Annotated in this window: 56 protein-coding genes and 1 pseudogene (1 of these 57 running past the window's edge); 16 read left to right on the top strand and 41 right to left on the bottom strand. The window is 40.0% G+C overall.

Translation table 11 applies throughout. From position 1 onward, the window contains the following. The 3 genes in view from Q8O20_RS07640 to ccoS are tightly spaced (at most 13 nt apart) and all read left to right on the top strand, a layout consistent with a single transcriptional unit that may run on beyond the window. Positions 1 to 143, top strand: the final stretch of a protein-coding gene (locus Q8O20_RS07640; RefSeq protein ID WP_305530687.1) for an asparaginase domain-containing protein. It extends 337 nt beyond the left edge of the window; the window shows 143 of its 480 coding nt (coding positions 338–480); the start codon falls outside the window, past its left edge; the stop codon is at positions 141 to 143. After that, a complete protein-coding gene (locus Q8O20_RS07635; protein ID WP_305530686.1) occupies positions 136 to 2,529 on the top strand; it encodes a heavy metal translocating P-type ATPase in 2,394 nt (797 codons plus the stop codon). Before Q8O20_RS07640 ends, Q8O20_RS07635 begins: the two co-directional genes overlap by 8 nt. Positions 2,530 to 2,542: 13 nt before the next feature. Next, positions 2,543 to 2,764: a cbb3-type cytochrome oxidase assembly protein CcoS gene (gene ccoS, locus Q8O20_RS07630; protein ID WP_294896907.1), complete on the top strand. Its 222-nt coding sequence runs from the start codon at positions 2,543 to 2,545 to the stop codon at positions 2,762 to 2,764. Positions 2,765 to 2,805: 41 nt separating this feature from the next. On the opposite strand, the gene Q8O20_RS07625 is transcribed toward ccoS, so the two are convergent. After that, entirely contained in the window at positions 2,806 to 3,102 is a 297-nt protein-coding gene (locus Q8O20_RS07625; protein ID WP_304739445.1) for a c-type cytochrome, read from the bottom strand. Positions 3,103 to 3,224: 122 nt separating this feature from the next. On the opposite strand from Q8O20_RS07625, the gene rfaD reads away from it, so the two are divergent. From rfaD to Q8O20_RS07610, 3 genes are read left to right on the top strand one after another with little or no spacing between them, the layout of a single operon-like run. Beyond that, positions 3,225 to 4,235, top strand: a complete 1,011-nt coding sequence (rfaD, locus tag Q8O20_RS07620) for an ADP-glyceromanno-heptose 6-epimerase (protein ID WP_305530685.1) — start codon at positions 3,225 to 3,227, stop codon at positions 4,233 to 4,235. Further along, the gene (gene rfaE1 / locus Q8O20_RS07615) at positions 4,232 to 5,665 is read left to right on the top strand and encodes a D-glycero-beta-D-manno-heptose-7-phosphate kinase (RefSeq protein WP_305530684.1); all 1,434 of its coding nucleotides are present in this window, start codon (positions 4,232 to 4,234) and stop codon (positions 5,663 to 5,665) included. The genes rfaD and rfaE1 overlap by 4 nt, the downstream gene beginning before the upstream one ends. Continuing rightward, positions 5,659 to 6,246, top strand: coding sequence for a YfaZ family outer membrane protein (locus Q8O20_RS07610; RefSeq protein ID WP_305530683.1), 588 nt, complete (start codon positions 5,659 to 5,661; stop codon positions 6,244 to 6,246). Before rfaE1 ends, Q8O20_RS07610 begins: the two co-directional genes overlap by 7 nt. Here the strand turns inward: Q8O20_RS07610 and waaF are convergent. Together waaF and Q8O20_RS07600 are read right to left on the bottom strand one after the other, a co-directional pair. Next, a complete protein-coding gene (waaF, locus tag Q8O20_RS07605; protein ID WP_305530682.1) occupies positions 6,235 to 7,197 on the bottom strand; it encodes a lipopolysaccharide heptosyltransferase II in 963 nt (320 codons plus the stop codon). The genes Q8O20_RS07610 and waaF overlap by 12 nt on opposite strands. Then, a complete protein-coding gene (locus Q8O20_RS07600; protein WP_305530681.1) occupies positions 7,194 to 8,366 on the bottom strand; it encodes a glycosyl hydrolase in 1,173 nt (390 codons plus the stop codon). The genes waaF and Q8O20_RS07600 overlap by 4 nt, the downstream gene beginning before the upstream one ends. Before the next feature lie 54 nt (positions 8,367 to 8,420). Here Q8O20_RS07600 and Q8O20_RS07595 point away from each other — a divergent pair, with 54 nt between their 5' ends. Next, the gene (locus Q8O20_RS07595) at positions 8,421 to 9,392 is read left to right on the top strand and encodes a glycosyltransferase family 9 protein (protein ID WP_305530680.1); all 972 of its coding nucleotides are present in this window, start codon (positions 8,421 to 8,423) and stop codon (positions 9,390 to 9,392) included. Here Q8O20_RS07595 and Q8O20_RS07590 read toward each other — a convergent pair. Next, the gene (locus Q8O20_RS07590) at positions 9,352 to 10,119 is read right to left on the bottom strand and encodes a lipopolysaccharide kinase InaA family protein (protein WP_305530679.1); all 768 of its coding nucleotides are present in this window, start codon (positions 10,117 to 10,119) and stop codon (positions 9,352 to 9,354) included. The two genes, Q8O20_RS07595 and Q8O20_RS07590, sit on opposite strands and share 41 nt — an antisense overlap. A 70-nt stretch (positions 10,120 to 10,189) precedes the next feature. On the opposite strand from Q8O20_RS07590, the gene Q8O20_RS07585 reads away from it, so the two are divergent. The 8 genes from Q8O20_RS07585 to Q8O20_RS07550 all read left to right on the top strand — a co-directional run bounded on the left by Q8O20_RS07585 (position 10,190) and on the right by Q8O20_RS07550 (position 17,777). Next, positions 10,190 to 10,930, top strand: a complete 741-nt coding sequence (locus Q8O20_RS07585) for a polysaccharide deacetylase family protein (RefSeq protein WP_305530678.1) — start codon at positions 10,190 to 10,192, stop codon at positions 10,928 to 10,930. Further along, positions 10,930 to 11,676, top strand: coding sequence for a glycosyltransferase family 2 protein (locus tag Q8O20_RS07580; protein ID WP_305530677.1), 747 nt, complete (start codon positions 10,930 to 10,932; stop codon positions 11,674 to 11,676). Before Q8O20_RS07585 ends, Q8O20_RS07580 begins: the two co-directional genes overlap by 1 nt. Positions 11,677 to 11,734: 58 nt before the next feature. Next, entirely contained in the window at positions 11,735 to 12,490 is a 756-nt protein-coding gene (locus Q8O20_RS07575; protein ID WP_305530676.1) for a glycosyltransferase family 2 protein, read from the top strand. A gap of 67 nt (positions 12,491 to 12,557) precedes the next feature. Continuing rightward, positions 12,558 to 13,880 (top strand): UDP-glucose/GDP-mannose dehydrogenase family protein, encoded by a 1,323-nt coding sequence (locus Q8O20_RS07570; RefSeq protein ID WP_305530675.1) that lies wholly within the window; start codon positions 12,558 to 12,560, stop codon positions 13,878 to 13,880. Positions 13,881 to 13,883: 3 nt separating this feature from the next. Then, on the top strand, positions 13,884 to 14,942 hold the full coding sequence (locus Q8O20_RS07565; protein WP_305530674.1) for a glycosyltransferase family 4 protein: 1,059 nt from the start codon (positions 13,884 to 13,886) through the stop codon (positions 14,940 to 14,942). Positions 14,943 to 14,946: 4 nt separating this feature from the next. Then, a complete protein-coding gene (locus Q8O20_RS07560) occupies positions 14,947 to 15,969 on the top strand; it encodes a glycosyltransferase family 9 protein (protein WP_304739474.1) in 1,023 nt (340 codons plus the stop codon). Further along, positions 15,966 to 16,790, top strand: a complete 825-nt coding sequence (locus Q8O20_RS07555; RefSeq protein WP_305530673.1) for a glycosyltransferase — start codon at positions 15,966 to 15,968, stop codon at positions 16,788 to 16,790. Before Q8O20_RS07560 ends, Q8O20_RS07555 begins: the two co-directional genes overlap by 4 nt. Positions 16,791 to 16,799: 9 nt before the next feature. Continuing rightward, the gene (locus Q8O20_RS07550; RefSeq protein WP_305530672.1) at positions 16,800 to 17,777 is read left to right on the top strand and encodes a glycosyltransferase family 10 domain-containing protein; all 978 of its coding nucleotides are present in this window, start codon (positions 16,800 to 16,802) and stop codon (positions 17,775 to 17,777) included. Between the two features lie 16 nt (positions 17,778 to 17,793). On the opposite strand, the gene Q8O20_RS07545 is transcribed toward Q8O20_RS07550, so the two are convergent. From Q8O20_RS07545 to Q8O20_RS07480, 14 genes are all read right to left on the bottom strand, one after another. After that, positions 17,794 to 18,747, bottom strand: a complete 954-nt coding sequence (locus Q8O20_RS07545) for a glycosyltransferase family 2 protein (protein ID WP_305530671.1) — start codon at positions 18,745 to 18,747, stop codon at positions 17,794 to 17,796. Between the two features lie 15 nt (positions 18,748 to 18,762). After that, entirely contained in the window at positions 18,763 to 19,884 is a 1,122-nt protein-coding gene (locus tag Q8O20_RS07540; protein ID WP_305530670.1) for a glycosyltransferase, read from the bottom strand. Positions 19,885 to 19,927: 43 nt separating this feature from the next. Further along, positions 19,928 to 20,800, bottom strand: coding sequence for a glycosyltransferase family 2 protein (locus Q8O20_RS07535; RefSeq protein ID WP_305530669.1), 873 nt, complete (start codon positions 20,798 to 20,800; stop codon positions 19,928 to 19,930). Next, positions 20,782 to 21,747, bottom strand: coding sequence for a glycosyltransferase family 2 protein (locus tag Q8O20_RS07530; RefSeq protein WP_305530668.1), 966 nt, complete (start codon positions 21,745 to 21,747; stop codon positions 20,782 to 20,784). Before Q8O20_RS07530 ends, Q8O20_RS07535 begins: the two co-directional genes overlap by 19 nt. A gap of 61 nt (positions 21,748 to 21,808) precedes the next feature. Next, a complete protein-coding gene (locus Q8O20_RS07525) occupies positions 21,809 to 22,828 on the bottom strand; it encodes an NAD-dependent epimerase/dehydratase family protein (RefSeq protein ID WP_305530667.1) in 1,020 nt (339 codons plus the stop codon). Further along, positions 22,825 to 24,159: a lipopolysaccharide biosynthesis protein RfbH gene (rfbH, locus tag Q8O20_RS07520; RefSeq protein ID WP_304739490.1), complete on the bottom strand. Its 1,335-nt coding sequence runs from the start codon at positions 24,157 to 24,159 to the stop codon at positions 22,825 to 22,827. Before rfbH ends, Q8O20_RS07525 begins: the two co-directional genes overlap by 4 nt. Next, positions 24,156 to 25,031 carry an NAD(P)-dependent oxidoreductase gene (locus Q8O20_RS07515; RefSeq protein WP_305530666.1) on the bottom strand — a complete coding sequence of 292 codons (876 nt, stop codon included), beginning with the start codon at positions 25,029 to 25,031 and terminating at the stop codon, positions 24,156 to 24,158. The genes rfbH and Q8O20_RS07515 overlap by 4 nt, the downstream gene beginning before the upstream one ends. A gap of 4 nt (positions 25,032 to 25,035) precedes the next feature. Then, positions 25,036 to 26,130: a CDP-glucose 4,6-dehydratase gene (rfbG, locus tag Q8O20_RS07510; protein WP_305530665.1), complete on the bottom strand. Its 1,095-nt coding sequence runs from the start codon at positions 26,128 to 26,130 to the stop codon at positions 25,036 to 25,038. Continuing rightward, positions 26,130 to 26,903, bottom strand: a complete 774-nt coding sequence (gene rfbF, locus Q8O20_RS07505; RefSeq protein ID WP_304739496.1) for a glucose-1-phosphate cytidylyltransferase — start codon at positions 26,901 to 26,903, stop codon at positions 26,130 to 26,132. The genes rfbG and rfbF overlap by 1 nt, the downstream gene beginning before the upstream one ends. A gap of 69 nt (positions 26,904 to 26,972) precedes the next feature. Then, positions 26,973 to 28,124 (bottom strand): O-antigen ligase, encoded by a 1,152-nt coding sequence (locus Q8O20_RS07500; RefSeq protein ID WP_305530664.1) that lies wholly within the window; start codon positions 28,122 to 28,124, stop codon positions 26,973 to 26,975. Between the two features lie 89 nt (positions 28,125 to 28,213). Beyond that, the gene (locus Q8O20_RS07495) at positions 28,214 to 29,299 is read right to left on the bottom strand and encodes a glycosyltransferase family 4 protein (protein ID WP_305530663.1); all 1,086 of its coding nucleotides are present in this window, start codon (positions 29,297 to 29,299) and stop codon (positions 28,214 to 28,216) included. Then, positions 29,275 to 30,141 (bottom strand): NAD-dependent epimerase/dehydratase family protein, encoded by an 867-nt coding sequence (locus Q8O20_RS07490; RefSeq protein ID WP_305530662.1) that lies wholly within the window; start codon positions 30,139 to 30,141, stop codon positions 29,275 to 29,277. The genes Q8O20_RS07495 and Q8O20_RS07490 overlap by 25 nt, the downstream gene beginning before the upstream one ends. Positions 30,142 to 30,154: 13 nt before the next feature. Further along, entirely contained in the window at positions 30,155 to 30,871 is a 717-nt protein-coding gene (locus Q8O20_RS07485; protein WP_305530661.1) for a glycosyltransferase family 32 protein, read from the bottom strand. A gap of 109 nt (positions 30,872 to 30,980) precedes the next feature. Next, positions 30,981 to 31,583 (bottom strand): Wzz/FepE/Etk N-terminal domain-containing protein, encoded by a 603-nt coding sequence (locus Q8O20_RS07480; protein WP_305530660.1) that lies wholly within the window; start codon positions 31,581 to 31,583, stop codon positions 30,981 to 30,983. Between the two features lie 163 nt (positions 31,584 to 31,746). On the opposite strand from Q8O20_RS07480, the gene Q8O20_RS07475 reads away from it, so the two are divergent. Then, a complete protein-coding gene (locus Q8O20_RS07475; protein ID WP_305530659.1) occupies positions 31,747 to 32,754 on the top strand; it encodes a glycosyltransferase family 4 protein in 1,008 nt (335 codons plus the stop codon). On the opposite strand, the gene Q8O20_RS07470 is transcribed toward Q8O20_RS07475, so the two are convergent. From Q8O20_RS07470 to Q8O20_RS07360, 23 genes and pseudogenes are all read right to left on the bottom strand, one after another. Continuing rightward, entirely contained in the window at positions 32,751 to 33,950 is a 1,200-nt protein-coding gene (locus Q8O20_RS07470) for a glycosyltransferase family 4 protein (RefSeq protein ID WP_305530658.1), read from the bottom strand. The genes Q8O20_RS07475 and Q8O20_RS07470 overlap by 4 nt on opposite strands. A gap of 1 nt (position 33,951) precedes the next feature. Further along, complete coding sequence (gene wecB / locus Q8O20_RS07465) at positions 33,952 to 35,091, bottom strand: non-hydrolyzing UDP-N-acetylglucosamine 2-epimerase (RefSeq protein WP_305530657.1); 1,140 nt, start codon at positions 35,089 to 35,091, stop codon at positions 33,952 to 33,954. Next, positions 35,091 to 36,200, bottom strand: coding sequence for an NAD-dependent epimerase/dehydratase family protein (locus Q8O20_RS07460; protein ID WP_305530656.1), 1,110 nt, complete (start codon positions 36,198 to 36,200; stop codon positions 35,091 to 35,093). Before Q8O20_RS07460 ends, wecB begins: the two co-directional genes overlap by 1 nt. Next, positions 36,197 to 37,240: a polysaccharide biosynthesis protein gene (locus Q8O20_RS07455; RefSeq protein WP_305530655.1), complete on the bottom strand. Its 1,044-nt coding sequence runs from the start codon at positions 37,238 to 37,240 to the stop codon at positions 36,197 to 36,199. Before Q8O20_RS07455 ends, Q8O20_RS07460 begins: the two co-directional genes overlap by 4 nt. Before the next feature lie 85 nt (positions 37,241 to 37,325). Then, positions 37,326 to 38,480, bottom strand: a complete 1,155-nt coding sequence (locus tag Q8O20_RS07450) for an SGNH/GDSL hydrolase family protein (RefSeq protein ID WP_305530654.1) — start codon at positions 38,478 to 38,480, stop codon at positions 37,326 to 37,328. Next, the gene (locus Q8O20_RS07445; RefSeq protein WP_305530653.1) at positions 38,473 to 40,359 is read right to left on the bottom strand and encodes a carbamoyltransferase; all 1,887 of its coding nucleotides are present in this window, start codon (positions 40,357 to 40,359) and stop codon (positions 38,473 to 38,475) included. The genes Q8O20_RS07450 and Q8O20_RS07445 overlap by 8 nt, the downstream gene beginning before the upstream one ends. A 7-nt stretch (positions 40,360 to 40,366) precedes the next feature. Then, positions 40,367 to 40,516, bottom strand: coding sequence for a DUF5989 family protein (locus Q8O20_RS07440; RefSeq protein ID WP_305530652.1), 150 nt, complete (start codon positions 40,514 to 40,516; stop codon positions 40,367 to 40,369). A 9-nt stretch (positions 40,517 to 40,525) separates the two neighbouring features. Continuing rightward, positions 40,526 to 40,909: an SxtJ family membrane protein gene (locus tag Q8O20_RS07435; protein WP_305530651.1), complete on the bottom strand. Its 384-nt coding sequence runs from the start codon at positions 40,907 to 40,909 to the stop codon at positions 40,526 to 40,528. 69 nt (positions 40,910 to 40,978) lie between these two features. After that, positions 40,979 to 42,109, bottom strand: a complete 1,131-nt coding sequence (locus tag Q8O20_RS07430) for a glycosyltransferase family 1 protein (RefSeq protein ID WP_305530650.1) — start codon at positions 42,107 to 42,109, stop codon at positions 40,979 to 40,981. Beyond that, positions 42,106 to 43,080, bottom strand: coding sequence for a methyltransferase domain-containing protein (locus Q8O20_RS07425; protein WP_305530649.1), 975 nt, complete (start codon positions 43,078 to 43,080; stop codon positions 42,106 to 42,108). Before Q8O20_RS07425 ends, Q8O20_RS07430 begins: the two co-directional genes overlap by 4 nt. Then, on the bottom strand, positions 43,073 to 44,923 hold the full coding sequence (gene asnB / locus Q8O20_RS07420) for an asparagine synthase (glutamine-hydrolyzing) (protein WP_305530648.1): 1,851 nt from the start codon (positions 44,921 to 44,923) through the stop codon (positions 43,073 to 43,075). The genes Q8O20_RS07425 and asnB overlap by 8 nt, the downstream gene beginning before the upstream one ends. Further along, positions 44,923 to 46,002, bottom strand: coding sequence for a glycosyltransferase (locus Q8O20_RS07415; RefSeq protein ID WP_305530647.1), 1,080 nt, complete (start codon positions 46,000 to 46,002; stop codon positions 44,923 to 44,925). The genes asnB and Q8O20_RS07415 overlap by 1 nt, the downstream gene beginning before the upstream one ends. 8 nt (positions 46,003 to 46,010) lie before the next feature. After that, entirely contained in the window at positions 46,011 to 47,372 is a 1,362-nt protein-coding gene (locus Q8O20_RS07410) for a hypothetical protein (protein ID WP_305530646.1), read from the bottom strand. Positions 47,373 to 47,438: 66 nt separating this feature from the next. Beyond that, complete coding sequence (locus Q8O20_RS07405) at positions 47,439 to 48,626, bottom strand: glycosyltransferase (RefSeq protein WP_305530645.1); 1,188 nt, start codon at positions 48,624 to 48,626, stop codon at positions 47,439 to 47,441. Next, the gene (locus Q8O20_RS07400; protein ID WP_305530644.1) at positions 48,627 to 50,402 is read right to left on the bottom strand and encodes a carbamoyltransferase C-terminal domain-containing protein; all 1,776 of its coding nucleotides are present in this window, start codon (positions 50,400 to 50,402) and stop codon (positions 48,627 to 48,629) included. Next, the gene (locus tag Q8O20_RS07395) at positions 50,402 to 51,670 is read right to left on the bottom strand and encodes an oligosaccharide flippase family protein (protein WP_305530643.1); all 1,269 of its coding nucleotides are present in this window, start codon (positions 51,668 to 51,670) and stop codon (positions 50,402 to 50,404) included. The genes Q8O20_RS07400 and Q8O20_RS07395 overlap by 1 nt, the downstream gene beginning before the upstream one ends. Beyond that, entirely contained in the window at positions 51,667 to 52,569 is a 903-nt protein-coding gene (locus Q8O20_RS07390) for an FkbM family methyltransferase (RefSeq protein ID WP_305530642.1), read from the bottom strand. The genes Q8O20_RS07395 and Q8O20_RS07390 overlap by 4 nt, the downstream gene beginning before the upstream one ends. Before the next feature lie 23 nt (positions 52,570 to 52,592). Further along, positions 52,593 to 53,270: a methyltransferase domain-containing protein gene (locus Q8O20_RS07385; RefSeq protein ID WP_305530641.1), complete on the bottom strand. Its 678-nt coding sequence runs from the start codon at positions 53,268 to 53,270 to the stop codon at positions 52,593 to 52,595. A gap of 22 nt (positions 53,271 to 53,292) precedes the next feature. Further along, positions 53,293 to 54,120: a class I SAM-dependent methyltransferase gene (locus tag Q8O20_RS07380; RefSeq protein WP_305530640.1), complete on the bottom strand. Its 828-nt coding sequence runs from the start codon at positions 54,118 to 54,120 to the stop codon at positions 53,293 to 53,295. A gap of 12 nt (positions 54,121 to 54,132) precedes the next feature. Further along, positions 54,133 to 55,161 (bottom strand): glycosyltransferase family 2 protein, encoded by a 1,029-nt coding sequence (locus Q8O20_RS07375; protein ID WP_305530639.1) that lies wholly within the window; start codon positions 55,159 to 55,161, stop codon positions 54,133 to 54,135. Positions 55,162 to 55,186: 25 nt separating this feature from the next. Then, positions 55,187 to 56,431, bottom strand: a complete 1,245-nt coding sequence (gene tviB, locus Q8O20_RS07370; RefSeq protein ID WP_305530638.1) for a Vi polysaccharide biosynthesis UDP-N-acetylglucosamine C-6 dehydrogenase TviB — start codon at positions 56,429 to 56,431, stop codon at positions 55,187 to 55,189. Continuing rightward, positions 56,432 to 57,508: an NAD-dependent epimerase gene (locus tag Q8O20_RS07365; protein WP_305530637.1), complete on the bottom strand. Its 1,077-nt coding sequence runs from the start codon at positions 57,506 to 57,508 to the stop codon at positions 56,432 to 56,434. Continuing rightward, a pseudogene (locus tag Q8O20_RS07360) lies at positions 57,509 to 57,671 on the bottom strand (methionine adenosyltransferase); the annotation flags it as partial. It lies immediately after the preceding gene.

Here is a 57,671-nt window from a genome sequence, read left to right as displayed (position 1 = left end):
TAGAGGCGACGGCGAATCTTTCAATGGCAATCGGTTATGCGAATAATGGCTCAGCAGGGGTTCATATCGTGATGCAGGGAATTATGGGAAGATATGAGCAAGTGAAAAAAAATAAGTCTGCAGGGAAGTTCGAATATGTCTAAAGTCAAATGTGATCATTGCCATCTGGAGTTTAGCGATGATGTGATGATTCACGATGGGGAGTATCGATTTTGCTGTAACGGGTGTCGAGGGATTTTTCACCTTCTCAAAGATGAGGGGCTGGAGAGCTTTTACTCCAAAATGGGTTCTACGACCCTCTCCCCCCCTACCGAGCAGTTCGAAGCGAGTTCCAATTTTGATACCCCCGCCTTTAGTGAGCGGTTTGTGACGACCACCAACGAGGGGCTTTCCCAAGTCTCTTTAGTCATCGAGGGGATACATTGTGCGGCGTGTGTATGGCTCAATGAAAAGGCACTTCACAAGATGGAAGGGGTTATCGAGGCGCATATCAACTATACGAACAATAAAGCTCGTATTACGTGGAACTCAGCGGACGTCAAGCTCTCTGCCATCATTGATATGATCCGCGCCATCGGATACAACGCATTTCCGTATGACTCTTCACTTCAAGAAGTACGTGCCAATAAAGAGCGCAAAGAGTACTATCTGCGTATGGCGGTAGCGACCTTCGCGACGATGAATATGATGTGGATTGCCGTGGCTCAATACGCGGGGTATTTTACGGGGATTACTCAGGATATTAAAACCATTCTCAATATTGCCGAGTGGGTATTAGCGACTCCCGTACTTTTTTACAGCGGATGGGTTTTTTATCGCGGAGCCTACTACGGGTTGCGTAATCATGCAGTGACGATGGATTTACTCGTCGTTACGGGTTCGAGTCTGGCGTATCTCTACTCTATTTATATTACGGTATTTGAAAAAGGGGAAGCCTATTTCGATTCGGTGGCGATGATTATCACGTTTGTCCTCTTCGGGAAATTTCTCGAAGTCCTCAGTCGTAAAAATGCCGCTGATACCCTCGACATCATCGGTAAACACATTCCGCGTGAAGTGAGTATCCTAGAGGGAGAATCTATCCGATCCGTCGATGTCAACGAAGTCAAAGTCGGGGATGTAATTGTGATCCGAAGCGGTGAGCGCTCCGCAATTGACGGTGAAGTAATTTCAGGGGAGGGGAGTTTTGATGAAAGTAACCTCACGGGAGAATCGGAGCCGATTTTTAAACGTATCGGTGATCGGATCATCAGCGGAACAACAAGTATCGATGCCCTGATCCATTATCGGACGACCAAAGATTTTGCCCATTCGACCCTCTCGAATCTTGTCAATTTGCTCGAGAATGCCATGGCACAGAAGCCCTCGATTGAGCAGCTGGCAAATCGTCTTTCGCAACATTTTTCATCAACGATCCTCTTCGCAGCAATTGCAACTTTTTGGGCTTGGTATTTTTGGCCGCACAGTTTTGATCGCTCGCTCATGGTGGGGATTTCGGTCATCATCATCGCCTGTCCGTGTGCGCTGGCTCTTGCGACTCCTGTAGCGACGCTGGTAGGATTGGCTCTGGGTGCGAAGAGGGGGATTCTCTTTAAATCGGCGGCACAGATCGAGACGATGGCAAAAGCGACTATGGTTGTTTTGGATAAAACGGGAACGATCACCCAAGGACGCCCCGAAGTGGTTTATGCCACGATTCACACAGCTTTTGATACGGGAGCTTTGCATACACTCGTCTCCTCTTCTAAGCATCCGATCAGTCGAGGGGTAATGGAATATTTGGAGCGAACGGAAGAAGCTATTGAATCCGGCACTATCGAAGAAGCGCGTGAGATTCCCGCTCGAGGGATGATCGGACGCTCTAAGGGGGTTATGATCGCGGGGGGGAATGCGCTGTTGATGCAAGAACTCGGGATTGAGGTCGATTTCGCGAGCGATAAAAGTATTTTTTATTATGCTGTAGAAAATCAATTGGTTGCGACGTATGAGTTGCGCGATCTTCCGAAAGAGAGAGCTTCTCAATCGATTGAGGAACTTAAAAAATTGAATCTTCGGGTGGTAATGCTGACGGGGGATCATGAAGCGGCAGCCGTGAGAGTCGCTCACGAGGTTGGAATCGACGAGGTACACGCACATCTCACCCCTGAGGGGAAAGCGGCATTTATTGAACAGGCGCATAATGAGGGGCATATCGTCGTGATGGCGGGGGATGGGGTCAATGATCTATTGGCACTAGCATGTGCCGATATTGCGATTGCGATGGGGAACGGGAGCGATATCGCAATCGAGGTGAGTGATGTGGTGTTGATGAATGATTCGTTGACGTCGCTCGCTGAAGCATTCTCTATCAGCCGTAAAACGTATGGGCTTATTAAACAAAATCTTGGGATTTCACTCGTCTATAATTCGATTACGATTCCGCTGGCGATGATGGGGTATGTCATACCGCTGCTTGCCGCGATTTCAATGTCGTTTAGTTCGCTCCTCGTCGTCGGGAACTCGATGCGAGTACGTTGGATGTATAAATAAAAGGTAGGTAATTATGGATTCTTGGGTAATCGCGATGATGCTGGGTGCATCGCTTTTTTTAGGCGGTATTGCCTTGGTTGCATTTTTGTGGGGAATTAAAAACGGTCAGTTTGACGATGAGAAAAAAATGATGAATCAAGTACAGTATGATGATGAGCGTGAACTGAACGATGCAGCTAATCAGCAACGTAAAAAAGAGTCAGTGAATAAAAAAGAAGAGTATCGACCGGAATAGAAGAGAAAAAAGAACTCACCGCAGGTGCGGTGAGCGAGGTATTATTTAAGACCTGCTACGTAAGAAGCAAGAGCTTTGATGTCAGCATCTGACATTGCAGCAACTTGACCTTTCATCAATGCACCCATACCCGCTTTGTTCAAAGTACCAGCTTTGTAACCTTTGAGTGAAGTTTCGATAGCACCAGCTGATTGACCTTTTACGATCGCTGATTTACCAAGAGCCGCTTTTTCGAAAGAAGCACCGTGACAAGCAGCACATTTAGCTGAAAGAGCTTTTCCATCAGCAGCCATTAAAGATACACCAGCGAATAACATTGCAAGAGCAATTTTTTTCATTTGTTTTCTCCATTTAAAATTTCGCCGCTATTATATTCCTATCTATCTTAAATCACTCTAACTGTTTAACCTTTAATAAAGAGTTTGTTACAATATGACACTACCTTTAAGAAGGATTATCTATGCGTTACAGTGATGTTAATTTAAACCAAAAAACGATTTTGATAACGGGAGGGGCAGGTTTCATCGGCTCCAACCTCGCGTTTTATTTTCAGGAGCATTATCCACATGCCCACGTCGTCGTATTGGATCTTTTCCGCTCGAATTTGACCCTCTCTAACGGCAATCTCAAAAGTTTCGGTCATTTTAAAAATCTCCTCGGGTTTAGCGGCGAAGTGATCAGCGGCGATATCAACGATAAAGCGTTGCTCGGCACACTGCAAAAAAACTATAAATTTGATTACATTTTTCATGAAGCGGCGATTTCGGACACGACAGTGCTGGAGCAGGATTTGATGATCCAAACCAACGTCAATGCGTTTAAAGATCTCCTCGATATCGCGGTAGCGCACGGTGCCAACATGATTTATGCCTCATCGGGTGCGACGTACGGTGACGCTCCCTCTCCTCAACGTGTGGGACGTGAAGCGCCTCAGAACGTTTATGGCTTCTCAAAATTGATGATGGACCATTTGGCGCGTCAATATTCTCAAAAATTTGAGCATATTTCCATTGTCGGTTTGCGCTATTTTAATGTCTACGGGCCGAGAGAATTTTTCAAAAATAAAACCGCATCGATGGTAGTACAATTCGGACATCAGCTGTTATCGGGAAAAAATCCGAAGCTTTTTGAAAATTCTGACCAAATCTTGCGCGATTTCATCTACATTGAGGATATTGTTCAGGCGAACATTCTTGCGATGCATCCGAGAGAAAACGGTGTGTTTAATGTCGGAACAGGGAAGGCACGATCGTTTCAATCGATGGTTGATATTCTCCAGAGCGAGTTGGGGACATCCTTTACGTGCGAATATATGGCTAATCCGTATGTGGGGCGTTATCAGTTTCACACCGAGGCGGATATCGAATCGACAAAGAGTGCTTTGGGGTATGAGCCCCGTTTTGAGTTTGAACAGGGGATTGCGGCATACGTTCCGGAAATCAAACGTCTTTTCGAGCAGGAACTCTCATGAGAGCGCTTCAAAACGCTCACCCCCATATTCTTGTTATCGGGGATTTGATGATTGACCATTATTTGTGGGGAGGGTGCGAGCGGATCTCCCCTGAAGCTCCCGTGCAGGTGGTCGATATTGCCCGTGAAACGACCGTCCTCGGCGGTGCGGGTAACGTGATCAACAATCTGGTCACTTTGGGGGCACAGGTGAGTGTCTCAGGGGTTATCGGTGATGATGAAAACGGGGCAGAACTGCGTGCTATGCTCTCTACGATCGGGGCGTCCAGTGAGGGTTTGATTACTCAAAAAGGGCGAAAAACATCGAAAAAGAGCCGTATTATTGCCTCCAACCAACAGATCCTTCGTTACGACAAAGAGTCGAAAGAGGCGATCGATATCACTAGTGAAACGGCTATTACGGCTTATGTAGAAAGTGTCCTCGATAGATGTGATATCGTTATCCTCTCCGATTATGGAAAAGGGGTGATTACCGACGCAGTTGCACTCGGGGTTATTACGGCCGTGAAGCGAGCGGGGAAAAAAGTACTGGTCGATCCCAAAGGGAAAGATTACCGCAAATATCGAGGAGCCTATCTTTTGACTCCCAATAAAAAAGAGGCCTCCGAAGCGACAGGGATTGTGATCCAAGACGAAGCAAGTCTGAAAAAAGCCCTTTTGAGTCTTAAAGAGACGTGCGATTTAGAGTGTTCTATGATTACCCTCTCGGAAGACGGTATCGCCATTTATGATGAAACGATGCGTCGTTTCCCGACGGTTGCGAAAGAGGTCTTTGATGTGACCGGGGCGGGGGATACGGTGATCGCTTCCCTCTCATTTGCACTTAGCTGCGGATATACGATTGATCAAGCCGCTCCGTTTGCCAACCATGCCGCCGCCGTTGTTGTCGGCAAGATCGGTTCGGCAACGGTAACACTCGGAGAGATTGAGGAATATGAGTCGAGTTTGCACCAGAGTACCTCCGATATGCATATCAAAAGTCATGAAGAGATTTTTGCCCTTGCAGATCGCCTTAAAAAAGAGGGTAAAAAAGTCGTTTTCACCAACGGGTGCTTTGATATTCTCCATGTCGGCCATGTGAAATATCTTCAAGAGGCCAAAAGTTACGGGGATGTGTTGATCGTAGGGCTTAATTCGGACAGCTCGGTTCGAGAGCTCAAAGGGCCTACTCGTCCCGTCAATGTGCAGGAAGATCGTGCTTACATTTTAGCTGCGCTGGAATCGGTCGATTATGTCGTATTGTTTAGTGAGGAGACACCGCATGAGTTGATCAAAAATATCGGACCCGATATTTTAGTCAAGGGGGGCGATTACGAAGGTAAAAGCGTCGTTGGTGCGGAGTTTGCCAAAGAGTTGCGACTGGTGCAGTTTGTGGACGGAAAAAGTACGACCGCTACGATAGCACGAATTAATGAAGGAACCCCATGTTAAAAAAAATAATCATCACTCTCCTTATGGCTACATCTGTATTTGCGGCACATCAAATAGGTGTGAATGTTAATGACAAAGAGGTGGGCGGCGAGATCCGATTGGATGTTGGACGTATGGGAAATGCAATGAGCAATGCCTATATCGGTGCCCGTTTTCTGAATGGGGATAACAATAACAGCACAACGATTGCTGATCCTGATCCTCTGATGGAAGTATCGTTTATGGTGATGCAGCCGGTGCGTGGAGTGCCGGGGTTGAAAGTAGGACTGGGGATCAAAGCCGAGTACACCGAGATTGACGGACAGCGCTACGCGGCAGTACCTTTGGGGGTTGAAGCAGAGTTGCAATTGCCGATTAATACGCCGTTTCCGTTTTATGTGAACGGAGCGTTTTACTATGCTCCCTCTAGCCTCTGCTTGAAAGAGGGGGACGGTTATCTGGAAACTCGCATCGGTTTGGACATCGAACCGATTGAAAATGCCCGAATCGGTGTCGGATATCGCACGATTGATACCGATTTGAAAACACGCGATGTGACCTATAACGATGCGTGGTATTTCGGGATGCGATTAGACTTTTAAGTTTCGTACCGCTTCAATCACCTCATCAGGGGTGATGCTTGTCATACATTCATGATGTCCGAGAGGGCACTCTCTCTTCATACACGGTGCACATTTCATCTCATGCCGTACGATCATACTATTATCATTCATCCATTGGGACGTTTCCAAGTGTCGCGTCGGACCGAAGATCGCAACGGTCGGAACACTATACGCTGCCGCGACGTGCATTGGACCGCTATCGTTGGTAATGAAGAGATCTAATCCTCCGATAAAACTGCACAGCTCTGCAATTGAGGTTTTTCCGGCGAGATTGGTGATGTTGACTCCGTTTAAACGGGATGCAATATCGTTCGCCATTCCTACTTCATTCGGTCCGCCAAAGAGAATGATCTCAAATCGATCACTGTAAGCGCGTGCTACTTCGGCAAACTTTTCGGGATACCACCGCTTGGCACTGCCATACGTTGCTCCCGGATTGATTCCGAGTGTCGGTCGTGAATAGCGATGGGACGGGATATGGAGTTTTAGATTTTCTATGACGAGAGGAGTGTTACTGAGGCTTTGGGCTATGTCACGATATTGTTCCACGAGATGGGAAGAATGTGAGGGTTTGATGGCATGTCTAAGTAAAAGAGTTGAGTGCCAGCTTTTACGCCCTGCAGTGATCGCAGATCCGCTCCAAAAGAGGAGCAATGATGAGTGGAGTTGATTGCGAAAGGTAATCGCCAGATCATGTTGCCCTAACACTTTCGCAAATCGGTAGGTATTGATAAATCGATTGCCCCCCTTTTTCGTCTCATCGACGTAGTGGCGTTTACACTGAGGATGGTATTTGAGCGCTTCGATACTGACATAAGACCCGATTAGTGTCAACTCAGCGTCGGGATAGATGACGCAAAGAGCTTCGAGTGCGGGAGTGGCCATCACCGCATCGCCGAGCCAGTTGGGGAGAATGAGCAGTATTTTCACGATTGAGCCTTGTAGGTATAGATAGGTGCTGAGGTGAGGGTCCATGTGACGTGTAATTTCCCTCTAGGGGTTGAGCAAATGAGCCGATATGCATCGACACTGTGAGAGAAACTCATAAACTCTGCATCACCCAGATGAGAGTGCATTACCCGATACGATTCAAAAGCATTTCGTTTACGGATTCCTTCACGGTTGTCGATCAGCCCATACCCAGGTGCGATCAGCTGATGCCAATAAACGCAGCTCACTTTCTGAGAAGCAAAGCTAAGGAGATGATAGCGCACCATGAAAGCGGCATAATCCTCTTCGCTAACACATTCATGTTCACTGGTGGGGGCATAGGGGGCGGTATTTTTGATCGGCCAGTTGGTTTCGGTGATGATGAGCTCATTGGCCGTTTTTGGACTGAGGGAGATGAGGGCGTTTAAAAGATTTATTTTTCCTATAAGACTAAATCCCATTTGGGTGTTTTCGGGTGCTCCGCGACGATCGACGTAGAGGAGGCTCCCTAGTGCATCGAAGTGTATACGTGCGAGATTAAAGAGGGCATGGGCGCTAAAGTGGTACTCAAAATCGATAACGTTAGAGCCGATGAGCTTGAGATGGGGGAAGCGTGTTTTTTTCAGATCGTACGCGACGCCGTAAAAATCGAGATACTCGTTAACACTGAAAAATCCCCATTTGGCACGGTTAATGGTTGAACCGATAACATACGTAGAGCAAACCCCGTCCAATGCTTCGAAAATCTGGGTGAAATGATCTTTTGTCATGCTCAGAGACGTAATATGTTCTCGATCTTGGAGCAGTGCGACCGTGATCTCTTTTTCTTTAAATGAGCGGATAAAGGTGACATACTCATTTAAGCGATCCATCTCCCACAGCGGAATACGTATAAGGAGTTGTTTGACTCCCAGTTCATCGAGGAGATAGGGGGTGGTATTGGGCTCATAATCTAGATTCACCCCCATACCGAAAAAGTGCTCGCCGTTAATGGTACGTCGCGGCATAAACGGCATAAGCACCAAGGCTAAGGGCAGTGTAACGAGGGCGATCAAAAAGGTTTTAATGAGTGAGGGGAGGGCACTGCGCCGCATGGAGCGTTTAAGAGCACGATCTCGGATTATGGAGGGCTGATCGGAGTAATGATCCCAGGCAAACGGTTGTTTCATGGTGAGATTATAGCGATATTGGGTAAAATAACCGCATTAAAACAAGGGTGAACAATGAATATTTTGGTAGTGCGTAACGATAAACTGGGTGATTTTATAACCGCTTTACCTACTCTCTATGTTTTAAAACACCATAACCCTTCAAATCGAATCATTGCCCTCGTCGCCCCCTTAAACCGAAAACTCGCCGAATCGTGCGACTTTATCGATGAGGTGATTGTCGATGAGAGTGAAGATATTCTCGAACTTGCTTTTAAAATCAAACAAGCCCGAATCGATGTGTCGATTACCCTTTTTTCCAATACCCGCGTCGCTTTGGCACAATGGATAGCACGTATCCCACTCCGTATTGCCCCCGCCACGAAAATCGCCCAGATTTTTTACAACCGACGAATCAGACAGCGTCGCAGTGAAGTGAAGATGGCAGAGTTTGAGTATAACTTGGAACTGACAAAAGCTCTTTTCCCCGATATCACTCTCGATTTTCCGAAGCCGCTCTTGCAGTTAGAGGGAAGCGCGGACGCGTATAGTGCGTTTTGTGCCGAGTATGGGGTTAGCAGAGCGGTAGTTGCTTTTCATCCGGGATTCGGCGGTTCTTCGGATGCCAACTGGACATTGACGGAATACATCGAATTGGTAAAAATCGCTGAAGAAGATCAAAGTATCGATGTCGTGATGACGTTTGGTCCCGATGAGGAAAAACTCTACGATGAAGCGAAAGAACTTTTGGGAGAGAGTCGAGTGATATTGTACCGTTCACGCGGGAGTGTCGTCGATTTTGCCAGACTTTTGAGCAGTTTTAAACTGTTTATAAGCACCTCGACGGGGACCTATCATTTGGCGAGTGCAGTAGGGTGTGAAACATTCACTTTTTTCGCCGATACCCTCTTTGCCTCAGCGGCACGATGGAAGAGTATCGGGGAGAAACAGCGCCATTTTATGATCCCCTTAGATAGCGCGGGGAGGGTGGCTATGTTTAAGAAGGTCAAGCAGGAGTTGAAAAATCGCCTTTCAACACTTTCTTGAGTCTCCTTTTAAAGTTTTTCGTCCGCTTGTTTGCATCGTTATGACGCTTCATCTCACTGATTGTGAGTGCTTCATCCAATCCGCTTAGACGTGCATATTCACGCCCCATAATTTCCAGTTCTTCATCAAATGCCCATAACTTATTAAAGTTTTCACACCCCTCTAGTGGTGAGATGTCTCGAAATACCATCCGGTTAATATCGACGATGGAGAATTGATAGCCATTCTCGGTTCGTTTGATCAAAATATTTCCGGGAGAGTAATCCAAATGCCATACCCCTTTTTGGTGTAAATCGTAGGTATAGGCGGCAAAAGAGGTGAAAATAGATTCACGATCTTCGAGGGGTTCGAGGAGGGGGGAGCGGATCGTAAAATCGTAGTCGAAAAATTCGCTGATAAAATAGCTGTCCGCCAACAGTTCTGATTCAAAAAATTCGATGAGGGCAATCGGCTCTGGAGTTGAAACACCAAGTTTCTCCAAACGCAATGCATTGTGATACGATTTATAGGCTTTACTTTTGCGAAAAAACGTATAAACGATGCGGTTGAACAAATGGGGGACTTTGAATGATTTAACGACTGTTTTTACGCCAGATAATTCAATGATTTTGAGTTCATTACGTGCTTTATGGATGCTATGTTCATCCTTCAAAAAAATGGATCGGATGTTCTTAAATGTCTCTTGTATATAGCCATATTGAGGCGGAAAATCGCATTTAAAATTCATACTGACCTTTGAGTAAGTGAGGGTGTGGTATGATACTTTATTATTCCTGAAACACTTCAAGAGGATGTGAATGTTTAGCGTCATCATGTACCATCATATTAACAGTGATGATCTCCCACTTTCCAATAGTGACACAATGATGGGCGCACATTTAGCCTATATTTCCGAGCATTTTACGACACTGTTTCCAGGAGATCCGATCACGTCGGATTCAATCTGCTTGACATTCGATGATGCCTACTACGATTTTTACCATTACGTTTTTCCGCTGCTTAAAAAATACAACCTTAAAGCGCTTCTCGCGGTTCCCTCAGCCTATATTTTAGAGGATACCGATATCCCCCCAGAACGGCGGTTATCTCTTAAGCATCACGAAATATACAAAGCGGATAATTACAAAACATATGCGCCTTTTTGTACCTATATGGAATTGCGAGAGATGATACAGAGTGGTCATGTCGTAGTAGCTTCTCATTCGATGAATCATCTGAATCTGAGCGAAAAGGGTGCAGACTTGGAAAATGAAATTTTTAGCTCAAAAGTAGCTCTCGAAGAAAATCTCGGGGTTAGGGTGGAGTCTTTTGTTCTCCCTTATGGAAAATATAACAATGCGGTGGTAGCATTGGCACGTGAGCATTATCCGTATGTATTTCGAATCGGAAATGCCTTTAATTCCTCATGGGAAGGAATAGGGGGATTGCTTTACCGGATCAAGGGTGATGCTCTCTCAACCCCTGATTCGCTGTTCAGACCGCTAAAGCAGGCCGGGTTTTGGTTTAAAACGATTGTTAAGATGGTGAAGGGATCGTGATGAATGTTTCGGCGGTAATGATTGTAAAAAACGGTGCCCGAACGATACAAAGATCGCTGGAGAGCCTGAAACAGTTTGATGACGTTATCGTATACGATAATGGTTCGACGGACGGTACGCAAGCCATCGCGGCACAATATCCAAACGTCCGATTGATTGAGGGTGAATTTGACGGGTTCGGACCAACTAAAAACCGTGCTGCCTCCTATGCGGTTCATGATTGGGTACTTATTATCGACAGTGATGAAGTCGTCGATGAAGAGTTATTACTGGCCCTTCAATCTGAATCGCTTGATCCAGAAACTATTTATATTGTCAATTTTCTCGCCTATTATAAAGAAATTCTGATCCGGTACTGTGGGTGGAACAACCAAAAAATTCGCCGTTTATATAATAAAACTGTTACCCGTTTCAATGATAACTTCGTTCACGAAAATATTATTGACGAGGGAATGAAAAAACTCCCTATTGCCGGCAATATGAAGCACTACAGCTACATGAGTATAACCGATTTTATCATTAAAGTCGATCGCTACTCAACCCTTTTTGCGACCGATAATGTTGGCAGAATAAAATCATCTCCGACTAAAGCATTTTTTAATGCACTTTATTCTTTCTTTCGCACGTATATTCTCAAACGGGGCTTTTTGGATGGTTATGCAGGTCTTGTCATTTCTTTTTCTCACATGGCAACTAATTTTTATAAATATATAAAACTTTACGATATGAATAAGCAAATCAAATGAAAATATTAAATTTAGCGTGGATTCGAGTAAGTACCATTTCGAGTGGAAGAAATATCAGATGTCTATTTCCGTTGTTATAATCGTTAAAAACGGTGGAAGCATACTTCATCGTTGTTTGGAAAGTTTGAGGACTTTTGATGACGTTGTCCTTTACAATAACGGCTCTACCGATGATACCGCTCTTATTGCTGCATCCTATCTCAACGTACGTTTATTTGAAGGGGAATTTATCGGATTCGGCCCGACCAAAAATACGGCTGCAGAGTACGCAAAGTATGATTGGATACTTTCATTGGATGCGGATGAGGTGCTCGAGTCGGCAATAGTTGAGGAGATTAAGGGATTAGCGCTTGAAGCCAAAACCGTGTATACTCTTTTGCGTAAAAATTTTTATAAATCGACAGAAATAGCCCATTGCTGGGGGGCGGATGAAATCGTCCGTATCTATAACCGTACAACAACTCGTTACAGCGATAAAGCGGTACATGAACATATTCTTACCAATGGAGTGAGTATACAAAAGCTTTCCCACAGTTTTAGTCATTACCCCTACCAGAGTATTTCAGAATTTATCCTCAAAGCCGACCGCTACTCTACTCTGTTCGCTGAGGATAATGTCGGTAAAAAAAGTTCTTCTCCCATAAAAGCGTTTTTTAGCGGACATTACTCTTTTTTCCGAACCTATATTCTCCGACGAGGCTTTTTGGACGGATATATGGGGCTTATAATCGCATTTTCTCATATGGTGACTAATTTTTATAAATACATTAAATTGTACGAGATGAATATGGCGCAAAAGAAGAAAACGCTATAGAAGAGCGATTTAAGAGCGATTTGGATAAAATCTAATGAATAAAGCAAGGGAATAAGGGCATTTTTAAATGAAAATATCGGTTATCGGAACGGGATATGTTGGATTAGTGAGCGGAACCTGTTTCGCCCAAATGGGAAACAGTGTAACGTGTGTGGATATCGATCAGAATAAAATCGATAAACTTATTCAAGGAATCATTCCGATTTATGAACCCGGCTTGGAAGAGTTGGTTTTTGAGAACTATTCCAAGGGGACACTAAAATTTACCACCAATATCGCTGAGAGTATCGCCAATACGACGATCAGCTTTATTGCAGTCGGTACCCCTATGGGGGAAGACGGAAGTGCTGATTTACAGTACGTTCTTGCTGTTGCCAAAAGTATCGGACAATATATGCAGCATTATATGGTGGTCGTTGATAAATCAACGGTTCCGGTCGGTACTGCGGAGAAAGTACGTGCGGCAATTCAAGCTGAACTCGATGCACGTGGAAGCGATCTGACTTTTGATATCGTCTCTAATCCCGAATTTTTAAAAGAGGGTGCGGCCATCAAAGACTTTATGCATCCTGACCGTGTCGTGATCGGTGCTGACAGTGAAAAAGCGATGAAGATTATGCACGATTTGTATGAACCGTTTATGAAAAATCATGACCGCTTTATCGGAATGGATATTAAAAGTGCTGAGATGACCAAATACGCCGCCAATGCTATGCTCGCCACCAAAATCAGTTTTATGAACGAAATGTCAAATATCTGTGAGCGAGTCGGTGCTGACATTAACAAAGTACGTAATGGGATCGGAAGCGACAGCCGTATCGGATACAGCTTTATCTATCCGGGATGCGGATACGGCGGAAGCTGTTTTCCTAAAGACGTTCAAGCCTTAGCAAAAACGGCGAAAGATTTCGGCTACACTCCAAGAATTTTGGATGCGGTCGAAGCGGTCAACTACGATCAAAAACACGTTATCTCTCAAAAAGTATTGAACCGTTTCGGGCAAAATCTCGAAGGAAAAACGTTTGCCGTGTGGGGATTGGCGTTTAAACCTGAAACCGATGATATGCGTGAAGCAAGTGCGATTACGATTATCAACGACCTCACTGCAAAGGGCGCAAAAATCGTTGCCTATGATCCGAAAGCACGCCATGAAGCGGAACATTTTTATCTCAAGGGCAATGCTAATGTAAGCTATGTTGATAGCAAATACGATGCGCTAAAAGATGCAGATGCTGTGATTTTAGTGACAGAATGGCAAGAATTTAGAAGTCCCGATTTTGATGAGATGAGAAAGCTCCTTAAGTCGGCTATTTTCTTCGACGGACGCAATCAGTTTAACAAAGAGCGGATGGATGAATTCAGATTTGAGTATATTCAAATCGGAGTATGAATTATGAAGTCTAAAAATATTTTGGAATTGTGCCTTTCTCCTGATTTGGGAGGCCTTGAACTTTATATGGTTCGGGCGTCACACTTTCTTAATGCGTACAGTGTTATTAATGAGAACGGAAAACTTGAATCGTATTATCAAAATACCGATGTTCACTATTCTAAAATCGGTCGTTACAGTTTTATAAAACTGGCTCGTCTTATCGATGAAAACGATATCGATGTACTTCATTTGCACTGGACAAAAGATATTCCGATAGCTGTTCTAGCAAAATTTTTTAGCCGTAAAAAACCGAAACTGGTTCAAACTCGCAATATGCGAATGACCCGTTTTAAAGATGATTTCTATCACCGTTTTGTGTATAAAAACATCAATATGATGCTTGCCGTGACCCATCAGGTAAAAGAACAGATTGAAAAATTTATTCCCGCCGATATTCGTCCTAAGGTCGAAGTTCTCTATATGGGAGCAGAGATACCGCAAATTTTGAGCTCCAAAGAAAAAGAAGATTTTCGTCAAAAAACGGGTCTTGGAAATGAGTTCGTTGTTGGGATTGTAGGACGTATCGAAGAGGCGAAAGGGCAGCATCTTGTCCTGGAAGCGGTTAAAAAATTGAATAATAAGGGTATCGCTTCAAAAGCTTTGGTGGTCGGGCACGCTATGGATCAAAAATATCTTGAAGCATTACAAGAACACTATTCCGACTATGCAGTTTTTACCGGATTTACGCAAGAAGCCCAAAAATATATGCAATTGTGCGATGCACTGGTTTTGGCTACAAAAAATGAGACATTCGGATTGGTTGTGATTGAGGCAATGATGTGCGGCATCTGTGTCGTAGCCAGTGACAGCGGCGGACCGCTGGAAATTATTGATGATAGTATAAACGGATTATTGTTTCAAACCAACGATTTAGCAGATTTAACACTAAAACTCGAATCGTTGTGTAAAGTTGAAAATAAAAAAGAGACTCTGGCGGCAGCTGGAAAAGTCAAAGCACTTGAAAAATTTGAAAGTCAAAAGCAGTTTGCAAAACTAGCTGATTTATTGGAGAGGGAGTAAAAAAATGTATCTATGGGCACGTGAAAAAGGCGGATATTCATCAAAAAAAGCACGCCAAACAGCTGAGCAAATGACCCATGAAAGTGTGCGAAGTATTGCAATAATGCGTCACGGTGCTATTGGGGACTTAGTCATATTACGGCCGCTTTTACTTGAACTTCGTGAAATTTTCCCAAATGCCTCTCTCACATTAAGTTTGGTCGATCATTATCAATATGGTGCACCGATTGATTTGGTGGACAATGTACATATTGTTTATAAAAAAATAGAAGGTAAGAAGACATCGTTTTTTGAACGCATTAAGCAGATGAAAGCGTTGGGTGAGCATGATATTATAATGGATATGGCAGATGATGCATTATCCATGTGGACGATGATACTTAATAAAGCTAAGTTAAAAATGGGTTTTCCCTATCGCGAATATCGTAAACTCTTCTTAGATATTGTGTTGGAGCGTTCCGATTTTCTGTTGGAGACTGAAAACTTACTCCATTTTGCTAATGTTTTTGGTGCAAGAAGCAAACACCCTTTGCAATATGCATTACCTAGTTATGTAAGAGATACAATAAACCCATATATCTGTTATTTCACAAGTGCTTCAACGCAACATAAGTGTTGGCCAAAAGATCATTTTATCGAGTTAGTACGAAAAATGTCGAAACAATTTCCAAAAATGACCCATATACTTATGGATGGTGTTAAACCGGATGAGAAAGTCGATGATATGATCGATGCACTCAAAGATTGTCTAAATGTCCAAAAACAAGAATTGCTTGGGCTTGACAAAGTGTATGAATATCTTGGGAAAGCAACGATGGTAGTCGCTAATGATACCGGAGTCAGAAATATGGCAATAGTTGTAAATACACCGACGGTAGGGATATTTTTTGCGACGGGTGCCTTTCGCTATTGGCCAAGAGACGGACTGCATGAAGCGATATTTACCCCTAATGCTACGATCCCGAGTATAGAAATGGTTTTTGAACAAAGTGTTGAGCATATTCGAACGCTGGGTATAAATGAATGAAAGTTTCAGTAATCGTTCCAACCTACAAAGATACAGATGCATTAAAGCTGATTCTTAATGCATTAGAGCAACAGACATATAAAGATTTTGAAGTCATCATAGCTGAAGATGATAACTCTACTGAGGTAAGAGAATACATTGATGGATACCATCCCTCGTTTGATTTAAAACACGTGTTTCAAGAAGACAAAGGGTGGAGAAAAACAAGGGTATTAAATCAAGCAATAAAGGCATCAGAAGGGGATTATCTTATATTCTTTGATGGGGATTGTTTGCCTTATAGCACATTTGTAAAAAACCATGTTTCATTGAGTGAAAAGAATCGGGTAGTTTGCGGACGACGTGTTAATTTAGGGGATATGATCAGTTTCGCATTGAGAAATAGAGAGATAAATGTTGGAGAGATCGAAGCGAATTATTTTCGAAATTACTCGAAGCTAAAACAAGATGGATCGCGTCATATTGAGCAAGGGTTAGATATCTTATCATGGTCTTTTATTCCAAAGTTTTTATTTGAGCTTTTTAATCGCAATATACGTTTAGTTGGATGTAATTTTTCAGTGTATAAAAGTAAAATGGTTGAAATAAATGGTTTCGATGAAGGATATCCTACCGGAGATATAGCGGATGATGTCGATATTGAATGGCGCTTAAACGCTATTGGCGTATATAACAAATCGTGTAAATATGCTGCTAATTTACTTCATTTAAATCATGATAGAATTGATCGTAAGCCGCAGCACGATAAGAATTATGCGGAGATGCTGGCAAAGCAGAAAATAAATCAACTGCGATGTGTCAATGGCATTGAGAAGTTGTAAGGGAAATCGATGTTAGTACAGATCGTAAAGAACTATAAAGATAGCTATCGGGATTATTCACCGGCGAGAAGTATGCGCTGGGGCGATGTTGAATTTACGGAAGAGAAAGTCAAAGAATGTGATTTTGTCGTAGTACTTAATACTCCTAAAAAAAATGTCAAAGTAAAATGTTCACCTGAAAATATTATGGCGATTATGCAAGAGCCCTATCATCATGGTGATACGGATTGGATGAATGATCAGCTTGAAAAATATCATTATGTACTGAGTAATCATACCCCTAATCCTATGCCGCAAAGAACACAGATTATTCCCTCACACGGTGCGTTGCATTGGTATGTTTGTAAAACATATGATGAACTTAAAGCCATTACCCATCCGATGGCAAAAGATCGCGTTATTTCGTGTATTGCTAGCAATTTAACACGTTGGCCCGGACATAAAAAGCGAGTTGCTTTTATTGATTATCTAAAAGAACATAATGAATTAGGAATTGATTTTTACGGTAAAGGGACGCAGTTTATCGAGGATAAATGGGATGGCGTAGCTCCATATAAGTACAGTATCGTCATAGAAAACAATGATATAGACGATTATTGGACCGAAAAAATCAGTGATGTGTATTTGGGATATGCGCTTCCATTCTATTTTGGATGCACCAATATAGATCATTATTTTCCTGAAGATTCTTACATTTGGATTGACATTAACGATCCTCTAAAAGCACTTCAAACGATGCGCGAGGCAATAGAGAATAATGAATGGGAAAAAAGAATTGAAGCTATCACGCAAGCAAGAGAACTTTTGTTAGATAAATATAATCTTTTTCCTTTTGTAGCAAATTTTGTAAAAGAGCACTATGTTGAATCACCGAAGAAAAATTTTATACTGGCTCAGTATCACTATTCGTTAAAAATAAGATTAAAAAGATATTTGGCTCGTAAGCAAAAAAAGATTCAAAAAATAGCCGCATTTTTTAAAAAATAATATGTTGAGAATGTCGCTATCGTAGTATCTTTTTAAGGGTTTTTCGTAATCGAATGCCGAAACGTTCAAGTTGATAACCCAAATCGGCACTAAAACAGCGATTATGCATGTAAAAATCATTTATCCGTGTAAATTTATCACTGTATCCTTTGTAGCGTGAGAGATGTTTGTAAAGTAAGACGTTTAATTTCTTGATCAACTTAATGTCATTGTAGTAATTTTCCAAAAAATATGCTTTTGCAATATCGTAATGAAAGACAAGTTTCGCATTATTGGAAGCTATACTGATCGAATCACTATGAACTCTAAAAAATGAGAGTTTTTGATTGACAAAAGCAAAGTATTTATAATGGGTCGCAGTTAATAAAAATATCAATAGATCATTTCCTATGGCCAGCATACTGAAATCGCTACCTACTTTATTGGGGATATCTAAAAGCATATTAGTGCGTAAATCTTTCATACGAAAGATGGCGCATCCGGGTGAGAGTGGATAATCTTTTCCGATAATGATACTATGGATATATTCTTCTGATGGATAGAGTCCAGATTCACCGATGTACCCTGCATTGCTACGTATATCGTTTTCTTCGTCAAAAACTTCGACACCGGAATAAGCAAACCCTACATCAGGATTATCAAGTAAGAAGGGAAGAGTTTTTGTGATGAATTCAGGGTCAATGAGATCATCGGACCATAAAATTTTCCCGTATTCACCTGATGCTTCATCAATACAGCGTTTCCAGTTTCTCATTGGACCGATGTTTTCAGAATTCTGAAATATTTTAATACGATGATCATTTTCGGATAACTCTTTGAGTATCATCCAAGTGTTATCCGAACTGTGATTGTCTACAACAATAATCTCAAGATTTTGATAGGTTTGATGAAGAGCTGATTGAAGGGTATCCGCAATATATTTTTCACGGTTAAATGCGGGTATCAAAATACTTACTAGAGGAGAAGACATTATGTTAATTCCTTTTTACAATTCTATGGATGAGAAAATATTTCGTATCTGTTTTTCGAACGTTTCTAGGGTATGATTTAAAAATATTTCATTTCTATTAGCATGAGAGAGAGCTACCAACTCGGTGTCGCTCAACATAGCTGCTGTATTAATAGAATGTTCGATTCCTTCTAATGAGAGTGTTTCAATAGTAATTCCTAGAGTGTTTAGCGTTTTTCCGCTCTCTATACTAGCTATCGGTATGAGTCCTGTTGCCATTGTGGTTAAAAGAGATGTAGATTGCCCTTCCGAACAACTTGGCATGATGGTAAATAAACATTGTCGAACTATGTGTAAAAAATCATCAGAATCAACTTGAACAAAGCCGTGTGTGTGGATATTAGCGAGTTGCAGTTCATCGTGAAAAACTTTATAAAAATCATCTTCTTTAGGGCCACAAATATGTAAATGCAAATGGGGATGTTGAGAAAAAAATTCCAAACATAAATCTAATCCCTTATGAATCAATCCTCCGCTGCCAAACCAAAGAAAGTGTTGTTTTGCAACAGATATGTCTCGGTTGAGTATAATAGATGAATTATAAAAAAGAGAAGTGGCATTGAGGGTATAAATGGGTGAATCAGTGTAGGGTTGATAGGTGCTTTGTGTCCATTCATTTCCTATGATGACCAATGCATCTGACATAGAACTTGATTGGCTCCATGTCCATTGAATAATCCGTTTTGGTTTCAAAAAAGTGTTTTTACCCCGATTTACAGCTTGAATACGTTTAATTTCTGCGCTATTTTGGTGGCATACATGTGCACCGGTTGCATAATAAATCCGCTTTATTGATTTATTATTAGTAAAACTTTTTTCAAGAGGTAATCCAAATCCAAAAATAACATCATAATATGTTAAATCAAAATTTCTGGGATTATCAAAACTGACAACATCTATATTGTAACCAATCTCAGAAAAATATTTTGCAATAATATGCGATTCATAATAGTTAGTATGAGCCGTATTCTTGATCAAAAAATGGTTAACATTATAGGAAATAAGCAGATTCTTATGAAACGTTGTTTTGTATATGTTTTTTGCAATTCTATTGGACTTTTTTGTACTTAGCAGCAGATCTACAAGTCGTTTCCGCATTTATTTTTGATCCCTTTTTATGCTCTTATAGTTTGAGGATATATTATTTGAATTTTAATAAAAATTTTAAATATGCTCTCTTCCAAGAACCTTTTGGGCAAGTAATATTAATATACCGTCTGTAAAAAATTTCGTACATTCTTTTGATTGTTTTTAATTGATTTCTATCAATACTACCTATGCTTTGCGCCAAATCTTGGATTTTCTGAGGAATCAGTGTGTCACTGTAAAATTGATCTATATTTGCTTTTTTTGATAAATTATTTTCATGCATTAGATATTCCGCTACTATTTCATTAACGAATCCAGCATCGTATTTTAGTAAAATTTTTAGCCACAAATAGGTATCGGGTGACATACAATCAAGATCAAATCCCCCTACATCAAGGTATGCTTTTCTTGAAAATAGGGCAGTAAGATGTGGTACTCCTATCCCTGTAATTCCAAACAATTCTTTATTATAGTTATTAAATAAAAACTCTTTTGGAATAAATTCATCAAATTTAGCTTCATAATTTGTAATGCGTTGAAATTGTGGATTAATTGAACAAAAGTTAGCAAATACCAAACCAATAGAGGGATATTTTTCAAATAAACGGACTGCTTTTGAGAGATAGCATTTATCAATAATAACATCATCATCGGGAATAAGGAGAATTATATTACCTGTACTAACATCTCGGATAACTTTATCCCAGTGAGTGCTTAAGGGTAAAAGCTCAGGGTGATGTACAGATATAAGATTTGGATATTTTGTTTTTAAACTTTCTAATACGTGTGCTGTATCATCTGTTGAAGCATTATTGGAAACAATGACTTCAAAATCAGGGTAATCCTGCGCAAAAGCGTGTTCAAGGGCTCTTTCGAGGTAGGATGATCTGTTACGTGTAGGGATTATTATCGAGACTTTATCCATTTTAGCCCTTTTTTGAGTTCTTTCATCAAATAATAACTGTACAGATAGATAAAATCAAATGTACCGAGTTTAGTAAATAAGAAAGTATAACCAAATGCTTCTTTGTTGAGTAATCTGATAAGCATTTTAAAGACATTTTTTTCTACTTTTTTATCAAACATTATTAAATCAGTCGGATAGGTTTTTAATAGATCGCTCCAAATATCAATAATTTGTTGTGCTCTTCTACGGTCATTTTTACGGTAATTTGTTAAAGTTCCGTTTTCATCATTAACCTGCCAATTATGATCACCGTCACGAATCGCGACCAGTTGGTCGTAGCAGAACCCTATTTTGGTATTTGAGCCGCCAAGATACCACATAAAATACTCTTCACATCCGTATTTCCATGATTCTGTAAAAATATTTAGCATCGTGTAACGCATCATACCTGTCAATATGCAGACAAATTCAGGTGGCTGTTTTTGATCTAACTGCAAAGAGATAGGATAAATTATTTCGCATCTATTTTGTTTCGAATAATCGGAATGAAATTGATTCTTATGTTTTGTACCATCGTGGTGTATGTGCAATGCATTTGAAAAACAGCAATCAATACTATTGTTAGATTGCAAAAATAGTACTTGTTTCTCTAATTTCTTCGGATCGATCCAAATATCATCATCCGGGGTGAAGGTGAAATATTCTCCGTTGACATAGCTTAATACTCTGAGGCTGTTACCGTCCATTCCAAGGTTTTTTTCATTTTTATGATAGTGGATACATTCATCTTTATAGCATTTTTCAATCAGCTCTTTTGTCTCGAGCGTATCAGAATTATCAGTAATAATAATTTCATAATTTGTATATGTTTGTGAGAGTATAGAGTCGAGCAATTTCTCCAAGAGAGAAGGTCTATTGTAGGTTGGAATACAGATGGAAACTTTTCCCAAGTTTGGTGTATTCATATAAATGCCCTTTTATTCTCTTCTTTTATACAAGGAATATTGACATTTTTGAAAAACTCCATTAATGACCGGCTACCCATTCAATCATTTTTCGAATACCTTCTTCTTTGGAAATTTTCGGTTCCCATCCTATCAGTTCTTTTGCTTTTGTTAAATCTGCGACAAAAATCTTTTGATCAGATTCTCTTACCGGAAGTTGAGTATATTCCATCTTCACGTCAAGTTCATTCTCTAAAAAATGAAATAGTTCGAGAAGTGAGGAAGAATTGTCTATACCGCCCCCGACATTAAATGCTTGACCTTTTATGTTATCTATTTTTGTTGAAGCTTTTAGGTAGAGAGCTACCATATCTTCGGCATGAGCTATGTCTCTTACCTGTTTGCCATTGCCTGAGATCGTAAAAGGCTCTTTCTGCGTTTTGTTTTTGATGTTTATGGCCTGTTGCGTGAACCAACCGATCCATCCTTGATCGTAGGTGGCAAATTGTCTTCCGCCAAACATAGAAGAGTGTCTAAATACAACGGTTTTTAGTCCGTATATTCGTGCAAAGTCAAGCATATACTGGTCTGCGCTTCCCTTGGATGTTCCATAGGGGGAATGAAAGTCAAGATTAACACTCTCATCAAATCCGTTTGGCTTTTCGATACATCGGTAGCGTGTTTCAGTCTCTTTATACGTGAACTGTTCTAAATCACCATAAACTTTATTGGTAGAAGAGTAAATAATAGTCGATTCAGGACTGTAGAGTCTTACGGCATTAAGTAGGTTAAAACTTCCACCGACATTGACCTCAAAATCCATTCGCGGGTCTAGGATGGAAGTTGTCATTGCAACTTGACCGGCTAGATGATAAATAACATCAGGCTTATAGGTTTTGATAGTACGTTCTACGTCGTTGGTATTGCGAATGTCTCCATGCACGAATTCGAATTTGCCTTGTGTTCGAAGCCATTCGAGATTTTGGTAACTGCCAAATCGGTAAAGAGAGTCAAATACTACAAGTTCATTTCCCTGCTTTAGTACTTCACTGGCTATATTGGAACCTAGAAACCCGCATCCGCCTGTTATTAAATATTTCATGCATTGGCCTTAATAAATTCGCTAATTTTCTTAATCATATAATTAATAGCATCATCGCCCATACCTGGGTATAAACCTATCCAAAAGCTATCATTCATGATTTTATCGGTGTTGATTAAGTCCCCAACAACTCGATACTCTTCATTTTTAATCAAGCTATCAAACATAGGGTGTCTTAGCATATTTCCTGCGAAAAGATTTCTTGTTTGAATATTAGAATTTTCTAAAAATTCAACAATATCATTTCTTGAAAATTTCACACCCTCTTTTAACGTTATCATGAATCCAAACCAACTAGGATCGCTAAGCGGTTGTTTTTCTACTAAGGTGATTTCTTTCAAATCTTTCAATCCATTGTAGAGTTTAGAAAAATTTTCTTTTCTTTTTTCGACAAAAGTGGGGAATTTTTCGAGTTGCGCTACACCGATTGCTGCTTGCATATCGGAAACTTTGAGATTGAATCCGAAGTGCGAGTAGACGTATTTGTGATCATACCCTTTTGGTAATGTTCCGAAACTCTGAGAAAATCTGCATCCGCATGTATTATCTATACCGCTTTCGCACCAGCAATCACGTCCCCAGTCACGCATAGAGAGCATAATTTTTTTAAGAAGCGGATTATCGGTATAGGTTGCGCCGCCTTCCCCCATGGTCATATGATGAGGGGGGTAAAAACTGCTCGTCCCGATGTCTCCCCACGTTCCTGTTGGTTTCCCATCATAAATGGAACCAAGTGCATCACAGTTGTCTTCGATGAGCCAAAGGTTGTGTTTGTCGCAGAACTCTTTAACGGCTTTTAAATTAAAAGGGTTTCCTAGCGTATGTGCAATCATCACCGCTTTTGTTTTCGGACTAAGTGCTGCTTCGAGTTGTGTGGTATCGATGTTGAAGTGTTTTAATTCCATATCAACAAAGACAGGAACGGCACCGTATTGGACTACAGGAGCAACGGTAGTTGGAAATCCTGCGGCAACAGTGATGACTTCATCTCCCCGTTTGATCTGACGATTTCCCAGTAGTGGCGAAGTTAGGGCATAAAATGCGAGTAGGTTGGCAGAACTTCCGCTGTTGACTAAAAATACCCATCGTACATTTAAATATTCAGATAATTGTTTCTCAAATTTTTTGGAATAATCACCGTACGTTAACCAAAAGTCCAAAGATGAATCGATAAGATTTATCATCTCTTTTTCATCAAAAACACGGCCGGCATAATTGACCCGGCTTTTCCCCTCAACGAATACTTTCTCTTGTTGCGGTTTATGTACGAGCTCGTAATATTCTTTAGTTTTGTCTAAAATTTCTTGTTTTAGCTGTTCTTGTTTATTCATTTGAGTATTCCTTGTAGCGTGTTTTTGATCCCGTCTTCGAGGCTGATATTTGGTTTCCATCCTAACCTTGTAAGCTTTGATATATCAGCTTGCATATCCATTTTTTCATTAGGACGATACGGTATTGCTCCAAAATCAAGTTTTGTATTTAGAGGCCGTGAGATGGATAATTGAGTATAAATAATACTCAAAAACTCTTTGACTTCTATTGAATGACCGGATCCAAGTTCAAACTCTTCATAGGCGGGAAAAGTATGAAAATTTAGAATGATTGTCATAAAAGCCTCTACGATATCGTCGATATAGATGAAATCTCTCTTTTGGATTCCGCTGGTGAGGGGAATGGTTTTAACATCGGCTTTTAATTGTTCAATGATCCAAGAAACAAATTTGGTCGTATCATCTTGAGGACCGTACATATGTTCTATTTTTAGGTTGACCATTTTAGTAGTGTGAGAGGATAAAAACTTCATCCAGTCAACAAGCTGAGCTTTTGATAGCGAATAGGCGTTGATATCCCTCTCTAGCAATGTATCCGTATTAAGAAATAGCTTAACATTATTCTCTATCGAAAGTTCTAACAGTTTCAGTCCAAATAATAAATTGGTACTGATAATTGAAGAAATTTCCTTGTTGAACCTTCCATAATCCGTTACCGTATTGACTACGATATCGATGGTATGGTGTTTGAAAATATCGGCAAGATCCACTTCATCCGCATTGTAAAATGTTGCACGATCCAATTCATTCGTTACTCTGTAACAATCCGATTCTTTTCTCTTTAAAGCGATGACCGTATAATTCTCATTCAAGAATTTTTTGAGCAGAGAACTGCCTAAAAAACCTGTAGCACCGGTAAGCAATACCGTCATAACTTTAAATGGCCCATACTAATTTTTTATTTTTTGCATCCGCTATATAGGCTTTTAGGTCTTCTTCGGTTAATGTACTGCCATTTTCATAAAAAGCTTTGTACCATTTAACTGTTTTTTCAAACGTTGTCGCGCTATCCCACACGTCTTTCCATTTTAGATGGATATGGGCTTTAGAACAGTCAAGTTTTAAAAGATTTGCTTCATGGAGCTGATGAGGATCACGAGTTATCTCATAATCGATCTTATCCCAATGTTGTTTGACATTATTTACTACTTCTTCGACGGTTATGCTTCCCTCATCGCTGGGACCAAAGTTCCACGCTTCCCCGAACTGCACTTTTTCTTCCAACAGTTTTTGTCCGATAGCAAGATACCCACTGAGTGGTTCAAGGACATGCTGCCATGGGCGCGTAGCATTGGGATTTCGAATGCTGACTTTTTTCCCTTTTGAAACGGAGAGCATAATATCGGTCATCAAGCGGTCTTGTGCCCAATCGCCGCCGCCGATCACATTGCCCGCGCGGCAGGAAGCCAATAAAGTGTTGTGCGATTTTTTATACTCTTTGGGGTTAAAATAAGAGTTTCGATAGGAGTTGGCCAACAAATCAGCACACCCTTTGGAAGAACTGTACGGATCATATCCTCCCATCGGATCGTTTTCACGGTATCCCCAAACCCATTCACGATTTTCATAGGCTTTATCGCTTGTGATGTTAACGATGGCTTTGACCTTATGTGTACGGCACGCTTCAAAAACCTTCAGTGTCCCCATGACATTGGTTTCATAGGTTTCGATAGGGTTATCGTAGGACAATCTAACCAACGGTTGTGCCGCTAGATGAAATACGATGTCCGGTTTGTGTGTTGCAAGTGCGAGATTTAATTTGTCTAAATCGCGGATATCTCCGATAATGGAAACGATATCAAGATTGAGCAGTTCAATATGGCTTGGCTCAGTTGGAGCCTGAAGCGAATAACCGACAACTTTGGCTCCCATACTTTTGAGCCAATAGGTTAGCCATGAACCTTTGAACCCTGTATGTCCGGTTACAAATACGGTTTTATTGTTATATATTCCCCCAAAAAGATTGGTCATTACCATACTTTCCAAGGAGCTTTTTTCGTATCCCAAAGGTTGTTGAGATCATTTTTGTCTTTTAGGCTGTCCATAGGTTTCCAAAATCCTGAGTGTTTATAGGTGAAAATTTCGCCGTCACGGGCGAGGCTTTGTAGTGGATTTTGTTCGAATACGGTGCTGTCACCTTCGGTGATGTAGTCAAATACTTTAGGCTCACAGATAAAAAAACCGGCATTGATCCATCCGCCATCCCCTTTCGGTTTTTCAAGAAAATGGGTTACTTGATGATTTTCTTCTATATTTAAGGCGCCGAAACGACCCTCAGGCTGTGCAGAGGTCATTGTCATAGCTTTTCCGTGAGATTTATGAAATTCCACCAATTCGGCTATGTTAATGTCTGCAACACCATCACCATAGGTGAGCATAAAAGGCTCATTACCGATAAATGATTGTGCCCGTTTGACTCGCCCGCCGGTCATACTATCCAAACCGGTATCCAAAAGGGTGATTTTCCACGGCTCGCTTGAATTGTTTAATACTTCCATCTTGCCGTTTTGCATATCAATTGTCACGTCACTTTGGTGGAGGAAATAGTTGGCAAAATACTCTTTGATAAAATAGCCTTTATAGCCGAGAAGTACTACAAAGTCATTAAATCCGTAATGACTGTAAATTTTCATAATGTGCCAAAGAATGGGTTTTCCCCCAATTTCTACCATCGGTTTTGGACGGATATCTGTCTCTTCAGAAAGACGAGTACCATAACCACCTGCGAGTAATAATACTTTCACACACAATCCTTTTTATTTAAACTATATTTATTTTTCTTTTGTAATTTTATCGTATAAAAACAAAAAGCATTAACAAAGTCTCTCGTCTTTGGGGGTCATTCCAATTTGTTTTTCATATGCTATTACCGCGAAGAGCACAAACATCATAGCGAAAATATTATTGTAAGGTTTCATTAAAATTATGATGTCAGCGATACCGTCGAATGCAGTGAACGTAAAAAATGTTAAAGCAGATCCAAAGGCTAATGGAAGATCTTTGAGCTGATATAGCAATATAACAACGGCACTAATCAATAAAAAGTAGCCTATTAGGCCATATTTAGTGATAAATTCAAGGTGCTGATTATGAAAAGTTCGATTCCAATCCGTTTGCGGATTAGGATGTTTTTTTGTCCATTCGATCAATTTATCTATATTGTCTCCAGCTCCTGTGCCAAATATTGGGTCATTAAGAATGATCTCTTTTGAAGCATGGATTAAATAAAGTCGACATCCCCAACTTCCTTCTAAACTTTGGATATCTTGATAGTTAGTTAACTCTTGAAAACCAACTTTAAAGCGATCTAATTTACCAACAGTATTGAGGACAAAAACTCCGGTGCCTAGTGTTAATAAAAATATTAATGATAATTTAAAATTCAAGTTTTTTCTGAAATAGGTTATTAATAAAATGACTGCTGTTAATATGAAACCGATCTGAGCAGCTCTGCCATAGTTAATAAAGAGTCCGATTAATGAAACGAAAGCAATACCATAGTACAGCCGTTTTTGGACCAAATTCGTTTCATTAAAGGCAAAAATATAACTCATCAATACGGCTAATGCCATATAAGGTGTTGAAATTGTGTATGAGAGAGTCCCTTGCGGATTCTCAGAGGTAGAGATTCCAGCGCCTAATAAACCGGCATAAATACTAAGACTAAAAAGGGCATAGAAACCAAAACTTAGAACGAATAGTTTGATCCCTTGTAGCGCTTCTTTGTGATTTAGAATGCTAAAAAATAGAGGAATAGTGATCCAGTAATATTTAAAGAACATTTGGGATTCTTTATACGATTCGAGATTAGAAGACCAAAAGTAGCTGAGATAGGTATAGATAATAAAGAGAAAAAAGATGATAATAGGTTTGGATTCGATAATAGATTTTAGTTTCGTCCAATATCCATTTTGTCGAAATGCCAAAAGCCAAAATAGTATTAAAAATGCTGTCAGTACTCCCATTTGTCCTTTGAAAAAATTCCACGGTACGAGAAAGATAAATAGATAGAGATAGTTAACAACCCATTTATGTGGAATATGTATCAATTTCATTATTCTAAGAGCTCCAAATATTGTTTGATTTCTGCTTGAGTTGAAAATTTTTCAGCTATCTTGGTAATATTTCCCTGATTAATAGATCGGTTTTGGGCGCAGTGTAATAATGTATGAGATAACTGATCAATATTTTTGTTTTCGACAAGATGAAAATCCAAACCGAGCTCTTTTAATTCAGGAAAAGAGGTATTATCATAGGCAATACATTCTAATCCGCATGACAGAGCTTCTAAAAATGCGTTGCTGAGTCCCTCTCCATAACTTGGAAATAAAAAAAGATCTGCTTTGGCATAATAGTCTATAACGTTAGGCGTATGACCTACGAGAGTAATTTTATCTTTATAGGGGAGTGAATTATAAAAGTCCATGAATATAGTATGATATTTCGGTGCAATGCCGCCTGCCAGATAAAAGTGAAAATCGATCCCTTTTTCATATAAAATGTTACAAGCTTTGATGGCATCAGCTTGCCCCTTTCTTGCTTCAATTCTCCCTACGTTAAGTAATGTGAAACAATCAGATTTTATAGGATGAAAATTAGGAAGATTGACGGAAGAATAGATAAGTTTACTTTGCGATTTTTGACCAAAAGGGATAATGAAATCGACATTTTTTTGTAAATGTTTGCAGATAGCGACATGATAATGTACATCACTATAGATGAGCTTATGAAACCAATCTTTTTTTGGAGCGGATTTGTTAGTGCCATGGCGAACAATTAGATTCATATTCAGTCCTAAGAATGAAAAATAAAGAGATTTAAGTTCACTGGCTCCGAAAAAGATAATATTCTTAATCCCTTTTTCCTGAATGATACGGCGTACACGGAAAATAATAGATGGGCTAATTGAAAAAAGAAAGGGAATTGTTTCTAACTCAATACTATTGTAGCCGATATAGTCGTTTTTTGAATTAGCAATGAAACAATCTTGTTTCGCAATAAGTGTAATCAGTGTATGTGAACTAAGCTTTTTTGCAAGCTTGATTGCATCGATTTCCATTCCACCCGAATTGGGGGAAAGACAAATGATTGCAGTTGGATTTTTACGATTTAGATTCACTGCCATCCATTTTTTCTGCATATTTCGATATATTCAAGAATCGTTTTTTTTGGACTCCACCCTAAAGCTTCGGTTTTGGCTGACATAACATCAGCCGTCATACGATTCCCTTTACGTTCGGGTAGCATTTGAATTTCTCCGCCAAACATTTGGGCAATCTCCAACACTGAAAATGCTTCGGGGCTGCCGATACCGAATTCATCTCCGTAGCCGTTTTCTCCGACCAAGATCAAACCGTCGATAATATCGTCGATATGGGTAAAGTTTCGTTTTTGTATTCCCGGGCTAACAATCGTCAAAGGCTCGCTATTTTTCATTTTTTCTTTGAATAGTGCGATAAGGGTTGCGTATTTTCCGCTCTGAATCTCTCGTGAACCGTAGACATTGTAAAAATAGGTAATGGCATATGGGACATTGAACCAGGTTCCGTAGTTCATTACAAGTTCGGTATTGGTTGCTTTGGTCCATGCATAAGGTGATGCACTTCTTCCAAGTCCACCGTCTCCAAATTTTGTTGAGCTCCCTGCATAGAGAATTTTACATCCGACTTTTCGAACAAATTCGAGTACGGCGAATATCCCGTCTTTATTGTAGCGCCAAACTTTTTCAATATCGTCAAAGCTTTGTTCGACCCTGCTGTATTCACCTAGATGGTATACCATGTCCGGATTAAAGGTGATTAGCTCGCTTATTTGAGCAGTCTCTCCTTTGATATAAGTGACATTCGGGACATGATTGGTTTCACTTCCGGTAAAATAGTTATCGAGGCTGTATACCTCGTAATTTGGATTTTTGGAGAGTCGCTCACAGAGGTGACTTCCGACAAATCCGGCTCCGCCTGTTACTAATATTTGTTTTCGCACACTATATCCCTTATTATTTCAATAATTCATCTTGTTTTTTATGGGTCCATTTACCACGCGGCTTATCCATATACTGGAAGTACTCGTTAGTAAAACTTCCTTGTATACAGGTGTATTTGTTAAGGCGCTGATTGACTTCATCATCATCTTTAATAGCTCTGTTGAGAACAGTCGGTCCCGTTAGATCATAGACGCCGCCACCAATATTTTTTTGTTCGATGTTATCAACGATAATATCAAGTGCTTTTTGCAGATGGGGATTATTCGGTGCACTCGCAATAAAATAGTTACTGAAGCGATGCTTGGTCATGAGAAGCAACTCTTTATCCTCGGGTTTAATCATCCACGAAAGAGGCCAGAGTGCATGTGCATCGATATCCATATAGACGCCGCCGGAGTGATTGAGGGTGAATAGCCTCCAAAAGTCAGCTTGCGATGCTCCGTCGGTGAGTTGCTCAAACGCATTCGCGACTCTTTCGGAGGCGTGTGTTTTAATAAACTCCAAACGATCTTCCGTACTGACATAGCGGTATTCCCAATCTAAAGACATCAAACGGTTAAAGAGATAGTTGATGTAGATAGGCAAGGTGGCACTATTAGAATAATTTGTTTGCCAAATGATTTTTGGGATAATCGATTTTTTGCCTGAAATAAATGCTTTGCTATAGAGAGGGATTGTAAATCGTTTATTTTTAAAAATGAAATGGAACAGATAGGCAAATCCTTTCACAAAAGTACCGATCAATTTAGCTGATCTATTTATGATTAATGACCCTATATGCACATATTTCCTTTGTAGTATTGTTTTTAATTTGTAATTTTACTCGATAGATTCTATATTATCGGTTACGTCTAGTCCCGATAAATTCCAGAAAAAAGGCTAAAAATATCCCCATTATCAATCCGCTGATTAATGCTACTGTAATAATCAATCCCTTTTTAGGTTTAATTGGATTGGTTTTAATATGTATTTCACCAATTATTTGCGTCATTGTTATTTTCGTATGAGCATTTTGATATAGTTTGGCTTTTTCGGCATGACGCTGAATTATGAACTGTACGGTACTGTTTAATTGGGACATAATTTCCGTTTTTTCCGTTTTTTCCGTTGTAATGCGAAGCATATTTGCGACACCACTAGGAACTTCTACTTTTAAATCGGATATTTGCGCTGTAATCTCTTTAAGCGTATTGATATTGTCAAGATAAAAAATATTTGTTGAGCCGTTGTTATTCATTCCTTCGTTAACGTTGACAACTTCTCCGATTTCTAGCAATACTTCACCGCTGTAAATAGGCGGTGTCGTCCAAGCATATATAGCTGCAGAGAGCGCGGCAATGAGCGGGGTGATCAAAATAACAAACTTACGTTTTACAACAGTTGACCACATTTCGTATATATTGATTTCATCATTTTGAATTTTTGGTTCAGATTCTTGCATTCTATATCCTTTTAAAAGAAAGGATTATAGGTATTTATCGATGAGATTTAACTGAAGTAGGGATTTTTAAGTAATAAGTGAGGATAATACTCGACATTATCATTTATATTGAGAGCAGTTTTTGAACGATATTTTCTTTATGGGCAAACTAATCGTTGCGTTTATGTCCACATTTTTTTTCATTAAGTTGATTATTCGCTATGCACCCTCTTTCGGTCTCATTGATATTCCTAACCATCGCAGTGCACATAAACACGTTACGCCTCGCGGTGCAGGAATCGGTATGGTACTAGGTGTGATGGTTTCAGATTTGATTTTTTTAAACGATATTATTTTTTCTCATTTTACTTCTTTTCTTGCAATTTTTCTTGTATTTGTTGTGGGAGTTTTGGATGATCATCGTGATGCTACGCCAAAAACTAAGTTTTATGTTATTTTCGCAGCAGTATTACTGCTGGCATATGATGGTATGATTGTGCATTCATTGGGGAACCTTTTTACATATCAGCTTACATTGGGGTGGTTTGCGATCCCTTTTACGATGTTCGCTGTTGCCGGATTTACCAATGCGCTTAACCTTTCTGACGGACTTGACGGGCTTGCGGGACTACTTAGTATTATCATTCTTTCCACTTTATGTTTTATCGGGTATGAAAATCATGATTTTTTTATTGTTGTGACGGCACTCTCTTTTGTAGCTTCCATCATGGCATTTATGTGGTTTAACTGGAATCCGGCAAAAATATTTATGGGAGATAGCGGATCGCTGACGTTAGGGTTTGTAATATCTCTTTTGAGTATTAAAGCGTTGGATTATATCAATCCGATTTCTATTTTATTTATTGCGGCAATACCGATTTTGGATACGCTTATCGTAATGATCCGTCGTAAGCGTAATGGACACTCCATGTTTGCTCCGGATAAATTACATATTCATCATATTTTACTTCGTTTTTTTAATGGCAACGTTCGTAAAACTGTTATCTTGATTGCATTGCTTCAACTCGGATTTTCGATTATTGGGATCGCTTTTTCAGGGGACGGACAGCAGCGTTATTTGTTTGCGTTGTTCTTTATCAACGCCACAGCTTTTTACATCCTGCTTAACGGGATGCTAGAACGACAGAATAAGTTTACTGTTTATCGGAATAAGCAACGGAAAAATCATTAGAATTTAGATATTCTTAGAGAATTTAAAATGTGAGAGGCTGCCGCCTCAACGGAAAAAGTTTGTTCGAGCAGCTTTTTGGCATTCTCACCTGTTTGCTTCCTGTATTGATCGTTGTGCAGGAGCTTAAGTGCATTCGCTAAAAAGATTGTATCTTCACCATTGGCTGAGATTAGCCCTGCATTTGCACCCTCTATAACAGGTTTTAGGTCATTTCCGGGATTGATACTTCCCAGTATAGGAATACCCTGCACCATATAGCCAAGTAGCTTGCCCGGAAAATTATGGGTTGTGTGGTTTTTGTGAAGAGTAAAAAGACCGATATCAAATTCTGAAAGCATTTGTTTGTAGACTTCCTGTGAGACGGAAGGGAGCAAGGTTATATTAGATAGATGCTCTTTGTCGATAGCCTCTTTGACGACTTCGACTTCATCGCCTGCTCCGACAAGGACAAAATGGGCTTTTTTTTCTTCGCACATGTTTTTGGCAAGACGGACAATATTCATCATATCCTGAGCATGACCGATATTGCCGCCGTAAAAGTAGACGATTTTATTCTGCAACCCTAATGACTCCCGAAAATGAGAGTTGGAATTGACCGGCGTATTGGCAGCCCAGTTGTACAGAACTTCGATAGGTCTTTTTGTTTGGATTATTGATTCAAACCACTCCTTATTTTTAGGAGACATGACCCCGATTGTATCGGCTGCATCATAGTTTTTGGTTTCAAAAAAACGAAAATATTTTTCTATAAACGATTTGGATCGTATCAACCCTTGATCTATTGCCCACTGCGGAAAAAAATCGCGTAAAATGAGATAGCTTGGCACACCCCAAATTTTTTTGAGTTTATAGACTAAATTGCCCCAAAAAATAGAGGGTGAGTAGTAGACGATCAGATCGTGCTTATTTTGTTTAATAAGAGGCTTTAAACTACGCCATGCACGATGTGAGAGGAGTGTTTCATTCAGTGCTCTTTGGATTTTCCCCACATTCTTTATTTTGCCGCTTTTGAACCGCCATATCGTGATACCGTTGAGAAGGGAAATATCGATTGAGTGATCAAGCTCTTCCGAAGGGGTGATTACGGTTACTTCATGTCCCTGTACTAAAAATTCACATGCAAGCTCATGCATCATCTTAGCCGCAACTTTCTTGCTCTCAGGTAAGTAGTCGTCGACTATGAGACAAATTTTCATTTTATACGCGTTTTTGCCAGACTACGCGATTGATATAATCCGTATAGGAAAGGATGATTCGAAGCACTTTGTCCGAGACGTTGGGTATCGAATAATCGTTGACGGGGCGAAGCGTTCTCTCATCGTCACGTTTTTGCGTTTCTAGAATGTGTAAGCCTTGCAAAATTCTCTCTTTGGATAACCCCACCATCATCACTGACGCTTCTTCCATCGCTTCAGGTCTTTCGTGCGCATCGCGGATATTGAGTGCCGGAAAATTTAAAATAGACGATTCTTCGGAGATTGTTCCGCTGTCTGATAGAACTGCCTTTGCTTCGATTTGCAGTTTAACGTAATCAATGAATCCCATCGGTTTCATCAGCTTGATTCGCTCGTCAAACTGTACGCCTGTCTGCTCAATGCGGTTGCGTGTTCTGGGATGGGTGGAAACAATGATCGGCATGGCGTATTTTTCTGCTACAGCATTCAGTGAGTCGACTAAAGCATAAAAATTCTCATCCGAATTGATATTCTCTTCACGATGTGCTGAGACGACGAAATAGTTCCCTTTGGTCAGTTCCATGGTTGTGAGAATATCTGATTTGTTGATCTCTTCAATCTTTGAGTTGATCACCTCGAACATTGGGCTGCCTGTTTTGATGACACGATCGGGACTCATCCCCTCACGCAAGAGATATTCGCGAGCAATATCGCTGTAGGTGAGATTGATGTCGCTAACATGATCGACGATTTTTCGGTTTGTCTCTTCGGGGACACGCTGGTCGAAACAGCGGTTACCCGCTTCCATATGGAAAATAGGGATTTTTCTTTTTTTAGCGGGAATGGCGCACAAACAGCTGTTGGTGTCTCCCAGTACCAAAAAGGCATCCGGTTTTTCATTTTCAAGGATCGGATCAACATTGATCAAAATTTTCCCGACCGTTTCTGTTGCATTTGATCCGGCGGCATTTAGAAAATAGTCCGGTTTACGGATACCGAAATCATTGAAAAAAATTTCGTTGAGTTCATAATCATAATTTTGCCCCGTGTGTACGAGTATGTGCTCGATGCTCTCGGAAGATTCCAGTTTAGCAATGACGGCTGAGAGGCGAATAATTTCAGGTCGGGTGCCGACTATTGTCATTACTTTTAATTTTTTCATTATTTCACCACCAAAAAGTTTGTATCAGGCGCATTTGGATTATAATTTTCATTTGCCCAAATTAGTAAAACCATTTCATCATCACCAGTATTGGTAATATTATGCGTATACCCAGGTATCATTTCCACTATTTCAAGCTCTTCTCCACAGACATTGTATTGAATGATTTCATCACTATTAATATCTCTTAATTCAATAAGTGCTTTACCTCTAATAACTAAAAATTTTTCATTTTTAGTATTGTGATAATGATTGCCTCTTGTAACTCCAGGTTTTGTTGTAGATAATCCAAGCTGACCACTGTCAAGTGTTTTTAGAATCTCATAGAAAGTTCCACGTATATCTTGATGACCACTTAGTTTATATGAAAACCGATCATGAGGAAGAAAACTAAGATAGGTTGCATACATAGCCCGCTTAAAGCCATCAGCAATTTGAGGAATCAACAAACTTGTGCGACTTTCTCTAAATTGGTACAGTAAATCTTCAATTTCACCTAGTGTTTTTTGATATATAACGGGAATGTCATAATAAAGAGAATCTGATTGACTCACAAAAAGCCTCTCTATAAATGCTCCAATTACATCTCCAATATAGACTAAGTTTAATATCGTAGTTCTATCATTGACTTGAATGGGGAGATCTCTCGTAATATTATGACACCATGTAGCTATTGCAGAATTATAGTTTGGTTTTGACCATTTTCCAAAAACATTTGGTAACCTGTAGATAAAACATTTTACATGATAGTCTATAGAATATTGCTCAATTATTTTTTCACTCATCTCTTTGCTTTTGGCGTAATCACTATCTCCACCGACTTGTGTTGACGATGAAAGAAGAATGGGTACTTTTTTTTGTAATTTGACAAGAGTATTAACAATCAATTGAGTAAGATCACTATTCCCGTGATAAAATTCCACACTATTTTGAGGGCGATTGACACCCGCCAAATGAAAAATAAAATCTGCTTTTTCAAGTAGATTTTCTAAGTGTTCTTGAGAATCATTTTTTGTGTAAGTAAAAACTTCAAGGCTTTTTGTTCTAGCCAGTGATTCAATCAAGTTTTTCCCGATAAACCCATTGCTTCCTGTTACTAATATTTTCACACAATCACTCCAAATTGGGATAAATCATCTTTAATTTCACGTAATCCGAGTAGCATTTCACGTAGCTCTGCTTCATCGAGACGATGGGTATTGTGAGAGTGATATTCGTGAGCCTGTGTCACGACAGTTTCGCCGTCTTCGACGAATTTACTGTAGTTCAGATCGCGCGTATCTGCGGGGATGCGGTAATATTCTCCCATATCCACAGCATGAACCATCTCTTCTTTCGTCAGTAGCGTTTCGTAGAGTTTTTCACCGTGGCGTGTGCCAATAATATTAACTTTTTGCTCCGGTCGATTGAGTAGATTCTTAAGGGTATGCGCCAGTAATTCGATCGTTGCAGCGGGAGCTTTTTGGACGAAAATGTCTCCGTTATGACCGTTTTCAAACGCAAAAAGGACTAGTTCAACCGCTTGATCCAAACTCATCATAAAGCGGGTCATTGCGGGGTCTGTGATTGTGATCTCTTTACCGGCACGGATTTGGTCGATGAACAACGGAATGACCGATCCGCGAGAGGCCATGACATTTCCGTATCGGGTACAAGCGATCATAATCTCATTATCGAATAGATTGCGCGATTTGGCAACGGCAACTTTTTCCATCATCGCTTTAGAAATACCCATGGCATTGATCGGGTAAACGGCTTTATCCGTACTGAGGACAATCACTTTTTTGACATCGGCATTGATAGCACAATTGAGTACGTTTTCGGTTCCGATAACATTGGTCTGTACCGCTTGCATCGGGTGAAACTCGCATGAAGGAACCTGTTTTAGGGCAGCTGCATGAAACACATAATCAACCCCGCGCATTGCATCGATGATCGAATTGATATCACGTACATCGCCTAGATAAAATTTGAGTTTTGGGTTATTGTATTGCTTACGCATATCATCCTGTTTTTTCTCGTCACGGCTGAAAATACGGATCTCTTCAATATCCGTATCTAAAAATCTGCGTAGGACGGCATTGCCGAATGAGCCTGTGCCTCCGGTGATAAGAAGCGTTTTATTCGAAAAAACATTATTTTTAATCATACGAAACCTTATATTACTAATTATGGCATTTTAGCAGATAATCGATTCATTCCCGAATACCTTAGTGATGTTCCAAAACTTCTTTTTATCGATTTTGCGTTGCGTATCCATTGGTTACCAGAAAATCTTTGATATGCAGTGCAAACAGGTGCAAGGCTGCATCGTTAAAATGCATGGAGTCATAACTCATTTTTTCTGAAACATCGAGTTTTACAGTGGGAAATTCTTTCTGTAACCGTTCTTTATCTATTTTTGAAAGAGTATCGGGCATCGATTTTTGCATTTCCAAGATTTTGATATCTTTTAACAGAGGGTCTTTGATGATATCATTGATGATCTGCATCGTTGCCCCGTCCATAATGGTGTAGTACTCATTATCGGTTGGAAAAACTTTTTGCGTTACCAATACAAAGCGGATTCCTTTAGATTTGCATAGCTCTTTCATCATATAGATATTGTCTCGGACGGTAGCACTGACTTTATCATAGTTGGCTATTTTCTTCGTTTCAAGAATAAAAGTGCTGTTGAAATCTCGGACTGCCGATCCATTCAAGCTGTTATTGGCAATGTATTCATCCACTTGATGGTTATAAGTGTAAATTTTCAGAAGGCTTTTGACAAAAGGGTATTCCATACGGTATTCGGGTTTCTCGGAAAGTTCTTTGGTCTTGAACGGAATCCTCATATGGGTATAGTCTCTTTTGAACTCAGGATAAAGACCGGCCCAATATATATCGTTGATAGGCAAATACGCAATGACGATATCGGGCTGATATGCAAACCCCGATGTCGTCAGATCGATTAGATTTTCCATTGATGTATATCCACCGGTTCCTCCGTTGATTGCACGGACAGTGATGTTTTGCTGTTTGTTCAGTAGTTCTGCGACGATAAATGCCCACGGTTGATAGGTTGTACTACCTCCGAGTGTTAAAATTCGCAACTCATCTTTGGCTTTTGGCTGATCGAAAATACGGGCATCTTGTTGGAGTACGGTATGCCCGTACGAGTCGACCACCATATTGAAACGGTATTGGTTTGCATAGGGTTTTATCCCACTATTTAGTGAATAGCTTTTATAGGGATGCTCGACAATTTCCATTTTTTCTTTGAGACCTTCGTTGACCGTTTTAAGTAGTCTGTCTTTACCAAAATAGATGAAAACCCCTATTATGCCATCTACAAGTAAAATCGTGATGGACAACATGATGAAATAAAAAACGATATTCTTTTTAGTCAAGTTCAAATTCCGTTTCCCAGCTGCCAGAATCCGCAAATGCAGGTTGGTTGTATTTATAGAGTACGTAGTCGTCGATAACCAGTACATCGATTTCAGTTCGCATGAAACAGCGATAACTGTCCTCGGGCGTACAGACGATCGGTTCGCCTCGGACGTTAAAGGATGTATTGACGATGACCGGGCAGCCGGTTCTTTTTTCGAATTCCTGTAAAAGACGGTAATACCGGAGATTGGTCGATTCGTGCACGGTTTGTATCCTCGCACTGTAATCGATGTGGGTTACAGCGGGGATTTCACTGCGGGGAACATTGAGCTTGTTAATGCCGAAAAGCGTTTCCTGCTCTTCGGTCATTGCGAAGCACTTCTCCTTTTTGACGGGTGCAACCAGAAGCATATATGGGCTGTCGGTTTCAAGCTCGAACCATTCGTGCACTTTTTCGCGCAACACGCTCGGGGCAAACGGTCTGAATGATTCCCGATATTTAATTTTTAGATTCATGGTTGATTGCATCTTTGTGCTGCGGGCATCGCCGATAATGCTTCTGTGCCCGAGTGACCGCGGGCCAAATTCCATCCTGTCATAATGCCAACCGATCACTTTTTCTTCCGCCATATTTCTTGCAACGGTCTTGATTAGCTCTTTTTCATCATCGTAGTAATCGTATACGGCATTGACGGAATCCAAATACGTTTTAATGGCTTCAGATGAATATTTCGGTCCCAGATAGGAACCTTCCATCTTATCCAGCTCGTTCGGACAAATTGTGCGTGGATGGGCCAGTTCCTGGTAATACACACTCATGGCACCGCCGAGTGCTCCTCCGGCATCACCGGCTGCAGGTTGTATCCAGATATTTTTGAAAATGTTCTCTTGTAGTAGTTTTCCGTTGGCGACACAGTTTAATGCTACTCCACCGGCCAGACAAAGATTGTCTGAACCAGTGACTTGTTTAGCATGTTTAGCCATTTTGATCATAATTTCTTCCGTAATTACTTGCACCGACGCTGCCAAATCCATCTCTTTTTGGGTGAGACTGCTTTCAGCTTTTCGGGGTGATCCTCCGAACAGATTGTGGAATTTTTGGTTGGTCATTGTCAGGCCGGTCGTATAGTTGAAGTAACTCATATCCAGTTTGAAAGAACCATCGTCTTTGATATCTATCAAATGCTCTTTGATAACGGAAACGTATTTTGGATTGCCATAAGGAGCCAGTCCCATCACTTTGTATTCGCCGCTATTGACTTTAAATCCTGTGTAATAGGTAAAGGCCGAGTACAGCAGACCGAGCGAATGGGGAAAATGAATTTCCTGCAAAAATTCTATAGTATTATTTTTACCATAGGCTAAAGAGGTTGTTGTCCACTCGCCGACACCATCAATAGTAAGGATTGCTGCTTCTGAAAACGGACTCGGATAAAAAGCACTCGCAGCGTGGCTTTGGTGATGTTCTCCAAACATGATGCTATGGGTGACTTTGGTTTTAAAAGCTTTACAGGTTTTGCTATCCGCATCCGGATTGAGTTCTTCAAAAAGCTTTTTTAACTCACGACCCATTGTCTCTTTGAGAAAAAGTTTGTCTTTGAGCCATACCGGTATCGAAAGCAAAAACGAGCCGAATCCTTTGGGCGCTTCAGCCAAATAGGTTTCCAAAAGCCGCTCAAATTTGATAAAGGGTTTGTCATAAAACGCTATGTGATCAATCTGATCAAGCGTTATGCCAGCTTCGAGAAGGCAATATTTAATGGAATTGACAGGGAAGGATGCATCCGCTTTTTTACGGGTAAAACGCTCTTCTTGCACGGCGGCAATAATTTTTTCATCACAGATAAGTACTGCCGCAGAGTCGTGATAATATGCTGATATCCCTAATATGTACATTTTATTCCTAAAACAGTGTGTATACGAAAGGAGCAACGACACTTCCTTCGGCCAATACGATCAACACGCCAAGAAGCAGCATGATAAAAATGATTGGGGCAAGCCAGAACTTTTTTCTAGCTTTCATAAACGCCCATAATTCTTGTAAAAAAGACACGGTATTTCCTTAAAATTGATTTTTCATCGAGTTGGGCTGATCTTTTCGGTTTATCCAGTAACTGGTTTCAGTTGTATTGAGTTTTTTATTTAAAAGATCTTTTCCTCGCAATCGTAGAACAATAGCTATAGGGGTAAAAATAACGTAAAAAAGAATGGATAGAATAATTTTTGATGAGATTGCTCCCATGAAATGGCCGATTTTCATCCACGATGAATAGAGCAGGGATATCAGTGCCGGTCTTGTGTATGCAATAATCAAAAAACTTATTGATACGATGAAAAATAATGGATATTTCTGTGATGCGGAAATGAAAAAATAAGATCCTGCCGCGAAAGAAATAAGCGCCAATAATAAAGAAAATTTTTTAAGTTCGTTAATTTCTCTGTTCATTAATAAAAGCTTCAATCAGGTTTATGAATTTTGGTTGTCATAATATCACGAACATTCATAGTTAAATCTTTAACCTCTTAGATATGCAAAAGTTTCTTCAGCTGTTTTTGTCCAGTCAAACTTTTGTGCCTGTATCATGGCTTTGCCACTGTACATAGTGTTACTCTCAGTATCGGTATCATAGCGAAGAACTAATTTTACAAGTTCTGAAGGCTTTTGCGGGTCAAAATAGACAACTCCATCTTGTCCGAATTCGGGCATCGGCTGATGATCGGAACAATAGATCATTTTTTGGCTTGCCATGGATTCGAGGAGGATATTAGGGCAATTTTCACACACAGAAGCGTAGATGATCGCATCAGCATGATGATAGTAGCGGGGAAGCTCATCGTAAGCGACATTACCGATGTAAATAACAAGATGATCCAAATCATATTCCTTGATTTTTTCGATAACAAGTTCTCCATAATAGCTGTCTTTTGGACCTACCAACAGAAGCGGTTTGGTAAAGCCGTGCTCTTTGCTTAGTATTTTCCAGCTTTCGATCAGTTCTAGCTGTGATTTATAAACGTCCAGTGTAGAAACATAGAGGTAGTAATCGTGATACGCAAAGGAGCTGTCGGTATCTACTGTATCGGCTGAGTAGATAAAATTTTCATTGAGTCCGTGATAGATAACGGTACTTTTTTTCGAAATATCGGGAATGAATTGTTGGATGACTTGTTGGGCGTATTTGGAGATAAAAATGACATTATCGGCTTTTTGAAATGAGTGCAAAAAAACATAACGGAGCAGGGTATTGCGAAAACGCATATAGCTCAAAAACGGATACTTGGCTATCGATTCTTTTTGAAACGGGAGCATATTACGGAATGCTACGACGCTTTTACAGCTCGAAGGAACAGCAATATTCATGATGCCGCCGGGAGCGTAATAAATGTCAATATTGAGTTGTTTGAGAAGCTTCGGCAGAAAAAGCTTTTCAAAAAGAACCCGTTGAACAATATTGCCGGAACCGAGCTCATTTTCGATCAGTTCAAAATTCTCCGCTGTGAAGGTTTCAAAAAGATGCCGATTTTTTTTATGCACCAAGAGAAAGATTTTGTAATCCCCCGAAGGTCTGTTGTGAAAAAGATTGAGAAGATACGTTTGTCCCCCCCCTTGATGGGCGGAGAGGGCATTGATGAAGATTTTTTTCATTTTTTGAGTGCTTTGACTGCCAGCCCAGGAGTATTTTGACGAACAATGTCGGTAAAACCGGATGCTTCAAGCCATCGAAACATCTCTTTTTCAGAAATCGGAAGATCATAGCGGGGAGAAAGATTGTCAAACGTATCCAAAAGGGTCCATGTCTTGGAATCGGCATATCCCATCGACGAGTGGACGCGGCGGAAGGCTATCGGTAGAAAAACTCGGCTGATCAGTTTTCCCGGAAAGCCGAAATATTTGTTTAAAAACCACGCCAAAGGGAAGAAAGTATGCGTTAAAAAAAGGCTCAATTTCCAGTTCGCATTTTTTGAGAGATATTTTGTAACGGTTCGAAAATAATATCGGTAGTCCATCCACATTTTCCAGTTTTTTTCATAAACCCAACATGCAATGTCGCCATCGTGTTTAACAAGAGCGGCAATTTTTTCGAGAGAAAGTCTAGGATTGGGGGTATGCTGCAAAACTCCTAGGGTAAAAGCTTTATCAAGGCTGTTTTCTTTGATCGGCATTTCGTAAAACGAAGCTTGCACGACCAGAAAATCTTCATCGCTAAAACCGGCTTCACTCATATTGCTATAACACGTTTCGACGGCATTGGAAAGATCCAATGCAATGACTTTCGCCCCCATTTTCAGAGCGATTTCGGTAAAACGGCCATTGCCGCATCCGCCGTCTAAGACTATATTTCCCGAAAGGTCATTTTCCTCCCAGCCGGTTTCAGCCTTGAACCTTCGTGTCGAATGGGCGTATTCGTTAGCAGAGTCATGCTGCGTTTTCTTGAAAAAATTCCATTGAAAGCCGAAACTTTCCGCATAATTGTCCATTTCGACACATCGCAAAATGCCGTTTTGATACGGATACGTAATAGCGCATTGCTCACATTGTACACCTTCTTGCACATTGGTCAGTTTGCCGGAGCATTTCGGGCAGGTTAAAACGTCTAAAGCCCATTGTTTAATCATAATTTTTCTCCCAAACTAAATATGTATAAATTGCCCATAACAAAGGGTGAATATCCCGTTTTCCGCTAGTATGGATTTCTAGAAGTTCGCGTATTTTATTTTTGTTTAGATGAGGGGCAGTTGAATCGGATAATAATTCCTGATAATTGCTCAATAAATCTTTTTTTATCCAATCACCGACAGGAACTCCGAAACCTTGCTTTGGACGATCGAGTATCTCTTTCGGTACATATCGATAGGCCAGTTTTCTTAGGAGATATTTGTTAATTCCGTTGTGGACTTTATAACGGGTCGGCAGTTTGGCTGCCCATTCAACGATTCGATAATCAAGAAACGGTGAGCGGGTTTCAAGAGAAAATGCCATGCTTGAGATATCGACTTTTTGCAGATAATCATCAGGTAACGTAAAAAATGCATCCAGCCGCATAGAGCGCTCAATGGGATCAAGGGTCAAGGGCATTTTTCTCGAAGCTTTAGAAAAAAGGTCGCGGATGCTTGAGGTGTTTTTCAAGATGGCATCGTCTAAAACGCCGTTAAAGTCTTTGGAAATACTTCGAGAAAAAGCAAACGCTGCGGCTAAATCATCCTGCACGAGAGCTTTGGATAAAAGTTTGAGCTTGTGGGAGGGGAGAATACCGATTAAATGGGAAAAAGTGGTTCGAAAAATTTTAGGCAATCGATAAAAAAGTTGGAGCTTATCGATGATATTGTAATAATGGTAACCGCCGAAAATTTCATCGGCACCGTCTCCGGTAAGCGAGACAGTTACATGATTTCTAGCCAATTTTGAAACGGCCATAGTCGGAAATGCCGAACTGTCAAAGAACGGTTCGTCGAAATTTTTGATAAAGGTCGGCAATAACTCGATGAGGTTGGCAATATCGAGCGTTTCGGTGTAATGATTCGTTTTTAAATAACGGGCGACATTGGCTGCATGAATACTCTCATCCCACTTGGGTTCATTAAAACCGATCGAGAATGTTGTCAGAGGCTGAGAGGAGAGTTTTACCGCTATCGCCGTGACGAGAGAACTGTCGATCCCTCCGGACAAAAAGGTACCCACGGGAACATCGGCGATCATTCTGTATTTAACGGCTGATGTCAGCAATTCATCCAGTTCATCGATCAGTTCCTCTTCTGTTTTTTGTAACCATGTATTGTCCGGTTCAATATGCCGATAATCCCAATACCGTGTGATCTCAACCTTGCGGTTTTTATAAACCATATAGTGGGCAGAAGGGAGCATCTTGATCTCTTCATAAATGGAGAGCTCTTTTGGGATGTATCCTATCTCAAAATAAAGTCGTAATGCCTGCATATCGGTTTTTTTTGAAATATCACCCAGCTCAAATAAAGCGCTAGGTCGTGAAGAAAAATAAAATCCATTATCGGTAAGGGCATAATAAAACGGTTTTTTCCCCATTCTGTCCCGTGCACAAAAAAGTTCCTCTTCTTGCTTATCCCAAATAGCGAAAGCAAACATGCCGTTGAATCTGCTCAGGCACTCTTTGCCCCATTTTTTGTAGGCTTCGAGAATGACTTCGGTATCGGAATGGGTCTGCCATAAATGCGGTTCGTATGCTAAGTCATTTTTGATGTCCTGGAAATTATAAATTTCTCCATTGTAGACGATGACATATCGTCCGCATTTGGAAAACATCGGTTGGTTCGCTTTGGCATCCAAATCCAGAATCGCCAGTCGCGCATGCCCTAAGCCGATACTATCTTCGCTCCAGACATCCTGATGATCCGGCCCCCGTTGATGAAAAGTCATAATGGCATTATGAATCTTGTGGGGATTAACTTTTTCTTTAAACGAGTAAACGCCGCATATTCCGCACATTAGCTGAGCCCCTTCATACGATCATATTCTTTGACAACTTCTGCTGCTCTATCCGTTACTTCATGCCCCTCAGCCAGAAGCCGATTAAAACCGGATATGCCGATTTGCTTGAGTAACTCTTCATCATTCAGGTATTTTTTAATTTTTTGGAGAAGTTCGTCATGATTTCTAAAGAAATCCGCCTCTTTTCCCTCTTCGAAAAGGGTGGCCAAATCGGCAGTATATTCTGCCATCATCATTGTTTGTGTCGCAGGTATTTCAAAACATCGTCGGGTATAGGTGTCGTTATTGAGTTTTGATAAAAAAACCAATGCGATTTTTGCGCTGTTGAGTGCTTTGTTGTATTCGTCATGATAAAGCGGTTTGATCGGACCGAATTTTTGCACAAAAAAGTCATGCAAACAAGATTTTTCCCAGCCGGTTCCAAACAGCTTCAGATTGACTCCGGCATCGAGCAGCGTCTTGATCGCTAGATCCCTCCCGTCATCTTCGAAATGGCCGATAAAGATGACGTCACATGCATAAGCCGCATGAGGAGAAGGTAGATGGCAATTTTTCTCTTTCAGATAATAGGAACGGAGCAATGAAGTTTTAGGATAGCCGATTTTACGGTAATCGTCGATATTTTTCCATCGATAGGCAAAAATATGGTCGTAAAACGGAATCGATTTCTTAAAATGTCTCCAAAAATAGCTAGGGTACAGCGATGAGAAGGGATCATCGTTGTTGTAGCCGAATATCAAAGAACCTGTTTGGCGAATACGGCGAAGTGTTGAAGGATAAATATGGGTACCGCGATAGATGAATACAAGATCAGGTTCTACTTTTCGGCAGAGTTCGACCAAATCATAGTTGATTTTTGCCGTTACCGGACCCGTAATAAACTTATTCTGAAGCCGATAATATAAAGATTTCACTTTATTGCCGTCTGTCTCATATCGGTTCGTATACTGATAATGGCGGAAATACTCTTTCCACGTAAATCGGTGAACGTCGTGGCCTAAATTTTGAAAAGCATCGTAAAATGCCCTGTCGTAAATCTCTTCACCGATACCGTCGGCAACAACTAAAATTTTCATCCTATTGCTCATCTTAATTTAATCTTTACGGCAGCAAAATAAAGGATTGCAGCAAATGCGTAGGCCATCAATCCTCTTACCATGTACATCTCTCCGTACCAAAACCAGAATAATATGCTGATACAGAAAACACCGACCAGCAATAAGTCGTAAAAATTATTATTTTTCAACCTCGATTCGATTTTTGAAAGGAGCAATCCGTACAGTAACATTACCAAATAAATACCCATAATGCCAAAATTCATAAATGGGACAACCAAGGCATGTGTTCCGCCGATACCGTATCGCATTTCCCAAGCAGGTCCGGCCAGTCCGTTGATCGGTCTCGTATAGCCTACGAAATCAGCTAAAAACGATGGAGGAAGGGATAATATGTAATCAAGGTAGGTAGAGCCGTATTTAAAGTTGAGGAGACCGTAGTAATAATCTCCCGAAACCGAGAGGGGAGTTAGACATACGGCGCTCCATGTCCCTTGTAAGAGTCGGTTAAAGTGAAAATTATCATACATAAGCGAGATCATTTCCAAAGCATTTTTATCGGTTGCGATTGAACGCAACGCTCCGATGACCTGAGAAACAACCAAAAGGAGAAGTGCGAGTATGAGCAAATAGATAATATTTTTTGTATTTTTGATACGATAAGCGACCATAACCAATAAAAAGAGATAAAAGCCGATAATTTCACGATTTCCCGTACTAAACTGCCAGTATGACTCTATAAGCAAAGCGGCAAAAAATAGGTATTTTTTTGTCTTATGATGGCTTAATAGACTGTCTATATATGTAACAGCGAGTAAAACGTACGATAATTGCCATGCACCGTTAAACGAAACACCGGCTTGCTGGAGAAGGTTGACCGAAGCAGTATAGTTAGCTTCAGCAATACTTTGAACCGGTTTGTCAATGTAGGCAAAAAATAATGAGAAAGCAATAAACAAGAGGTATCCCGCCATCGGCAAAGCTCGATATTCTTTATTCTCTGCATCCGTATGGCGGCGGTTGTCCAGACCAAGTAAAAATCCCATCAATAACCCTAAAGAGCCGATAACCGCCATGGTTCCCATATTTTCGATGATCGGTTGAACAAAAGAATAAGGGTTGGACATAAGCAGTCCAAAGGCATTTATTCTTTGTTCGTAACCATAGGTCAGGTATTCATAAAGATGGACAAAAGGAGCCATAAAAACGATCATGACGATTTTTGAAAAATTTCTCCCTTTTAAACGAGGGGAGGCAAAAACATAGAAGATGATTGCCATGAGTAAAAAGATAGTAACGGAAATATCGACGTAAACGTCAAATAAAAATAAAACAATACTCACCATTGAAAGGGTGAAGAACAGTAATAATTCAAAGTGTAATATTTTCACAAACGGCTACCTTGTCGGATGGGGAAATGTATAATAGTATCTGCCTTGATTGTATGCGTGTCCATTTTATACTCCTAAAAAAGTCAATAGATCCGAAAGTCTTTTTTCATAGGTGTGCTGATCTTTTGCTTTTTCAAATCCTTTTTGAGCCAAAGCGATCCGTTTAGCATCGTTTTGCAACAATTCTTTAATATTTCGGATAAAATCGTCTATGGTATCACACACTATAATCTCATCCGGCGTATACAATTGCAGAAGATCCGGATTATTATGAGTTACATACGCTGCACCGCTCAAAGGGGCATCGAAATCCCGTAATTTTTGAGTGTAGAAATCCTTACAGTGTCCGACGGTTCCGATTCCAAGAACAATTTTGCATTCATTGAAAAAGAGGTTGTTTTCTTCAAAAGGGATAGTGCCGCCCTCCCAACCGCTTCCTCTCGCCTCGACACGGATACCCGCTTTTATAAGGCTCATTACCAACTCTTCACGGTACCCGTATTTATTTCCTATAAAACCGACATCGTATTTTTTGGTCACAGAAGGGATGGGGTGATAGAAATCAAGAGAACTGGCCATCGAAAACCACAATGCCGGAGTATTTTCCTTGAGATACCAATCCGCTGTTTCAGGGTTGGCAACGAGCATCAGATCGACTAGTGGAATTAATCCCGAAATACCAAGATTGTATTGGCGTTCATTCGGGGTTTTGACCCAATAATTGAGTCGCTCGTCAAGCCCTATATTAATAAATTTGAGGGAATGGCGTTGTTTGAACTCGATCAGGGGATCGAGTTCAAAACTATGCCCCCATGCTTGCATAAAGATTAAATCGGGTTTTCGATTGTTGCTGATGAGGTTCTCGATCTCTTCGATCACTTTACGAGTATTGAGCGTCTCTCCTAAAATACCGTTGTAATGTTTGTTTTCATATTGTCCGTAACTGCCATCTTCTTTATAAAAGCAAGTCACATCGGCAAATTTGACTAAGGCCTGAAGAAAGCCGGTTTTATCCTGCGCTTCACTAGCGCCGATGTAATAGACAACAAGTTTTTTCCCCTTTAGCCCCTCAGCCCAACTTTGTGTAAATCCCTTTTGTACCAATAATGCTTTTAGGGAGTAAGCTTGTTCTTTGGTTTTATAATAGGTACTAACTTTCTTGTACTCTTTTTTGAGAACTTTGCATTTGATAAATGCATTGAGATCGTATAAACATTTGTTCTTTTTAAGAGCACTTTTTATGTTTCGTATCATTTAGTGAAGTTCTTCTTTGAGTTTACATATGTAATCTCCACAGACGAAATAATCGATAACTCCATGGAGTAATGAATAAAGCCCTTCTTCGGGCTTGCAAACAATAGGTTCTTCGTGAATATTGAAGCTGGTGTTAATAAACAAAGGTAAACCTGTAAGTGCATTGTATTCGCTTAGGAGCGCGTGATACTTCGGATTGGCTTCTTTCGTGACCAATTGAGGCCGTGCTGTTTGATCGACATGGGCAACTGCCGGAGCTTTTTTTGCCCATTCATCTTTCATATTAAAGGTTATGGTCATAAAGTTTGCAGGAAATTTGAAAGATTCTTTCGTAATTTCAAACAGTTCATCAGCATATTCATTAAGACAACTCGGGGCGAAGGGCATAAACTCTGTTCGTTTCATCCTATCATTAAGCCATTTATTAATGGTCTGATCAACCGGACTGGCTATGATACTTCGATTTCCCAATGCTCGAGGACCATACTCCATTCGTCCTTGGAACCAACCGACAATTTTATTATTAGCGAGCAGAGTTGCTGTTTCCTGTGCCACGGAATCGGATAATTTATATTCTACTTCTGTCTCATGCTTTTCGAGCATCGCGCGGATATATTCATTGTCAAATTCGGGACCAAAGTAAACATTGCTGAATTGCGTTTTAGCAGGGACAAAGGGATGGCGTTGATAGTAAAGGTAAGCAGCGGCACCGTAAGCGTTGCCGCCATCACCCATGTCCGGGAAAACGTAGAGGGTTTCAACCTTGGCTATTTCAGAAATGCGCTGGTTAAATTTAACGTTGGCAAAGACTCCACCTGCGACTACGACGTCATAGATAGCAGTTTTGTTGACCCAGTAGGATGTGATTTCACTGATTTTATTTTCCAGAAGATGTTGTACTGCTGCTGATAAATCTTCATTCGATAGCTTTCCGCACCGTTCTATAATTTCTCTTCCGCCGATTTTATAATCATATCCGAACACGTTAAGAACTTTAGCAAATATTCTATTTTTCAAGGAATATGCACGTTGATTGTTAAATTTGAGTTTTCCCTCTTCAACTGTTACGTGTTTTTCAAAGCAATCTTGAGTTGACTGGTAATTTCCGTAAGCGGCAAGACCGGTGATTTTTCCTTCATGTCGACTCATTTTAAAACCGCATTTTACCGTTACGGCAGAATAAAGATAGCCTGCAGAATTATAAATATCAGTTGAACTGATTGTTTCGATTTTTCCGTTATCGCAGATATTTACGGTTGCTGATTTCCCATCGCCTTCACCGTCCATCGTTATTGCAAGTGCACGCTTTTTTCCTGAACTGTAGTACGCACAGGCGGTATGAGCCAGATGATGATCAACAAAAGAAATTTTGGCGTTAATAGCATATTGTTCAAGAAGAGAACTGATTTTGTGAATAATATAATTTTTCATTTCTATATCATTCGAAATATTTAGATATGTAGTATCGTCAATAAAAAAGTTTTGTGGCTTTGGATCGTTTTGCAAATCATAATAGGTTTTATTTTCTGTTAAACAAAATGCAATGGTTTCTTTTGCTTTATGGTTAAATTGCTCAAGCGGAACAACGACATCCGTAATCTCTTTTGGATCAACTATTTTATTTTCGATAACGTAGGCTAATCCCATAAACGGAAACCCGATGTAGGATTTAATACGATTCAGCCGCTCTTCACCTATAGCAAACAGAAGTTTTCCAGAATCATCCAAAACAGCAATTGATCCGTCATGTGAAAAAGAAATTCCTAAAATTGCCATTATGCCACTCCTAATTTGTGTTGTTTTGATAGATTGTATTTAATTGCCGTAAAAAACGTTGCAACCGAAAAAATGATATAGGTGCCTATAAAATTGTATAGGGCACCGTTAATACCGAAGTTTAAAATCAATATATACCCCATTCCCAAAGCAAAAATTCCGGATAAGAAAAAAGGTAAAAAAAGTTTTTTAACTTCTTTGTGTGCATAAATTTCATAGGTAGACATTATACTTGCCGAATAGATTCCATAAGCTAAAAAGAGCCAAGGAAGCATCCATGAATAATATGCATATTTGGTGTCTGATACAATATGAACAATTTCGCTGTGATAAAAAAACAAAACAATAAAAAATAAAAATATAACTGTCGCATAGGAAAGTATGATTTTTACTAAAATATTTTTTGTATAATTTACATCAAGGCTATTTTTCTCATAAATGATCGGAATAATATAAGCTCCTATAATACCTTGAAGTCCGGCAGGTATAATCATAGAAATAGAGACCAACATGGTAAAAATACCAACTTGTTCAAGACTCATAAAATGATGGATATACCATCGTCCCGACATATCACGTAACCATCCCAAAAGAGCGAAAAAAATCAACGGCGAAGAAAAATTTAAAACCTTCAGAAAAATGATTTTATCTTTTTTATCAAATGTGAGTTGTAAATTAATTTTCTGATTCCCAAAAATATATAATATTATAATTGATAAGACTTCAGATAGGATAAAAATCTGTAAAACTGATTTTACCTCCAAATTAAAATAAGTATAAATGATGAATAGTATAAGTATTTTAATTGCGTATTCATTGATATTCGCCATGAAAATACTTTTGCGTTCTCGTTGAGAATTATTGACAGCAAGAAAAAATGATTTTAGAATCGTTGTTGTTGAAAAAAGAGCCATGGTAATAAACAGCGAAAAATTCAAAGAGGTGAAAAATAAGTAAATAATTGATGCGATTAATAGTACTAGTAATGCGATAATGGAGTAATGAAAAAAAACTTTTGATAAAAATAGCGGTAAAGAACGGCGTTGTGCATATATCGGAATGTATCTAGAGATACCTTGCAATAAAGATCCGAAAGGAAATACCATCAACAATGCGATGATAGAAGTTATTAAAGCATACAAACCGTAGTCGGAACTGTTCAAATAAACAGCGAGCTGCTTTAAAATAATGACTGAACCTATCATCGGAATCATTTGTCCGAAAATAGTAAAGATAAATTCAGCTTTTAAAAGATTCGATAAATTCAAAGCGCTATAGTCTCGCCGTAGAAGAAAATAAAATCGGTTCCGTTTGAAGAGCCTTTGGAATAATTTTCTATAACTTTGGTTTGAGCGTTGATGACTTTTACGCTGTAACCGAAATTCGTTAAATAATCGATTACGTCTTGAGCTGAATAATTGAACCTTTGTGTCCAGCCGTCATAAATTTCGATCAATATTAACGGGTGATCCCGTTCTATAATATTCTTTGCACCCTGAAGGACAAAAAGTTCAGCACCTTCGACGTCACATTTGATAAAGTTAATTTTTGACAGATGATTCTCTTCGGCATACCCATCTAGCGTCGTGACATCAATGGAGACCAAATCATCCCGTTCACTGTCGAAAATAATATGATTTCCGGCATATTGATCGTTCGTGAATTTTAAAGTATCTTTTTTATACGATAGGCCGAGGTTGTTGATTTTTACGTTATTGCATCCGTTATGTTCAATGTTTTGTGATAATATTTTGAATGTATCAGGGACAGGCTCAAACGAATGAATTTGGGAATTTGGGAATTTTTTACCTGTAAAAACACTGTATAAACCGAAATTTGCCCCTATGTCAATTAATAGACCGCCATCGCGAAAGTTTTTTTTCAAAAAATCAATTTCTGTCGTTTCAAAACCACTTTTTCTTTCCAATCCTAACAATCCGCCGAGTTGGCTTTCTACGTATAAAAATTCCAAATTGTCATAAACTCTGACCCAACTGTTTTGTCCGTCAAAGAAAAAACCGCTTAGATGCTCGGATGAAATTTTCTTATTGACTTTTCGAAAGAGATTTTTAATACTTGCGGCTTTAGGATACCGTATCGATTGATAGGTTGAATAAAGTGGTTCGTTTTGTTTTATAAACCTTTTTAAAACATCGTACATTTTCATAGTGTTGACCTCAAGTTTGAATTTTATACTAATTTTTTTGCTTCTACGTATAGTGAATGATCCGGATAAACGTCAAGGTAATCGATATCAGGACATTCGCCTTCTTGATATGTGCGCTTGATAACGTCTTTAAATCCGATTTTTTCCAGTTTTTCTTTTAAAGTATCGAATGTGTAATTGTATTTGTGGGCAGAAAAATCACAATCTTCGCTCGTATAAAAAAATAGATCCTGGGTTTGGTCGATTTCGCCGTTGTTGAATTTTTGAATAGCGATTTCGAGGTCGGGAACCGCAATACGAATCAGACCATTTTGTTTTAGAACGCGATACGATTCTTCGAGGAAACGATAGCCGTTTGTTTTACTGAGGTGTTCTAGAAAATGGCTAGTGAAAACAACGTCCGCAGAGTCGCTTTTTAGCGGAATCCCATCAACTAGATTGTACCAGGACAGTTTTTTCGTGACGATGACGTCATTGAATGTATTAAAGGAATAGTATTGGGAAGAACCGGCCAGTTTGTAAAGTAGCTTGTTGAAAAATTCGTTTTTCGTACCGAGCAGGGAAGTCAATGAACCGTCGATATTAAGCCAGCCTTTGACACAATGCATACCGCAGCCTAGATTGACAAACAGTTTGCCTGTATCAAAACCCTCATTGTAGGTTTTGTTCTTTTTGATAATTCCTGCAAGCTTCAAAAGCAAGTTAATTAATCTTTTTTTCATTTTATAGTCCTATAACTCTGAAATCAAAATGGCCTTTATACTGTTCATATACAGACTTGCATTCTTTACATTCACACTGTTGCTCTTCGAATATTAACTCCCCGTGACATTTCGGGCAAACGAGTATATCTTTAAGATTTACAGGTTTGAGCCATAGCTTATGGTAGGCATAGATCAGTTTGATCAAGAACTTTTTAATCGCTGATCGTGGGTCTACATCGGTGCTCATCAATGAATCGTCTTTGATGAATGGGATGCCGTTGATCTGATAGTCAATTTTATCTTTCCACTTGTATCGGGTTAAGAGAGTGTTGACATCCAATTTTGTTATGTGGTGGAACAATCTGACGGCATCTTTAGCAACGTCAGGATACGGATAGGTGTCATCCCATTTAGGTTTGAAACTGATGTTGAGAACGCCGTCCATAACGGTTACTCTTGAAATGTGATAGGTATGGCTGATGGTGTATTCATAAAAAGCATTGGGCGTTTCAATATATCCAGCTTTTGCGATTCTTTGAATTTCATCTAACGCTTCTTTAGGGTTTTCCAAATGTTCCAGTACATGAGACAGGATGGAATAATCGAAGGCCTTTTCTTTAAAAGGCAATTTATCTATGGATGCCCAAACGAATGGGCGGTCTATTTTAAGTTTGTCTGCTCGTTCTAAGTCGTCATCGATAAAGTCTACAGCGACGTTTGCTCTCGGATTTGGAAGACCACCACATCCAAGATCAACAACAAGGTCATTTTTCTGTATATCACTATTGATTATCCTTCGTAACGGATAAACAATTTTGCTTCTCAACTGGCATAATTTATTTAGCATTCTACACTTCCCTTATAGTTTCGGCGTATGGCCAACGAAATTTTTTATAATGTTAATAGTTTTATCACACAAAGATTCTCCTAAAAAGACAAGACCCCATTTGTAGATATAAAAGTATTTGGTGCATCCGAATCCTAGCTCGTTTTCGAGTCTGGCAGCATAATGCAAAAAAGGCTTGATGCCTCGTTTCCGCTGAATGGAGAGGAACGGATAAGAGTATTTCGAGAGATCTTGCCTCACCAGTCGGGTCAGATTTGTACTATGTTGTGTATCAAGGTATTGTGTCACTTCAAAATACGCTTTTGAAAAATTTATGGAATTATCCTCACTCACCGATCCGGGAGTATATCGGGACTTTTCAGCTTCTGAGTTTCCGAACATCGGTGCGTCCTGTCGAAATGTTTGAACCATTTCAACGACGGGAATATCGCAGTAAATCGATTCGTTTTTCAGACACACTTGCGCCATCAGGTAGACCTGATAGAGCAGCGTACCGTCGAGATCGGCAGTGGAGTACTTTTGGGCTTCGGCTCTGTCGATCGTGAATCCGCAGATCGTGACACTTCGTTTGAACAGCCAGGCTACAGTTTCCTGATCAGGTTTGAGCACCGTTGTTTCGGGAAGGTATTTGAAATACTCGATTTGGCCGTTTTCGTGCCGAACCAGATATGAACGCAGTACGTATTTTTTATCACTGTTTGCGCTAAGAAAACGGATATAGTCATCAAGTGCCGAAGGGACAAATATATCATCATCCCCCATGAACAGGATATATTTCCCAGCAGCTTTATCGACCAAATTTCGAAGGTTCCCATCAAAGCCGAGGTTAGTTTCGTTTTCAAAATATCGGACGTCGTAAGCGGTATTTTGTGTGAAATACTCGACCTCACGGCGGATTTCGTCACGTTTGGGTGATCGGTCTTCGGTGATGACAATTTCGATGTTCTGAGCATTGGCGTCAATCGAATTGAGAAGCCTGGACAGCTCAGAGGGACGATTGTATGCCGGTATACAGATAGAGATTAATTTATTGTTATTCATTGAAAAATAATATACTCCATTTTGCTTATAATCTACCGTCAGAATGATCAAGTATCGATTTAATATCAAATACAACCTGATCAGGTTTTTTAAGTTGTAGTTTCTTGTAGTCATTATGCGCTACTGCAAGAATGATTGCATCATAAATATCGGGTTTCATCTCTTGTTGAAGCGTTAACCCGTATTCATGAGCTACTTCATCGGCGTCAGCCCAATAATCACTCACTTCTATTTGGCATCCAAATTCTTGAAGTTCACGTATAACATCGATAACGCGGCTATTTCGGATATCGGGGCAATTTTCTTTGAAGGTTATTCCGAGAACCAGTACTTTTGATCCCTCGATTTTATGCCCTTTTTTAATCATTAATTTAATAACTTGATTGGCTACATAGATTCCCATATTATCATTAAGTCTGCGACCAGCAAGAATAATTTCTGGGTTATAGCCTACTTCTTGAGCTTTGTGTGTTAGATAGTATGGATCTACGCCGATACAGTGTCCTCCGACTAAACCCGGTTTGAAGTTTAAGAAATTCCATTTAGTGCCTGCTGCTTCAAGTACAGCATTGGTGTCAATCCCCAAGCGACTAAAAATCATGGAAAGTTCGTTTACAAACGCAATATTGATATCACGTTGGGAATTTTCGATCACTTTGGCAGCTTCGGCGACTTTGATAGTTGGAGCAAGATGCGTTCCGGCAGTGATGATACTGGCGTAGAGTGCATCGACTTTTTGTCCTATTTCAAGGGTGCTTCCGCTTGTCACCTTTTTGATTTTGGTAACGGTGTGTTCTTTGTCACCCGGATTGATCCGCTCAGGAGAGTATCCACAAAAAAAGTCCTGATTAAATTTTAGCCCCGAAAACTTCTCTAATACTGGGACGCAATCTTCTTCGGTTGCTCCGGGGTAAACGGTCGATTCATAAATAACGATATCATCTTTTTTAAGAACTTTTCCGATGGTTTCACTTGCTTTGATCAATGGGGTAAGATCGGGTTTTTTGTGTTTATCGATGGGGGTTGGAACAGTGACGATATAGATAGTGCAATCTTTAATATCATTGATTTCAAGTGTAAATTCCATACCGTTAGCTATTGCTTGTTTAACTTGAGCTTCATTAAGTTCTAACGTTCGATCATGTCCATTTCGAAGTTCATCGATACGCCATTGTGCGATATCAAAGCCTACTACCTTATATTTTTCACTGAAGGCATGGGCTAGTGGGAGTCCTACGTAGCCAAGACCGATGACACAAATTTTGCTCATTTATCTATTCTCCACTTGAAAAAAATCTAAATACCAATCGATAAAATTATCAATCCCCTGTTGTATAGGGGTTGCGGGTTTATAGCCTAAATCTTCGACTAAATCGGTAACATCCGCATAAGTGGCGGGGACGTCTCCGGCCTGAAGCGGTAAAAAGTTTTTCTCAATAGTACGACCAAGTTTATTTTCAATTGCTATTATGAAATCCATGAGTTTGACAGGGTTATTATTTCCGATGTTATAGATTTTATACGGTGCTGATGATGTTGAAACATTACCCGTTGTACCGTTCCATAACGGATCAGATTTAGCAGGATTGTCGATAACTCGGATAACACCTTCAACGATATCGTCGATATACGTAAAATCTCTCAGCATGTCACCGTTATTAAACACGTCAATAGCATTTCCTTCCAATGCTGCTTTTGTAAAGAGAAATAGTGCCATGTCAGGACGTCCCCATGGACCATATACCGTGAAAAATCGTAATCCTGTGGTGCTGATTCCAAAAAGGTGACTGTATGTGTGTGCCATAAGCTCATTGGACTTTTTACTGGCTGCATAGAGGCTGATCGGATGATCGACATTATGGTTGGTCGAAAAGGGTAACTCTTCATTGAGCCCATAAACGGATGAACTTGATGCATACGAAAAATTATTTACATTATAGTGACGGCATGCTTCCAAAAGGTTCATAAAACCTACAATATTACTGCTAATGTACGCATCGGGATTGCTCAAGCTATAGCGTACTCCGGCTTGTGCTGCAAGATTACATACTGCATCAAACTTTTCAGTTTCAAAAAGAGTGTTCATCGCCTCTTTGTCTTCCAAGTTGAGTTTGATAAATTTATAATTCGGCTGCAGTTTACTTGTCAATAAAACATTATAGGGGATCTCTTTTCCATCAGATAGCGTTTCAATGATGCCGCCTCTTTGGAGCCGCCCATATTTTACATTTTGATCATAGTAATCGTTAATGTTGTCTAAACCGATGACTTCATCTCCACGTTCTAATAGTTTTGCTGCTAAGTGACTTCCTATAAATCCTGCAGTACCAGTTATAAGTATCTTCATTTAACGAAGAGCTTCGAATTTTTCAAGTTCATCGAGTTTTTCCCACGGGTAATCGCTTTGACCTACTTGACCTCGGCTGGCGACATCGGCATAAAGGAATGTCTCTTCACTCGGATGGTCAAGATCAAATTTACGGGTAATCCAGTTAGGGGTAAGAGAGAAG

The organism is Sulfuricurvum sp. (assembly GCF_030691015.1).
In the GTDB taxonomy this organism is placed as follows: domain Bacteria; phylum Campylobacterota; class Campylobacteria; order Campylobacterales; family Sulfurimonadaceae; genus Sulfuricurvum.
Note: the sequence above shows the minus strand (reverse complement) of the source record. Positions and strands in the feature narration are given on the sequence as shown.

Bases quoted from the DNA above. Each gene is read 5' to 3' on its own strand.
- Q8O20_RS07550 (WP_305530672.1), top strand. From the start codon at position 16,800: ATGTTAGTACAGATCGTAAAGAACTATAAAGATAGCTATCGGGATTAT.
- Q8O20_RS07475 (WP_305530659.1), top strand. From the start codon at position 31,747: ATGTCCACATTTTTTTTCATTAAGTTGATTATTCGCTATGCACCCTCT.
- Q8O20_RS07375 (WP_305530639.1), bottom strand. From the start codon at position 55,161: ATGAATAACAATAAATTAATCTCTATCTGTATACCGGCATACAATCGT.
- Q8O20_RS07575 (WP_305530676.1), top strand. From the start codon at position 11,735: ATGTCTATTTCCGTTGTTATAATCGTTAAAAACGGTGGAAGCATACTT.
- Q8O20_RS07590 (WP_305530679.1), bottom strand. From the start codon at position 10,119: ATGAATTTTAAATGCGATTTTCCGCCTCAATATGGCTATATACAAGAG.
- Q8O20_RS07435 (WP_305530651.1), bottom strand. From the start codon at position 40,909: ATGAACAGAGAAATTAACGAACTTAAAAAATTTTCTTTATTATTGGCG.
- Q8O20_RS07445 (WP_305530653.1), bottom strand. From the start codon at position 40,359: ATGTACATATTAGGGATATCAGCATATTATCACGACTCTGCGGCAGTA.
- Q8O20_RS07580 (WP_305530677.1), top strand. From the start codon at position 10,930: ATGAATGTTTCGGCGGTAATGATTGTAAAAAACGGTGCCCGAACGATA.
- Q8O20_RS07480 (WP_305530660.1), bottom strand. From the start codon at position 31,583: ATGCAAGAATCTGAACCAAAAATTCAAAATGATGAAATCAATATATAC.
- Q8O20_RS07515 (WP_305530666.1), bottom strand. From the start codon at position 25,031: ATGACGGTATTGCTTACCGGTGCTACAGGTTTTTTAGGCAGTTCTCTG.
- Q8O20_RS07595 (WP_305530680.1), top strand. From the start codon at position 8,421: ATGAATATTTTGGTAGTGCGTAACGATAAACTGGGTGATTTTATAACC.
- asnB (WP_305530648.1), bottom strand. From the start codon at position 44,923: ATGTGCGGAATATGCGGCGTTTACTCGTTTAAAGAAAAAGTTAATCCC.
- rfaD (WP_305530685.1), top strand. From the start codon at position 3,225: ATGCGTTACAGTGATGTTAATTTAAACCAAAAAACGATTTTGATAACG.
- Q8O20_RS07565 (WP_305530674.1), top strand. From the start codon at position 13,884: ATGAAGTCTAAAAATATTTTGGAATTGTGCCTTTCTCCTGATTTGGGA.
- Q8O20_RS07610 (WP_305530683.1), top strand. From the start codon at position 5,659: ATGTTAAAAAAAATAATCATCACTCTCCTTATGGCTACATCTGTATTT.
- Q8O20_RS07415 (WP_305530647.1), bottom strand. From the start codon at position 46,002: ATGAAAATTTTAGTTGTTGCCGACGGTATCGGTGAAGAGATTTACGAC.
- Q8O20_RS07400 (WP_305530644.1), bottom strand. From the start codon at position 50,402: ATGGCAATTTTAGGAATTTCTTTTTCACATGACGGATCAATTGCTGTT.
- Q8O20_RS07585 (WP_305530678.1), top strand. From the start codon at position 10,190: ATGTTTAGCGTCATCATGTACCATCATATTAACAGTGATGATCTCCCA.
- Q8O20_RS07545 (WP_305530671.1), bottom strand. From the start codon at position 18,747: ATGTCTTCTCCTCTAGTAAGTATTTTGATACCCGCATTTAACCGTGAA.
- Q8O20_RS07430 (WP_305530650.1), bottom strand. From the start codon at position 42,109: ATGAAAAAAATCTTCATCAATGCCCTCTCCGCCCATCAAGGGGGGGGA.
- rfaE1 (WP_305530684.1), top strand. From the start codon at position 4,232: ATGAGAGCGCTTCAAAACGCTCACCCCCATATTCTTGTTATCGGGGAT.
- Q8O20_RS07495 (WP_305530663.1), bottom strand. From the start codon at position 29,299: ATGCAGAAAAAATGGATGGCAGTGAATCTAAATCGTAAAAATCCAACT.
- Q8O20_RS07635 (WP_305530686.1), top strand. From the start codon at position 136: ATGTCTAAAGTCAAATGTGATCATTGCCATCTGGAGTTTAGCGATGAT.
- Q8O20_RS07535 (WP_305530669.1), bottom strand. From the start codon at position 20,800: ATGGATAAAGTCTCGATAATAATCCCTACACGTAACAGATCATCCTAC.
- Q8O20_RS07500 (WP_305530664.1), bottom strand. From the start codon at position 28,124: ATGGGAGTACTGACAGCATTTTTAATACTATTTTGGCTTTTGGCATTT.
- Q8O20_RS07405 (WP_305530645.1), bottom strand. From the start codon at position 48,626: ATGATACGAAACATAAAAAGTGCTCTTAAAAAGAACAAATGTTTATAC.
- rfbH (WP_304739490.1), bottom strand. From the start codon at position 24,159: ATGAATAAACAAGAACAGCTAAAACAAGAAATTTTAGACAAAACTAAA.
- Q8O20_RS07600 (WP_305530681.1), bottom strand. From the start codon at position 8,366: ATGAAACAACCGTTTGCCTGGGATCATTACTCCGATCAGCCCTCCATA.
- Q8O20_RS07625 (WP_304739445.1), bottom strand. From the start codon at position 3,102: ATGAAAAAAATTGCTCTTGCAATGTTATTCGCTGGTGTATCTTTAATG.
- Q8O20_RS07540 (WP_305530670.1), bottom strand. From the start codon at position 19,884: ATGCGGAAACGACTTGTAGATCTGCTGCTAAGTACAAAAAAGTCCAAT.
- Q8O20_RS07560 (WP_304739474.1), top strand. From the start codon at position 14,947: ATGTATCTATGGGCACGTGAAAAAGGCGGATATTCATCAAAAAAAGCA.
- Q8O20_RS07380 (WP_305530640.1), bottom strand. From the start codon at position 54,120: ATGCTAAATAAATTATGCCAGTTGAGAAGCAAAATTGTTTATCCGTTA.
- Q8O20_RS07365 (WP_305530637.1), bottom strand. From the start codon at position 57,508: ATGAAGATACTTATAACTGGTACTGCAGGATTTATAGGAAGTCACTTA.
- Q8O20_RS07530 (WP_305530668.1), bottom strand. From the start codon at position 21,747: ATGAATACACCAAACTTGGGAAAAGTTTCCATCTGTATTCCAACCTAC.
- Q8O20_RS07525 (WP_305530667.1), bottom strand. From the start codon at position 22,828: ATGAAATATTTAATAACAGGCGGATGCGGGTTTCTAGGTTCCAATATA.
- tviB (WP_305530638.1), bottom strand. From the start codon at position 56,431: ATGAGCAAAATTTGTGTCATCGGTCTTGGCTACGTAGGACTCCCACTA.
- Q8O20_RS07470 (WP_305530658.1), bottom strand. From the start codon at position 33,950: ATGAAAATTTGTCTCATAGTCGACGACTACTTACCTGAGAGCAAGAAA.
- Q8O20_RS07555 (WP_305530673.1), top strand. From the start codon at position 15,966: ATGAAAGTTTCAGTAATCGTTCCAACCTACAAAGATACAGATGCATTA.
- wecB (WP_305530657.1), bottom strand. From the start codon at position 35,091: ATGAAAAAATTAAAAGTAATGACAATAGTCGGCACCCGACCTGAAATT.
- Q8O20_RS07390 (WP_305530642.1), bottom strand. From the start codon at position 52,569: ATGAAAATGTACGATGTTTTAAAAAGGTTTATAAAACAAAACGAACCA.
- Q8O20_RS07570 (WP_305530675.1), top strand. From the start codon at position 12,558: ATGAAAATATCGGTTATCGGAACGGGATATGTTGGATTAGTGAGCGGA.
- rfbG (WP_305530665.1), bottom strand. From the start codon at position 26,130: ATGACCAATCTTTTTGGGGGAATATATAACAATAAAACCGTATTTGTA.
- Q8O20_RS07455 (WP_305530655.1), bottom strand. From the start codon at position 37,240: ATGATTAAAAATAATGTTTTTTCGAATAAAACGCTTCTTATCACCGGA.
- ccoS (WP_294896907.1), top strand. From the start codon at position 2,543: ATGGATTCTTGGGTAATCGCGATGATGCTGGGTGCATCGCTTTTTTTA.
- Q8O20_RS07425 (WP_305530649.1), bottom strand. From the start codon at position 43,080: ATGATTAAACAATGGGCTTTAGACGTTTTAACCTGCCCGAAATGCTCC.